Origin of the sequence: Streptomyces ardesiacus (assembly GCF_003112575.1) — a bacterium.
Taxonomy (GTDB): Bacteria; Actinomycetota; Actinomycetes; order Streptomycetales; family Streptomycetaceae; genus Streptomyces; species Streptomyces ardesiacus.
Genome location: NZ_BEWC01000001.1, coordinates 1,523,717 through 1,568,288, shown reverse-complemented (window position 1 = coordinate 1,568,288; position 44,572 = coordinate 1,523,717). Strand labels below are relative to the sequence as shown.

At 69.6% G+C, this 44,572-nt stretch carries 38 protein-coding genes and 13 pseudogenes (1 of these 51 only partly in view); 29 read left to right on the top strand and 22 right to left on the bottom strand.

From position 1 onward, the window contains the following. Positions 1-449 precede the first annotated feature (449 nt). From Sdi02f_RS36320 to Sdi02f_RS06890, 3 pseudogenes are all read right to left on the bottom strand, one after another. Positions 450-740 (bottom strand): annotated as a pseudogene (locus tag Sdi02f_RS36320) (HNH endonuclease); the annotation flags it as partial. A gap of 49 nt (positions 741-789) precedes the next feature. Beyond that, positions 790-1,137, bottom strand: a pseudogene (locus Sdi02f_RS06895) (transposase); the annotation flags it as partial. A gap of 21 nt (positions 1,138-1,158) precedes the next feature. After that, positions 1,159-2,018: pseudogene (locus Sdi02f_RS06890) on the bottom strand (IS5 family transposase). Positions 2,019-2,823: 805 nt separating this feature from the next. On the opposite strand from Sdi02f_RS06890, the gene Sdi02f_RS06885 reads away from it, so the two are divergent. From Sdi02f_RS06885 to Sdi02f_RS06860, 6 genes and pseudogenes are all read left to right on the top strand, one after another. Then, the gene (locus Sdi02f_RS06885) at positions 2,824-4,224 is read left to right on the top strand and encodes an ISL3 family transposase (RefSeq protein ID WP_159107636.1); all 1,401 of its coding nucleotides are present in this window, start codon (positions 2,824-2,826) and stop codon (positions 4,222-4,224) included. 55 nt (positions 4,225-4,279) lie between these two features. Further along, a complete protein-coding gene (locus Sdi02f_RS06880) occupies positions 4,280-4,762 on the top strand; it encodes a WapI family immunity protein (protein ID WP_108932896.1) in 483 nt (160 codons plus the stop codon). A gap of 153 nt (positions 4,763-4,915) precedes the next feature. Further along, positions 4,916-5,098: pseudogene (locus Sdi02f_RS36315) on the top strand (diadenosine tetraphosphate hydrolase); the annotation flags it as partial. A 73-nt stretch (positions 5,099-5,171) separates the two neighbouring features. Further along, positions 5,172-5,552 (top strand): annotated as a pseudogene (locus Sdi02f_RS06875) (transposase); the annotation flags it as partial. After that, a complete protein-coding gene (locus Sdi02f_RS06870; protein ID WP_108932895.1) occupies positions 5,549-5,968 on the top strand; it encodes a VOC family protein in 420 nt (139 codons plus the stop codon). The pseudogene Sdi02f_RS06875 and the gene Sdi02f_RS06870, both read left to right, overlap by 4 nt. Before the next feature lie 196 nt (positions 5,969-6,164). Then, positions 6,165-6,623 (top strand): hypothetical protein, encoded by a 459-nt coding sequence (locus Sdi02f_RS06860; RefSeq protein ID WP_108932946.1) that lies wholly within the window; start codon positions 6,165-6,167, stop codon positions 6,621-6,623. 6 nt (positions 6,624-6,629) lie between these two features. Here Sdi02f_RS06860 and Sdi02f_RS06855 read toward each other — a convergent pair. Together Sdi02f_RS06855 and Sdi02f_RS06850 are read right to left on the bottom strand one after the other, a co-directional pair. Continuing rightward, positions 6,630-6,833 (bottom strand): annotated as a pseudogene (locus tag Sdi02f_RS06855) (IS110 family transposase); the annotation flags it as partial. A 12-nt stretch (positions 6,834-6,845) separates the two neighbouring features. Next, positions 6,846-7,478, bottom strand: coding sequence for a TetR/AcrR family transcriptional regulator (locus Sdi02f_RS06850; protein ID WP_108932894.1), 633 nt, complete (start codon positions 7,476-7,478; stop codon positions 6,846-6,848). 148 nt (positions 7,479-7,626) lie between these two features. Here Sdi02f_RS06850 and Sdi02f_RS06845 point away from each other — a divergent pair, with 148 nt between their 5' ends. From Sdi02f_RS06845 to Sdi02f_RS06805, 10 genes and pseudogenes are all read left to right on the top strand, one after another. Beyond that, a complete protein-coding gene (locus Sdi02f_RS06845) occupies positions 7,627-8,352 on the top strand; it encodes an SDR family NAD(P)-dependent oxidoreductase (protein WP_108932893.1) in 726 nt (241 codons plus the stop codon). A 127-nt stretch (positions 8,353-8,479) separates the two neighbouring features. After that, a pseudogene (locus tag Sdi02f_RS06840) lies at positions 8,480-9,455 on the top strand (IS481 family transposase). Positions 9,456-9,580: 125 nt separating this feature from the next. Beyond that, positions 9,581-9,745: pseudogene (locus tag Sdi02f_RS36310) on the top strand (ATP-dependent DNA ligase); the annotation flags it as partial. 299 nt (positions 9,746-10,044) lie between these two features. After that, complete coding sequence (locus Sdi02f_RS36305) at positions 10,045-10,191, top strand: ATP-dependent DNA ligase (protein ID WP_245962161.1); 147 nt, start codon at positions 10,045-10,047, stop codon at positions 10,189-10,191. Between the two features lie 176 nt (positions 10,192-10,367). Beyond that, positions 10,368-10,643, top strand: a complete 276-nt coding sequence (locus tag Sdi02f_RS37030; protein WP_497594851.1) for a DUF8825 domain-containing protein — start codon at positions 10,368-10,370, stop codon at positions 10,641-10,643. Next, positions 10,640-10,936: a hypothetical protein gene (locus Sdi02f_RS06825; protein WP_108932892.1), complete on the top strand. Its 297-nt coding sequence runs from the start codon at positions 10,640-10,642 to the stop codon at positions 10,934-10,936. Before Sdi02f_RS37030 ends, Sdi02f_RS06825 begins: the two co-directional genes overlap by 4 nt. Before the next feature lie 297 nt (positions 10,937-11,233). Then, a complete protein-coding gene (locus Sdi02f_RS06820; RefSeq protein ID WP_108932945.1) occupies positions 11,234-11,935 on the top strand; it encodes a TetR/AcrR family transcriptional regulator in 702 nt (233 codons plus the stop codon). 192 nt (positions 11,936-12,127) lie between these two features. Beyond that, the gene (locus Sdi02f_RS06815; protein WP_108932891.1) at positions 12,128-13,273 is read left to right on the top strand and encodes an FAD-dependent oxidoreductase; all 1,146 of its coding nucleotides are present in this window, start codon (positions 12,128-12,130) and stop codon (positions 13,271-13,273) included. A gap of 35 nt (positions 13,274-13,308) precedes the next feature. After that, a complete protein-coding gene (locus Sdi02f_RS06810) occupies positions 13,309-14,034 on the top strand; it encodes an alpha/beta fold hydrolase (protein ID WP_108932890.1) in 726 nt (241 codons plus the stop codon). 77 nt (positions 14,035-14,111) lie between these two features. After that, positions 14,112-14,758, top strand: a pseudogene (locus Sdi02f_RS06805) (NADPH-dependent FMN reductase). A gap of 239 nt (positions 14,759-14,997) precedes the next feature. Here Sdi02f_RS06805 and Sdi02f_RS36300 read toward each other — a convergent pair. Next, positions 14,998-15,708 (bottom strand): helicase associated domain-containing protein, encoded by a 711-nt coding sequence (locus Sdi02f_RS36300; RefSeq protein WP_245962150.1) that lies wholly within the window; start codon positions 15,706-15,708, stop codon positions 14,998-15,000. Between the two features lies 1 nt (position 15,709). Between Sdi02f_RS36300 and Sdi02f_RS36985 the strand changes: the two genes are divergently transcribed. After that, a complete protein-coding gene (locus Sdi02f_RS36985; protein ID WP_435799146.1) occupies positions 15,710-16,498 on the top strand; it encodes a hypothetical protein in 789 nt (262 codons plus the stop codon). A 177-nt stretch (positions 16,499-16,675) separates the two neighbouring features. Here Sdi02f_RS36985 and Sdi02f_RS36290 read toward each other — a convergent pair whose 3' ends face one another. Further along, entirely contained in the window at positions 16,676-17,041 is a 366-nt protein-coding gene (locus Sdi02f_RS36290; RefSeq protein ID WP_245962149.1) for a DEAD/DEAH box helicase family protein, read from the bottom strand. 18 nt (positions 17,042-17,059) lie between these two features. Further along, positions 17,060-18,031, bottom strand: coding sequence for an ankyrin repeat domain-containing protein (locus tag Sdi02f_RS06795; protein WP_108932889.1), 972 nt, complete (start codon positions 18,029-18,031; stop codon positions 17,060-17,062). Between the two features lie 208 nt (positions 18,032-18,239). Here Sdi02f_RS06795 and tap point away from each other — a divergent pair, with 208 nt between their 5' ends. Both tap and tpg read left to right on the top strand, forming a co-directional pair. After that, positions 18,240-20,468, top strand: a complete 2,229-nt coding sequence (tap, locus tag Sdi02f_RS06790) for a telomere-associated protein Tap (RefSeq protein WP_108932888.1) — start codon at positions 18,240-18,242, stop codon at positions 20,466-20,468. A gap of 15 nt (positions 20,469-20,483) precedes the next feature. Further along, positions 20,484-21,041, top strand: a complete 558-nt coding sequence (gene tpg, locus Sdi02f_RS06785; RefSeq protein WP_108932887.1) for a telomere-protecting terminal protein Tpg — start codon at positions 20,484-20,486, stop codon at positions 21,039-21,041. Positions 21,042-21,189: 148 nt separating this feature from the next. Here the strand turns inward: tpg and Sdi02f_RS06780 are convergent. Continuing rightward, positions 21,190-22,134: pseudogene (locus Sdi02f_RS06780) on the bottom strand (hypothetical protein); the annotation flags it as partial. Positions 22,135-22,226: 92 nt separating this feature from the next. Beyond that, positions 22,227-22,790 (bottom strand): GNAT family N-acetyltransferase, encoded by a 564-nt coding sequence (locus tag Sdi02f_RS06775; RefSeq protein WP_108932886.1) that lies wholly within the window; start codon positions 22,788-22,790, stop codon positions 22,227-22,229. Positions 22,791-23,029: 239 nt separating this feature from the next. Here Sdi02f_RS06775 and Sdi02f_RS06770 point away from each other — a divergent pair, with 239 nt between their 5' ends. The 3 genes from Sdi02f_RS06770 to Sdi02f_RS06760 all read left to right on the top strand — a co-directional run bounded on the left by Sdi02f_RS06770 (position 23,030) and on the right by Sdi02f_RS06760 (position 26,191). Then, positions 23,030-23,809 (top strand): alpha/beta fold hydrolase, encoded by a 780-nt coding sequence (locus tag Sdi02f_RS06770; protein WP_108932885.1) that lies wholly within the window; start codon positions 23,030-23,032, stop codon positions 23,807-23,809. 51 nt (positions 23,810-23,860) lie between these two features. Then, positions 23,861-24,844 (top strand): transposase family protein, encoded by a 984-nt coding sequence (locus Sdi02f_RS06765; protein WP_108932884.1) that lies wholly within the window; start codon positions 23,861-23,863, stop codon positions 24,842-24,844. Between the two features lie 303 nt (positions 24,845-25,147). Then, complete coding sequence (locus Sdi02f_RS06760) at positions 25,148-26,191, top strand: hypothetical protein (RefSeq protein WP_159107634.1); 1,044 nt, start codon at positions 25,148-25,150, stop codon at positions 26,189-26,191. A gap of 342 nt (positions 26,192-26,533) precedes the next feature. On the opposite strand, the gene Sdi02f_RS06755 is transcribed toward Sdi02f_RS06760, so the two are convergent. Continuing rightward, positions 26,534-27,298 carry a GNAT family N-acetyltransferase gene (locus tag Sdi02f_RS06755; RefSeq protein WP_053639282.1) on the bottom strand — a complete coding sequence of 255 codons (765 nt, stop codon included), beginning with the start codon at positions 27,296-27,298 and terminating at the stop codon, positions 26,534-26,536. 679 nt (positions 27,299-27,977) lie between these two features. Then, positions 27,978-28,595, bottom strand: coding sequence for a TetR/AcrR family transcriptional regulator (locus Sdi02f_RS06750; RefSeq protein WP_108932882.1), 618 nt, complete (start codon positions 28,593-28,595; stop codon positions 27,978-27,980). A 117-nt stretch (positions 28,596-28,712) separates the two neighbouring features. Here Sdi02f_RS06750 and Sdi02f_RS06745 point away from each other — a divergent pair, with 117 nt between their 5' ends. After that, a complete protein-coding gene (locus tag Sdi02f_RS06745) occupies positions 28,713-29,579 on the top strand; it encodes an alpha/beta fold hydrolase (protein WP_108932881.1) in 867 nt (288 codons plus the stop codon). Positions 29,580-29,658: 79 nt separating this feature from the next. Here Sdi02f_RS06745 and Sdi02f_RS36685 read toward each other — a convergent pair whose 3' ends face one another. From Sdi02f_RS36685 to Sdi02f_RS06730, 3 genes and pseudogenes are all read right to left on the bottom strand, one after another. Beyond that, complete coding sequence (locus tag Sdi02f_RS36685) at positions 29,659-29,847, bottom strand: transposase (RefSeq protein WP_078869403.1); 189 nt, start codon at positions 29,845-29,847, stop codon at positions 29,659-29,661. Between the two features lie 95 nt (positions 29,848-29,942). Continuing rightward, positions 29,943-30,806, bottom strand: a complete 864-nt coding sequence (locus Sdi02f_RS06735; protein ID WP_245962147.1) for a hypothetical protein — start codon at positions 30,804-30,806, stop codon at positions 29,943-29,945. Positions 30,807-31,085: 279 nt separating this feature from the next. After that, positions 31,086-31,214, bottom strand: a pseudogene (locus tag Sdi02f_RS06730) (cytidine deaminase); the annotation flags it as partial. A 245-nt stretch (positions 31,215-31,459) separates the two neighbouring features. Between Sdi02f_RS06730 and Sdi02f_RS06725 the strand changes: the two are divergent. Further along, positions 31,460-32,668, top strand: a pseudogene (locus tag Sdi02f_RS06725) (transposase). Positions 32,669-32,768: 100 nt separating this feature from the next. Continuing rightward, on the top strand, positions 32,769-33,200 hold the full coding sequence (locus Sdi02f_RS06720; protein WP_108932944.1) for an ASCH domain-containing protein: 432 nt from the start codon (positions 32,769-32,771) through the stop codon (positions 33,198-33,200). A 541-nt stretch (positions 33,201-33,741) separates the two neighbouring features. Here Sdi02f_RS06720 and Sdi02f_RS06715 read toward each other — a convergent pair. The 3 genes from Sdi02f_RS06715 to Sdi02f_RS06705 are packed head-to-tail and all read right to left on the bottom strand — an operon-like array spanning position 33,742 to position 35,662. Continuing rightward, positions 33,742-34,122, bottom strand: a complete 381-nt coding sequence (locus Sdi02f_RS06715; RefSeq protein WP_245962146.1) for a VOC family protein — start codon at positions 34,120-34,122, stop codon at positions 33,742-33,744. Positions 34,123-34,130: 8 nt separating this feature from the next. Then, a complete protein-coding gene (locus Sdi02f_RS06710; RefSeq protein WP_368668278.1) occupies positions 34,131-34,763 on the bottom strand; it encodes a DUF6817 domain-containing protein in 633 nt (210 codons plus the stop codon). A 5-nt stretch (positions 34,764-34,768) separates the two neighbouring features. Further along, positions 34,769-35,662, bottom strand: a complete 894-nt coding sequence (locus Sdi02f_RS06705; RefSeq protein WP_108932879.1) for a ketopantoate reductase family protein — start codon at positions 35,660-35,662, stop codon at positions 34,769-34,771. A 258-nt stretch (positions 35,663-35,920) separates the two neighbouring features. Here Sdi02f_RS06705 and Sdi02f_RS06700 point away from each other — a divergent pair, with 258 nt between their 5' ends. Further along, positions 35,921-36,823 carry a LysR family transcriptional regulator gene (locus tag Sdi02f_RS06700; RefSeq protein ID WP_108932878.1) on the top strand — a complete coding sequence of 301 codons (903 nt, stop codon included), beginning with the start codon at positions 35,921-35,923 and terminating at the stop codon, positions 36,821-36,823. 476 nt (positions 36,824-37,299) lie between these two features. Here Sdi02f_RS06700 and Sdi02f_RS06695 read toward each other — a convergent pair whose 3' ends face one another. The 3 genes from Sdi02f_RS06695 to Sdi02f_RS06685 all read right to left on the bottom strand — a co-directional run bounded on the left by Sdi02f_RS06695 (position 37,300) and on the right by Sdi02f_RS06685 (position 39,623). Further along, positions 37,300-37,908, bottom strand: a complete 609-nt coding sequence (locus tag Sdi02f_RS06695; RefSeq protein ID WP_368668277.1) for a phosphopyruvate hydratase family protein — start codon at positions 37,906-37,908, stop codon at positions 37,300-37,302. 343 nt (positions 37,909-38,251) lie between these two features. Continuing rightward, positions 38,252-38,644 (bottom strand): 2,3-bisphosphoglycerate-dependent phosphoglycerate mutase, encoded by a 393-nt coding sequence (locus Sdi02f_RS36280; protein WP_245962158.1) that lies wholly within the window; start codon positions 38,642-38,644, stop codon positions 38,252-38,254. A 109-nt stretch (positions 38,645-38,753) separates the two neighbouring features. Further along, complete coding sequence (locus Sdi02f_RS06685; protein WP_030401085.1) at positions 38,754-39,623, bottom strand: LysR family transcriptional regulator; 870 nt, start codon at positions 39,621-39,623, stop codon at positions 38,754-38,756. 70 nt (positions 39,624-39,693) lie between these two features. Here Sdi02f_RS06685 and Sdi02f_RS06680 point away from each other — a divergent pair, with 70 nt between their 5' ends. The 3 genes from Sdi02f_RS06680 (at position 39,694) to Sdi02f_RS06670 (ending at position 43,693) form a co-directional block, all read left to right on the top strand. Further along, a complete protein-coding gene (locus tag Sdi02f_RS06680) occupies positions 39,694-40,638 on the top strand; it encodes an EamA family transporter (RefSeq protein ID WP_051849664.1) in 945 nt (314 codons plus the stop codon). A 302-nt stretch (positions 40,639-40,940) separates the two neighbouring features. Further along, on the top strand, positions 40,941-42,146 hold the full coding sequence (locus Sdi02f_RS06675; protein WP_108932941.1) for an IS110 family RNA-guided transposase: 1,206 nt from the start codon (positions 40,941-40,943) through the stop codon (positions 42,144-42,146). A 98-nt stretch (positions 42,147-42,244) separates the two neighbouring features. After that, positions 42,245-43,693, top strand: coding sequence for an aminopeptidase P family protein (locus Sdi02f_RS06670; protein ID WP_108932877.1), 1,449 nt, complete (start codon positions 42,245-42,247; stop codon positions 43,691-43,693). Positions 43,694-44,161: 468 nt separating this feature from the next. Here Sdi02f_RS06670 and Sdi02f_RS06665 read toward each other — a convergent pair. Then, positions 44,162-44,572, bottom strand: a pseudogene (locus Sdi02f_RS06665) (IS3 family transposase) (it continues 794 nt past the right edge of the window).

Genomic DNA, 44,572 nt, shown 5'->3' with positions numbered 1-44,572 from the left:
CCCGTCCCCTGCTGACCACGCACCAAGAGCGGGGCCGGACACAAGCATCCGATGCTGTTGCCTCAGCCCCGGCCCTGACAGCACTTCGCCCCGCCGTATAACGGCGGGGCGAAGTGCTGTCAGGAGGCTGGCCCGCATGCGCGAGGCTTGCCGCTGAGCGGTGCATCGATGCGGAGATCGCAGCGCAGGTCTGCTGGAGCTGGACACCGCAGCACCCGCAAAGCCGCTCTGCCACTTCCACGTCAGCGTCCTCCAGCCCCACCCACCGCGTGAGGCCCTCAACGCCCAGCGGCCGTAGGGAAGGCCTCACTCTCCACAAGGGCCTCGACGGCCGCTGATCGGCAACGGCCGACTCGCCATGGGCGCTTTGCCATGGTTCCAAGGCCACCTCGCGTCTCAGCATCTCGCCCTGCGCCATGGGTGAAGGTCCTTATGCCGCTATCCCGTGGTCATGCGGTTGGCTCGTACGTCACGGTCTGCTCCGGACAACCGTCCGCCACCTCACGCAGCACCGCCACCTCAGCCTGGTCGGCCCGCAAAGCCCAGCGCAGCTTCATGCCCGCCCACTCAGCGACGTACCGGCAGTGCACCCCAGCTGCCGGCCGCAGCCACTCGGCCGGATCCCGGTCGGACTTGGACCGGTTGGAGCGGGCCGTGACCGCGACCAGGCTCGCGGCCGCGCCGAGGTCGTTAGCGTATGCCTCCCGGCGCTGCGCCGACCATGTAGAGGCGCCGGGGTCTGTCAAACGAGCGGGTCTGTTCCGTAGTCGGTGGTGACGGAGGGTGTCGTCAGCCCAGGAGGATCCGGTGGCGGAGGAGAGGGAAGCTCGCGCGGCCGTACATCTGGCGCTTGATCAGCTTGGTTTTGTTGTTGACGCCTTCGGTACCGCCGTTGTGGTGCGGCAGGGGGAGGGCGGCGCCGACTGCGGCGCGGTCCTTCTCGAGGCCCCGGGTGAAGGCATGCAGGTGGGGCAGGTCCTCGGCCTGGGCCGAGGTGATCCAGGTGCTCAGCAGGGTGGCATTGCCGTCGGCGGGATCCAGCAGCACGGCGAAGTGGTGGATGAGGTCGGCCAGAGCGGTCATCTCGTGGCAGGCGGTGCGGGCGGCCTCGACACGTTCCCGCTGGTGGTCCTTTAGAGGTCGTTTTCGCCCGATATTTCATCCCGGAATCGGCCATTTGGTCTGTGCTGTCGGGTCGCGCCAGGAGATGGTGTTTTCGCCGGTGAAGCGGCGGGCCATGAGGTCGGTCATGGCAATGTGGATCACGGCTTCGGAGCGGGTGGGCAGGGTTTCGTAGTCGCGGGCCAGGCGGCGGTGCAGCATGAGCCAGCCGTAGGTGCGCTCGACCGCCCACCGCTTCGGGACCGGAGTGAAACCCCTGGTCCCAGACTTTCGAGCGGTGATCTCCATGTCGATGCCGAGGGTGGCGGCATGTTCGACGAGGTGCTGGCGGTAGCCGCCGTCGCCCCAGACCCTGCGGATGCCGGGATGGTCGGCGGCGACCTGGTCCAGGAGCCGGGCGCCGGCGGCGGAGTCCTGCACGCTTGCCGCGGTGACCAGCACGGCAAGTAAAAGTCCGAGGGTGTCGGTGACGATGTTCCGCTTCCTGCCCACGATCTTCTTCCCAGCGTCGATGCCCTGGCCGGCGGCGGGCACACTGGTGGAGGTCTTGACGCTCTGGGCGTCGATCACGCAGGCCGACGGCTCGGCGTCCCGCCCTTCCTTCTCCCGTAGGAGCTGCCGGAGCAGGCCGTTGAGCTGGGCGAACACACCCTCGTCCGCCCACTTGGCGAAGTAACCGTAGACGGTGTTCCAGTGCGGGAAGTCGTGCGGGAGGTAGCGCCACTGGACCCCGGTGCGGTCCACGTACAAGATCGCGTCCATGATGTCGCGCAGGTCGCGTTCCGGCGGCCGGCCGAAGTCCAGGGCCCTGCCGCGGCGCTCGAAGCGCCAGGCCACTCGATCAACTCCCAGCGGGCATCGGACAGATCACTCGGATACGGGCGTCGCGTCGGCATGCTTCCGGCGTACCGCCGCGGACCGAGTGCGCCCAGGCGCACAGCGACACCAACGGAAGCACGCGTCCGCGAAGGCCGGGCGTCCTGGGATGAGACAGGCACAAGTCACTTCCCGCCTCACCTGTCACCCCACCTGACCAGCAAAAATCACTCCACATCTCCAGCAGCACGAGCACCACACCCGGGGGCCTGAAAACCGCCGGATACACGGGTAATCCAGGTTAAAAAGACCTCTCACAGGCCGTTGCCGAACTCTGCCTGCTGCTCGACGACGCGGAGCGGAACGGCCTGCGCGAGCGTTTCGCACAGGCCTCGGTCGACCTGCTTCGCGGGCAGGACGCCGACCGGGACGCTCTCGCGGCCGCGACGGACTTCGCAGAAAACCCCAGCGCGTACAGACACTTGCTGGCCGGGATGACATGAGCCATGCCCCCTTTGAGGAGGCACGATCTCCGCACCATGCGCCGGTGACGGACCCTACGAGCGCCCCCTGCGTGTCGCCCCGTACTCAGCGGTCAGGAAGCGGGAGAACCAGGTGCCGCCGGCCTTCTGCTCAGGCACGGCCTGGTCATGTTTGTGATGCTCGGGCACGGCCTGCGCGGCTTGACGCTCGGCGGTGATGGCGCGCTGCTTGCAGTCGTCGCACAGGTGCGGGTGGGTGTCGCGTGGGGTGCCTTCCCCACCCGGCGGGCTCGATGGCCTTCCACCGTTCGTCGGTGAACCGGGTGCCGCAGCCGGCGCACACCGGACGGCTGGCCTCCCGCTCGGCCTTGTGCCGTGCGGCGATACGGCGCAGCTCCTTCTGGTGCTCTCGTTGGCGGGCGGCGTACTCGGCTTGCTGGCGGGCGTCGTGGGCTTCGCCTCCCGCCGGACGATGGCGGAACAGGTACCAGGCCTGACGGCGCGGTACCAGCGCCGGACCACGGCCCTGGCCCGGAGGCTGGCCGTCGGCGGCCGGGCCGGTGCCCCGCTCGCCGGCTACCTGCCGGTGCGGACGAGCCGGGACGTAATCCTCGGGGAACTCCAGCGACTTCCGGACCCAGCGTCTGCCCAGGTCAGGGTGCTGGGGATCGACGAGTTCGCGTTCCGCAAGGGCGCCACCTACGGCACCGTCCTCATCGACGTCGAAACACGCCGCCCCATCGGCCTCCTGCCCGACCGCACCGCGGACACCGTGGCCTCCTGGCTCGCCGACCACCCAGAGATCGAGGTCATCCGCCGGGACCGGTGCAGCACCTTCAGCCAGGCCGCCGCCCGCGCGGCACCCGACGCGATCCAGGTTGCAGACAGGTGGCACTTGCTCCACTCGCTGGCCCGCGCCGTCGAACGGACCGCTCACCAGCACCGCGTCTGCCTGCGCAAAGACACCGAGACGGACCAGCCGCAGGAGCCTTCAGACCCGGCGTCCCTGGCCGCGCTGATCGGACCACTCGATCCGAGCGACCCACCGGACGGCCAGCTCCTGGCTCGCGTCCGTCAGTGGCACACCGACATCCACCAGCTGCGCGAACGCGGCTGGACGATCAGCCGAATCGCCGACCGCCTGGGCCGGGACCGCAAGACCGTCCGCCACTATCTGACCACTGACCTCGACCAAATCCTCGCCTCGGCTCGCGAATGCCGCCCCAACGGCCACATCAACCGCTTCAAGCCCTACCTGCAGCAACGCTTCCGCGGCGGCGCCACCAACGCCGCCGCCCTCTTCCGTGAGATCCGGGAACGCGGCTACCGCGGCAGTCGCGTCGTGGTCACCAAGTACATTTCGACCCTCCGCGCTGGCACCGCCGCCCCCGAACCCGCACGGCCGATCCCCAGCCCACGACGGATCACCACCTGGATCATGCGCCACTCCGACACCCTGACCCACAGCCAGCGCCACCAGCTCGACAGCATCCTGGATGCCTGCCCCGACCTGGCCACCGCGCGCGACCTCGCCCACGAGTTCAGCGCCATCGCCCGAGAACGCCGAGGTCAGGACCTTACGAGCTGGATGACCAGAGCCCTCGACCAAGGACCACAGCCGGTCCAGGGCTTCGCCGCCTTCCTCCAGAACGACTGGGACGCCGTCGTCAACGGCCTCACCCTGCCCTGGAGCTCCGGCGCGGTCGAAGGCCAGGTCACTCGCATCAAGCTGATCAAGCGCCGGTCATACGGCCGGGCCTCCTTCGCGCTCCTGCGGATCCTCGTCCTTGCCCAGCCTCCATGACCCGGGGCAGCCTCCTGACCTGGGGTTACCGGGCTGGATGTGACATCCTGCGGTCGTGTTTTTGAGTGATCATGCGAGTAGCGTCGAGCTCTGGCCCCTGCGCTACCAGTTCTCCGCCGCTCCGGGAGACTCGTACGACGACAACTGGCTGGTCATCGGTGGAAAGGTGACGACTCCCGAGGGCACTTGGTCGTTCGCAGATCCATGTCTGCTGACCGACGAGGCCCGTGAGGTGACCGCATGGCTGCGCGCGGTGGCCGCTGGGACAGTACCCGCGACTGGTCGGGATGCCGAAGGCGAGTTGTCTCCGGACACCTGGTTCGTCGAGCCGATCCTGGGCTTCAGCCTCGCCGATCGGAGCGAGGGCGTGGCGGTGATTCGCGTTCACCTGTCCTTGGAGGCTGCACCTCCATGGCAGCAGGGTGCTGAGAGCACGGGCATTTACCAGTACGCCGTGGAGGTACGGGCGGATACGGATGCACTGCTTCACGCCGCTGAGCAGTGGGATCTTGCTCTGGCGTTCTTCCCGCCCCGCTAACCAGCATCGTGCGACAGCGGCCTTCACGAAATATCCGCCACAGCCTTGAAAACGGCCGGGGCCGCTCCTCGCCCCACTTGCTGGGTCTTTGAACCTGTGAGGAGGGTGGGGATCGGAGAGCGGTCTTTGATCACCGGAATGTAGGTTTTGGCCATGACTGGTGACTGGCGGATGGTCCGGATCGGGGCTGCGCTGAGGGGCGAGAACCCGACCGTGCTGCGGCCGTTGACGTCGGGGTTCGCGGTGATCGGGGATGTTCAGTTCCTGCCGGGCTACTCGGTTCTGCTCGTGGACGAACCGGATGTTCAGCGGCTGTCGGATCTGCCGAGGGCCGAAGCGAGCAATGCTCAGGACTTGTGGATCAGCCCCGGGAGGGACGCGGAGGGCGTACCTTCCCGAATGATCCTACGCCGAGGACCGCTCTCACGCGGAGAAGGCGATCGAGGCGTTCGCGAAGACCTACGGCGCGAAGTGGCCCAAGGCCGTCGCGAAGATCACCGGCGACGCCGAGGAGCTGCTGGCGTTCTACGACTTCCCGGCCGAGCACTGGATCCACCTGCGGACCACGAACCCCATCGAGTCCACGTTCTCCAGGGTCAAGCTCCGCACCAAGGTCACCCGCGGGGCCGGCAGCCCGGCCGCCGCCCTCGCGATGGTGTTCAAGCTCGTCGAGTCCGCCCAGGACCGCTGGCGCGCGATCACCGGCGCCCACCTCGTCGCTCTGGTCCGCTCCGGCGCCACGTTCGAGAACGGCGTCCTGGTCGAGCGCGAGGAGGCGGTGGCCGCGTGAACCGGCCGACGCACGGAGCACTGCACCACGTCGAGATCTGGGTTCCCGACCTCGATCGCGCCCTCGCCTCACTCGGCTGGCTGCTTCAGGCGCTGGGTTACGCCGTCTCGCAGAGCTGGGACACCGGCCGCAGCTGGCTGCTCGGGCCGACCTACCTCGTCCTCGAACAGTCCCCGGCTCTCACCGCCGACCGGTATGACCGCCGTCGTCCCGGGCTGAACCATCTGGCCTTCCACGTCGAAGACGGCCCCACCGTCGAGAAACTCGCCGTCGACGCGGCCCAGCATGGCTGGAGCCTGATGTTCCCAGAACGCCACCCGCACGCCGGCGGACCGCAGCACTACGCGGCCTACCTGGAGAACGCCGACGGCTTCGAGGTCGAGCTCGTCGCGATCAACCCACACCCCAACAGGTGAGCTGATCTGATCCACAACTCTTGACTATTGCTCGGGAGCTTGCAGCGGCGGTCACCCTCACGGGTGACGATGAGCATGGTTACCCACTCGACCAGGGCATGCGGGAGGTCGAGTGCGGCAGGATAGACACCTCAGGCATGTAGCGCGTCAAGACGAGCTGGTCGTTGTTCGATTGCATCTCGCTAACATCGTGCGCATGCCTGATGTGTGGATCGGCTTCAGCCCTGAGGACCGCCGGCGGTACTGGTGGCGGAACGGCATCGTGACGTTTGCTCTTGCTGGCGTGATGGTGGCGATGAGCCTGAGCGCGCAGGGGTCTGTCGGATGGTGGCTGGTCGGGGTCTTCGGGGTCTTCTGCGTGGCTGTGGTCTTCGGCGCGATCAGCTCCATCTATGGCCGGGTACTCATCACCCCGACGGGGCTGGAGTTCCACACCTTCCTCAAGAAGCGATCCATTCCGTGGAGCGAAGTCGCCGACATTGAGAGGCGGTCGCGAGTGTTGCGGAGCGGGATCTGGTGGGATCTGCGGGTCGTAAGAGTGAATAGGCGTCCGCTCACAGTTCCGGGGACCTTCACCAACCGGACGTGGGATGCAGAACTGGAGCGGAAGCAGGCAGTCATCCAAGAGCGTTGGTCGCGCGCTATTGGTGGCTGACAGGTATCACGCAGCGAGGGCCTCGCTTGGCATAGGGAAGACGACGGTCTCATCGAAGTGTTGTCCGTGCTGAAGACAGTGGTAGAGCTGGCCGAGCATGCGGTTGAAGAGGTTCCGTTGAGAGGCTGGGTGCCAGTCTCCGTGGTCGTCGCGGCGACGCCGATAGTGGGCTTTGGCGCCGGGCGAGGCGGTGATGGAGGCGAAGGCCCACCCTCGATCGTTCTATGCCTTGTCGCCGAGGCTTGCCATAGCGTCGTGGACTTGTTGTGGGGTCGGCTGGCTCGCGGACAGGGGGTGGCGGGAGGACTCGGTGCGCAGGCCGTCTAGGAGGAAGGCGGCCTGGCGGCGCCACCCGCTTGGTGCGGCCTCGCCGGTGGCTCGGGCCAGCAGGGCATTGGCGGCAAAGGCGAATACCAGATCCGCGTTGGTGAAATCGGGACGGAGTGCGCCGGCTTCGTGGGCCCGCTCAACGATCTGCCGTGCGGCGCCCATGCTCCGGGCGCAGGCGGTCATGAGGCGTTTCGCGTTCGGGTAACGCCCGCTGACCACGTCGGCGACGGCTGGATCGGTGGCCTGAAGTTCGCAGAGCTTCTCTACGTAGTACGTGAATCCCTCCCAGGCATCCTCCAAGGACAGGGCCTGCTGGCCGACCTGGTCCAGGAGGTGTGCCGCGCGGTCGGTCACCACCTCGTCGATGAGGGCCTCACGCGTGCCGAAGAGGTTGTAGAGGGTGCCGTGGCTCACGCCCGCCCGCCGGGCGATCTCCTTGAGCGGCACCTGCAGACCGCGTTCCTGGAAGAGCTCGGCGGCGGCTGCTCGCAGCTTCTCCGCGTTCCGTTGCGCGTCGGCCCGCATGTGGTGTTCCTCCTGGTCCCCTGGCCTGGCGTATCCCTCGCCGCGTGCTGCCGGTCGGCAGAACGTGATCCTCGGGTCAACTTGCATGCTACCGTCGAGCCGTAAGTTGACCAGCGGGTCAAGATGACTGGAGCGAGGAGTCCACCGCATGTCCAAAGTGATCGCCGTCTTCGGGGCTGGCACCGGTCTCGGCGCCTCCGTCGCCCGCCGCTTCGGCCGCGAAGGTTTCCGTGTCGCCCTGGTGGCACGCCGCGAGCGGCGCCTCGATGCCCTCGTCGAGCAGCTAGCGGTGGCCGGCATCGAGGCGGCCGGGTTCACCGCCGATCTGTCCAGGCCCGCTGAAGTGCCGGCCTTGGTGGCGAGGATCCGCGGCCGCTTTGGCCGCGTCGACGTGGTCGAGTACGGGCCGTTCAGCACCGAGCAGAGTCTGATTCCAGCCGCCGAGATGGATGCTGCCGCCCTGGAAGAGGCCATTCCGATGTTCTTGCTGACGCCGGTGGAAGTGGTACGTGCGGTTCTGCCGGAGTGGACAGAACGGGGCGATGGAGCCTTCCTCCTGACCACCGGCGTCACGGCCGTCTGCCCCATGCCCCGGCTCAGCGGACTGGCCCCCGTAGGCGCCGCCGCCCGTAACTACCTGCACTCCCTCCACGGTGAGCTCGCTGAGGCGGGAATCTATGCCGGCACCCTCTCCGTCGGTGCGACGATCGACCGCAGCGAGTTGAGCGCCCTCATCGCCAAAGCCGGAACCTCCACTGGATCGACTACAGAGTTCCCGCTCGTCGACCCCGACGACCTCGCCGAGCAGTACTGGGACATGTACACCAAACGAGACCGGATCGAGCAGCTCTACCCACAGCCCCAGAACGTGTAGCCCAGGACGCGCTCACGACCGGCCCCGGCGCCGTCGCGCGCGGCGAGGACCGTAATCCCCACTCAGGGGCGAGGAGATGCGGCCGTTCCTCACCTCCACGCATCTTCCCACCACCGCAAAGGTCGTCGTGTCTCACCCCAATGCCCGGCTGACCATCCACGGCCGCAGGCTGCTGGTCGACCGGGTTCGGTCCGGCAGACCCGTCGCCCACGTGGCCGATGAAATGGGTATCTCCCGCACCACCGCTCACAAGTGGGTTCGGCGCTGGCGCGCCGAAGGCGACGCGGGGCTGTATGACCGCTCCAGCCAGCCCCGGACCACACCGCACCGCACGCCCGCAGACGTCGAGAACCGCATCTGCGAGCTGCGGCGCGAGCGCAACCTTGAACCCGCACACATCGGACCGATCCTGGCCATTCCAGGCTCGACGGTCCACCGCGTCCTGACTCGGCACTGCCTGAACCGCCTGCGCTGGGTGGACCGACCTACCGGCCAGGTCATCCGCCGCTACGAACGCCAGCGCGCCGGCGAACTCGTCCACGTCGACATCAAGAAACTCGGCAGCATCCCCGACGGCGGCGGACATCGGATCATGCCCCGCCAGCAGGCCACCAACAATCGGCAGAACACCACCGCAATCCGTAAGGACGGCAGTCCTGTGATCGGCTACAGCTTCGTCCACACCGCGATCGACGATCACTCCCGGCTCGCCTAGCGAGGTTCTGACAGACGAGCGTAAGGAGACCGCCGCCGCCTTCTGGCACCGCGCGGACGCCTTCTTCGTCGACCACGGCATCACTGTCGAACGCGGCCTCACAAACAACGGCTCCTGTTACCGGTCCCTGCTGTTCGGCCAGATCCTTAGCGCTGCTGGCATCGTCCACAAACGCACGCGCCCCTATCGCCCCCAGACAAACGGCAAGGTGGAGCGCTTGAATCGCGCCCTGCTCGACGAGTGGGCGTACGTGCGCCCGTACTCCAGCAACGCCGAGCGCACCGAAGCCTTGGCAGACTTCCTCCGCACTTACAACTACCACCGGTGCCACACCGCACTCGATGGTCAGCCATCCATTAGCCGCGTGAACAACCCTGCGGGACGGTGATCTGGTCGTGTGGGAATCCGGCCGCCTGGCTTTCGAGCGGCTCCAGCAACGCCTCGCCCGCCGCCGCGGTGCCAGCTCCCAGGAGGCCGCGCGCCTGGCCCGCTCACCTGATTGTCTTCGACCTGATGCGCCAGGGCAGCACAGACCTCACCCCCTGGCCCTACAGCCGACGCAGGACCGCGCTCGAGGAACTGTTCTCCGAGAACGGGCTGACCGCACCGCTCACGCTGTGTCCGTCGACCACCGACCCGGACACCGCCCGCGAATGGCTGGCCTGGGCGTCGGCCGGACTGGAAGGCCTCGCCTCCAAACCGCTCAGGGCCCCCTACCGGGCGGGCGCCAGAGCCTGGGCAAATACAAGATCCGCACCACGCAGGACGCCATCGTGGGTGCCCTCACCGGCCCTGTCGTCGCACCGCGCACTCTGCTGCTCGGCCGCTACGACGCCGCCCGCCGACTCCGATACACCGGCCGCACCACTACCCTGCCCCGCACCACCGGGCCCGCACTCGCTGAGCTGCTCACCACCACTGACGCGGGACACTCATGGACAGGCCGGACGTTCTCAGCGGGATGGGGGACCCGTGCGGTGGTCTCCGTTCATCTCGTCCGGCCCGACCTCGTCGTGGAGGGGGAGGTGGAGGTCGACGCCGCCGCCCGATGGCGGCACCCTGCTCGCCTGCACCGCACTCGCCCCGACCTCACCCCCGCCGACATCACGCCCTTCGACCCGTGACCATCGCAGCCGGGCACTGTCCGGCGCTCGGATTAGGCTCACCGGCATGAGCACCCCCGTCCCCGACACGTTCGATCCGCATGCCTTCCCCGCCGACCTGATCGCCACCCAGCGCCAGGCCGCCGAGCTGTACGCCGCCCTGCGCCCGTCCAGCCGAGGGAGGCGGGCCGGCCGGGGTGTTCCCTGCCTCGCTCCGATTCCTCGGGCCAGCCGTCGTGGGGCTCGCGGGACCAGGGGAGGGTGGCCTGGTGGGTGCGGCCGAGGCCAACGAGTTCGACCGGCTCTTCGACGAGCCGCGCACGGCCACGGCACGGGTGCAGTGTCACCCGTGGTGGGAGCGCTGCGCGGCCGAGGGCATCAAGGGCGAGGCCATGGTCGCCGCGCGCCAGGCACTCAGGTACGCCGAAGGCGCTGTCCCTCTCGGCCGGTGTGACGTAGAAACAGCTGCGTGACCGCCAAGTACCAGCGGATCCGGGTCCGCATCATGCGTGTGGGTCCGGACACCGCACACGTCTCCGTCCCGTCATACGCCGCCGGACAGATACTCGTGGCCGTGCCCACCTTCGACCTCATGCCCGCCACCGGCATGACCCGGGCCCAGCTGACCGGAACCGACCTCACAGCCACAGCAAACGCCGACGCCACGACGGACACCGCCCTCCACCTGCACGACTGGGAGACAGAGGCACCGCTCCCCGCCACCGGCCCGGGCTGGATGGCCAGCAACAAACCGCCTTCTCGCTAGGGCGTTTCCCTCCGAGCCGAGCCCAGCAGCTTGTGCGCAGCCTCCGACATCCGCTACGCCCTCGAGTAAGCGGTAGAGACCACGCTCGCCCGCTATGCCTCCGATCGACCAGCCTGATCCAAAGCTGGAATTCGTACGCCGCCGCCCCAGCGCCGGAAGGGCCCGCGGAGACGCGACCGTGCGGGTCGCCGCTGTCGGTAAACGATCGTTTACCGACAGGCGGCGCGGGGACGGATGGAGCGCCTGCCTCTCCTGTCGGCCACACAGTGCGCGAACGCGTTCGTTACGATCGGCGCCATGAGTGGAAGACGAGAGCCGGTCAGTCGCCGTGAGCGCCCGGCCAAGCCCGCCCTGTCCCGCCGCTGGATCGTGGAGACCGCCGTGCGGATCATGCGCGCGGAAGGGCTGGAGAAGGTGACGATGCGACGCTTGGCGCAGGAGCTGGATACCGGGCCGGCATCGCTATACGTCTATGTCGCCAACACCGCCGAACTGCACGCGGCCGTGCTGGACGCGCTGCTCGGCGAGGTCGACCTTACCGGCAGCCGCAGTGCGGGCGGTGACTGGCGCGAGGAACTGTGCGCCGTGATGACCTCGTACACCCTGGTCCTGTTCCAGCACCCGCAGCTCGCCCGGTCCGCGCTGGTGACCCGGCCCAGCGGGGAGAACTACCTCCGCCTGGTCGAGCACGTCCTCGCCCTCCTGGCCCGCAGCGGCGCGGCCCGCGAGCAGGTGGCCTGGGGCGTGGACAAGCTACTCCAGGACGCGACCGCCACCGCCGCCGAGCAGTCGACGCGGGAGCATGACCCGACCTCGGCCGACGAGTGGAACGCCACACTGCGCGCGCTGCACTCCGTCAAGGACTCCACGCACCCGGCGATCACCGCGCACATGCCCGACCTGGTCGGCGGCACGGCCGAGGAGCGGATGCGCTGGAGCTTCGACGTCCTGGTCAACGGCATCGTCCATACCCCCCTGCCCACCCCGCGGAAGAGCTGAGTCCAGCCCGGCGCCGGGGACGGTGCGACCACCACAGTGTGGCGAACTTGTTCGTACCGAACATGTTCGCTACGTTGGATGGTGGCCGTCGATGCTCCCGTGCCGCAGCAGCGCGCGGGGTGCGCCGGCCGGCCGGCCACTGCGGGAGCTTCCCGGCGGCGGCCGTACCAGCACCGTCTGCGGAGGCACATCATGAGCACTGAGCACTTCCCCGTCGCGATCATCGGCGCCGGCCTGGGCGGGCTGGCTGCGGCCCGGGTCCTGCACGTCAACGGCATCGAGGCGGCGATCTTCGAGCTGGAGGCGTCGCGGGAGGTCCGCACCCAGGGCGGCATGCTCGACATCCATGAGGAGAACGGACAGAAGGGCCTGCGCGCGGCCGGCCTGTTCGACGGCTTCGAAAAGATCATCCACGAGGGCGGCCAGGAGATGCGCCTGGTGGGGCCCGACGGCGTGGTGCGCATCGCCGAGGAGGACGACAACACCGGCGGCCGTCCCGAGGTCGACCGCGGCGACCTGCGGGACCTGCTGCTGGACTCGCTGCCCGAGGGCACGATCCGCTGGGGCCGCAAGGTGACGGCCGTGCGTGCGCTGGGCGAGGGCCGCCACGAGGTCACCTTCGCGGACGGCACGGCGATCACCACCGACCTGCTCATCGGCGCCGACGGCGCCTGGTCGCGGGTGCGCACCCTGGTCTCCGACGCCAAGCCCGCCTACACCGGCATCTCGTTCGTCGAGACCGACCTGCACGAGCCGGACGTCCGCCACCCCGGCCCGGCAGCCATGATCGGTGGCGGGTTCTTCATCTGCCTCGGCGAGCAGCGCGGCTTCCTCGCGCACCGCGAGACCGACGGCAGCCTCCACGTCTACACGGCCCTGAAGAGCGACGAGGGCTACCTCGACACCATCGACTTCACCGACACCGACGCGGCCAAGGCCGCCGTGCTCGCCCACTTCGAGGGCTGGCACAAGGACCTGCGCGCACTGGTCGGCGACGCCGACGGCGCCCTGGTGCCCCGTAAGATTCACGCCCTGCCCGTCGGCCACCGCTGGGAGCGCACCCCAGGCGTGACCCTGCTGGGCGACGCCGCTCACGTCATGTCCCCCTTCGCGGGCGAGGGCGCCAACCTCGCCCTGTTGGACGGAGCCGAGCTGGGCCTGGCCATCGCCGCCCACCCCGGCGACACCGAGGCCGCCCTCGGCGCCTACGAAGCCGTCCTCTTCCCCCGCAGCGAAGCCTCCGCCGCCGAGTCCGCCACCAGCCTGACCACCCTCTTCAGTGACGACGGCCTGGAGCAGATGGTCGCCTTCTTCACCCACGGCCCCGACGGGCAGTGACCACCCGCCCCTACGCCCACCAGGGAGCAAGCAGCATGACCACGATGCACACCGTGGGGATACGGCCCGGCTTGGAGCTGCGGGTGCGGGACGCCGGACAGGGCCCGGCCGTCCTCCTCCTTCATGGCGCGCCCGGCCCCGCGAGTGTCACGCCGCTGGCGCACCACCTCATCTCCACCGGCCACCGCGTCCTGTCCCCGACTCATCCGGGCTGGGACTTCACCACCCGCCCCGAGGACCTCGACTCCGTGGCCGCCCTCGCCCGCGTCTACCACGAACTGCTCGCGCAGTTCGGGCTGCGGGATGTGACGGTCATAGGCACCTCCTTCGGCGGCTGGGCGGCCGTCGAGCTGGTCCTCGCCGACCAGGAGAAGCGCATCTCCAAGCTCGTCCTCATGAACGCCATCGGCCCCGAAATCCCCGGCCACAGCGTCACCCTGCCCAGCCCCCCACCGGGAACTCCCGGCCCCGCCGGTGCCGAGGGCAGGTCCGACCCGCCCGCGCACCTGTTCACCACCCTGCACGCCTACACCGGCCCCGCCATGAACGACCCCGGCCTGCTGACCCGCCTGCCCGGCGTCCAGTGCCCCGCCCTGGTGCTGTGGGGCAGCGAGGACACGGTCATCATCCCCGGCTTCGGCCGCGCCTACGCCGCCGCCCTGCCGCACGCCGAGTTCGTCCTCATCCCCGGCGGAGGCCACCTGCCCATCCGGGAACAGGCCCCGGCCGTCTTCGCGGCCCTCGACACCTTCCTGTCCTGACCCGCACCCGAACGCCCGCCCCTTCCTCCGGTGCCCCGGTGCGGGGACGGGCGCCCTACACATCCGAAGAGCACAAGATGACGAAGACAGCGATCATCCTGGGCAGCACCCGAACCGGCCGCGTCGGCGCCGCTGTGGCCGACTGGGTCCACCAGCAGGCCATCGAGCGGGGCGACGCCAAGTACGCCCTCCTCGACCTCGCCGAGGTCGGCCTCCCGCAGATCGACGAGCCCATCCCGCCCGCGTCCGGCCGCTACACCCAGCCCTACGCGCGCGCCTGGGCCGAACCCGTCGCCGCCTACGACGGATTCGCCTTCGTCACCCCGAGTACAACCGCTCCTCCCCCGGCGTCCTGAAGAACACCCTGGACCGGGTGTACGCGGAGTGGAACAACAAGGCAGCGGCGATCGTCTCCTACGGAGTCGACGGCGGCGTCCGCGCGGCCCAGGCCCTTCGTCCCGTCTTCGGCGCCCTCCAGCTCGCCGACGCCGGCGCGGACGTCACACTGAACCTGCGCACCGACTTCCGCGACTTCGGCCCCGCCTTCACCCCCGGCGAGCACCAGACGGCAGCCCTCGACGCACTCCTGGGACAACTCGTCACCTGGAGCACCGCCCTCGCCGCCACCCGCACCCCCAACGCCGACTGCCCGACCGCCGCCGGGCCCCTCGAGCCGGGGCCGTGGCGGCGCGCTGCCCGTCCCGCGCGGCAGGCAGCCACGTGAGGAGATCTCCCACAGCACCTCCGCTGCGGCCCGGACCAAAGACAGTCCAGGCCGCCGCTCCGCTCACCACGCAGCCGCCTGAGCGAACCTGTTCGCCACAAACGTGCTCGTTACCTTGTGGCGGGCCGGGGCGAGGGGGTTGGTGTCGGGGGTAAGACCGAGAGCGGTCATGAGGTGCTGCTGGCCGGGGCGGAGGGCGGACCAGGTGGTGAGTTGGCGGTGGAGCCAGGAGCCGATCTTCACCCCGGCCAGGAGTGTGTCGCGGGTGAGGGCGGCCAGGTCGGCGCCGGTGGCGAGGTGGGTGCGCAGCAGGTGGTACTTGCGGTGCCAGTCCGGGCCGTGCGGGAGGCGCCAGTCGGGGGCAAGGGCGGTGAGGGCGTCGACGCGGGCGGCATCGAGGGTGTTCTTGGTGGCGAGGTGGCGTTGTTCGGCGAGCCAGGCGCCGACGGGGTGGCGGGGGCGGCGAGGTGGCCGTGGGTGTGCAGGTAGTCGGCGGCGGTGGCGAGGCGGGCGCGCCAGGCGGCTTCGCGCTTGTCCCAGATCATGCCGAGGGCGTCGAGTTCGGCGGTCCAGTCGGCTTCGAGGCGGCCGGCGGTGCGGGCGTCGCGCATGGTGGTGATGAAGGTGCCGAGCCGGTAGCCGGTGGGGTCGGTGTAGTCGGCGGGGACGTCGAGGTGACCGTACTGGTTGCGGTAGGACTGGGCGGCGGCCAGGCCGAGGCGGCGGGAGCGGGAGACGGCCGGGTCGCGGGGGTCGAAGGAGGCCAGGTCCATCGCGCGGGCGATGCGTTCGGGGTGGACGGTGAAGTCGAAGTGCCAGCGACGCGCGATGACGTCGCTGGTCTCCTTCGGCAAGCGGCTGGCCTTGTCCGGGAGGCGCTCGAGGATGCGGTGGTCGTGGCCGGCCAGCGCGCAGACGATCGCCCACACCGGCTCGTAGGCGGTGCCCAAGATGTCCGGGGACGATCAGAGAGGCCGTCTTGCCGGACACGTCCTGGCGCAGGGCGCGGCCGAGGGCTGGACGCAGCGGAGGACGCTGCGGGTGGGGTCGGCGAAGACGATCGCGTCGACGGAGGGGATGTCGACGCCTTCGGCGATCAGGCGGGAGTTCGCGAGGATCGCGCAGTCGGCGGCGGCGAACGCGGTGAAGGTGTCGGCGCGCTGGGCGGGGGTGTGCTCGCCGTGGGCGAAGAACAGCTGCGGGGGTGATGTCCGGGACGAGGGCGGGATCGGTGCGGGCCAGCAGGCGCAGGGTGTGCGGGAGTTCGCGGGTGAAGCGGCGGGCGTCGGAGACGAGGTTGAAGTAGACCAGCACCTTGCTCAGGCCGTGTTCGGTCATGGCGCGCAGGACGCCGAGGTGCAGGGCAGTGGTGCGCAGCGCACCGTCGTTCTCCGCCTCCCCCTCCCCCGTGGGGGCGGTGCTGGGCGGGCCTGCGAGGGCGGGGAAGTTGAGGCGGCGGCGCAGGTCGGTGTCGGTGAGGGTGGGCACCACGACGCGGTAGTCGGCTGCGCGGCCGTCGGACACGGCCTGCGTGAGCGTGTATTCGAAGACCTTTTTGCCGTAGACGGCCTGGTTGTCTATGGGGTTGACGAACGCGCCCGCGTCCGGCCCGGCAGCGGCGATGCGGCGGCGCGGGCGGGTCAGGTCGGCGGACTCGGCCAGCTCGGGTGCGGCGAAGATCCGCGGGGTGGCGGTCATGTAGAGGCGGCGGTCCGCGGCGGATCCGCTGGGCGTCGTTGACGATGGCCCATTTCTTGTCGGCGCGGCCGGCGATCCGGTGGGCTTCGTCCATGACGGCGAGGTCGAACGGCGGCACCGCGTACCCGGTGCGCTGGGCCTGCTCGATCTTGTCCAGGGAGTCGTAGGTGCAGATCACCGTGAGCGCACGGATCTGGTCCCCCTCCCCCACGACCGACATCAGTCCGCCCAGCGCGTGCGGGTTCGTGGTCGACATGACGCGGGCGGCGACCAGGTCGTCGCGGCCGCTGGTGTCCAGGGAGAAACGATCACCATGTGCTCCAGGTGGTGATCGCGGCGCCAGGCCAGCGCCGTCTGCGCGGCCAGGTCCAGGGTAGGGACCACGAACAGCACCAGCCGCGCGTCGAGTTCGTCCGTCACCCGGATCGACACCAATGTTTTGCCGGTGCCAGTCGCCGACACGAACAGCGCCCGCGTCCCGGCACGCCGCAGGTGCCCGGCCAGCCGCTTGACCGCCTCGGCCTGGTCAGGAAAGAGCCGCGCGCGCTCAGGGCGGCCGGGGCGCAGCCGTTCCACCACCGTCATGACAGCTCCTCTCTGATTTCAGAGACTCCAGTAGTCGCGGCGGGGCAGTTCGACCCACACATCGGGCGGTCCGGTCACGGCGCGCCTGTCGATCAGGCGCAGTCCTGCGAAGGCGCAGGCATAGGCGACGGCGTTGAGGTGGTACAGGTAGGAGGCCAGCACCTGCTCGGAGGTGTCGTTCTCGCCCGGTCCTCCGCCGGGGTGCAGGTCCCAGCCCTCGATCGTTCCATGCCGGGCGATACTGCCCTGGTTGCCGCTCTTGGGATTGGCGTAAAGGCCGTAGCAGAGGGTGCCGGCGGACAACTGGGCCAGCACGCCCGGCATCTGCGGCGCGTATCCCCAGGGCTGGGTGACGACGCAGCCGCCCGGCACGGACGTCACGCCGACGATGTGCTGGCTCTCGTCCATGTCGTACGCGTGGGGCTCCTCCAGCATCTCTTTCAGCACGTCGAGGAGTTCGCCGTCCACCACCGGCGTCGCCTGCAGACGGCGCACCGCCTCGGCCGCGTCGATGCCCGCCACGCAGGCCAGGCCGGTGCCGTCGTAGTAGAACTCGCCCAATGCTGTGGTGAGGCGATGGGCCTCCTGCGCTGCAGCACGCTCGGTGTCGCTCAGGGACACCCCTTCCGGTACCGGGAACAGCTGGGGCGTCGGTCCGGCCAGGCTCAGCCGCCCCGGTGACCAGCCGCCGAGTGACGGCCGCCAGGGGTCGGCCCCGGCGGCGGCGAGTGCCCGTGCATTGGCCGGCTTCCTGGACAGGACGGCTTCCCACAGTGCCGTCACCCCGTTCTCCAGCGCGTCCACGTCAGCAACCCGGCGGGCCAGTTCCGTAACAGCCTCCGGGGAGCCGTACACCGCTGCCCGATGCAGGGGCCTCATCCTCCGGTTCCAGCTCTCCGGATCGGCGCCTTGGTCCAGGCGTCGGCGGATGTCGTCGGCATCCGTCCAGTCCCAGCCCATGCCCGCCCAGCCGTCACTTGCTGCCGCCACCGCTCCCCCTCGCACACGTCGCATGCGCTCGTGCCACTTCGACCCAGCCCTCTAGTACACGTGCGCTACGGGCCGCTGGCTCTCACCAGGTCCATTGACCGGACGTTATCACCCCGAACACCGTTCGTACGCTCAATGTACGCGATCCATACGTAGTTAGTACGTGATAGGTGCGTTTCAGGGGTAGGGTCAGGGACGGAGGTGTCCCATGTCCGAGTTGTTCGACGCGGTCGACGCGCTGGTCGCGTCCCGCTCCCCGCTGCCGCCGCCGGCTGAGCGCAGGCGGCTGCGCCAGGCGCACGCTCTCACCCTGGAGGAGGTGGCCGCCGCTCTGGGCGTGCGGCGGGCGACCATCGGCGGCTGGGAGTCGGGCAAGGCCGAGCCCCGGCCCCCGGAGCGGGAGGCGTACGCGCGCCTGCTGAAGCAGCTCGCCACGCTCTACCCCGCCCCTCAGAGCACCGGCGCCCCGCAGGAGGACACGGGCCCCGCAGCGCCCGCAGCGCAGGCGCGGCTCACGGGCGGGGCGGCTGAAGCTGCTGCCACGGCTGAGGCCGAGGAGCCGTCGGCTGCTCCCCCAGCGCCCGTTCCGCACGCGGCAGCGACACGGCGGCCGGTGCCGCGTGCCGAGCGGGCGCCGCAGAGCTCGCGGCGCCCCACTGCAAGGAAGGACGCTCCGGCGGACACCCCCGCGCCCGGCGGCGTGTACGCGCACGGTCCGCTGCTCGTCCTCGACGCCGACACCGAGCGGCAGGTGACCGGCTACGGCGTCGGCGGTCTGATCCTGGACGTGCCCGCCAAGTCCCTGCCCGCGCTGGTGGAATGGACACTGACCGAAGCCCGGCTGGGGTCGGAGAAGCTGCACGGCTCGGGCAAGGACGGCGACCCGCTGCTGGTGCTCACCGCGGCAGCGTGCGCGCGCTACGGTCTGCCCGCCGTCTTGTCCGAGGCCGAGCAGCTTGCCGGGCGGCTGCCGGAAGGACACAAGGTCATCAAGCAGCTTGAGCGCGCCGACTGGCAGCTCACCAAGCGCGGGCTGGGGCCGTGGGCGCGGATCTACCGGCCCGCCCACGGCAGCCGCCGCCAGTGCGTACAGCTGTGCATCCCCTCCTGGCGCGCCCTCGACGACCGCGCCTGGGGCCATGCCGCCCGGCTGGAGCCGGCGGAGCTGGCTCGCGTGCTGGGCGTGTACGCGGCCCGGGTGATGACGCCGGTCGGCTCCACCGCCGTGACGGGACTGCAGCTGATGACCGCGCTCAACCCCCCGACCCGCGCGAGCGAGCCGGACCAGAACGGCAAGCGGCACCGCGAGCACCGGCCCGGGTCCCTGGGCACGCAGCCGATGGACCCCGCGCCGTGCGAGGCGACCGACGGACACCCCGTCCTGGCCCACCTGCCCCGCTTCCACGTGCGCGGCCCCGACGAAAGGCTGTTCGAGGAGGCCTACGACTGGGCACGGGACCTCACCGACGCCGAGTGCATGCAGGGGCACTTGGTCGGCCTGGATGTGAACCTCGCCTTCGGGGCCGCCGCCAACGGGGCCGTCGTCGGCCTGGCATCGCCGCCCGTGCACGTCACCGAACCGGTCTTCGACCCAGCGGTGCCCGGTTCCTGGCTGGTCGACCTCTCCCACGTCGACCTGTCCCGGGTGAAGGTCGCCAAGCAGTGGCGCCGACTGGAGGGCCACCTGCTGCCCAGCCCGTTCACGCCGACCGGCAAGCGCCCCGAGGGCCCGGCCTGGTACGCCACGCCCACCGTGGCCTACGCCGTCGAGCTCGGCTACGACGTCGCACCCCTCGAGGCGTGGGTGCGCCGGGAGAGCGGCCGGTTCCTGGACGGCTGGTACAAGCGGCTGCGCGATGCCTACGTCGCCACCATGGCGGACCTCGGCGTCACGGAGAAGCTGCCCCCACACCAGTTCCTTCAGGCGATGGACGGCTACAAGGCCCGCGATCCGGAGCTGGGGATCGTGGTGGACGCGGTCAAGATGACCGTCAAGGGCGGGATCGGCAAACTGCAGGAGAAGGCCCGCGGGGGCGGCTGGAAGCCGGGGCAGGCCTGGCCCGCCCTGGCCCGCCCGACCTGGCGCCCGGACATCCGCGCCACCGTCATCTCCCGGGCCCGCATCAACATGCACCGCAAGATGCTGAACCTGGCGGCGGCCACCGGCCGTTACCCCGTCGCGGTCCTCTCCGACTGCGCCGTGTACGCGGCCGACGGCCCCAGCCCCCTGGACGTGCTGCCCTACGGCGCCGACGGCAAGACCGTGCCGGGCAGCTTCCGGCTCGGCATCTCGCCCGGGATGGTCAAGCACGAGGGCACCCAGAGCGTGCTGTGGGGCGCGGACGTGCTCGAGCAGCTCGGCGCCGACGGCCACGTCGCCAACCTCGCCCGCTACATCAAAACCGGCGAGGTCACCGCCAAGGACACCGGAGAATAGGGAGCGTTGCAGGCGATGGTCACGGTGGGAGAAGAACTCGACAAGGCCGTGCAGGGCGCGTTCACGCGTCCGGTCCCCAAGTCGGCGGGGGCACAGATGCGTTATCTGGTCCGGCAGCACCAGCACAGCACCCGGCGCGTGGCCGAGCTGCTCGGCATCAGCCAGCGCACGGTGGAGCGGTATGTGAACAACCAGTTCAAAAGGCCCCGGCCACAGCTCGCCCACCGACTGGAACGTGAGGTCCGTACGCGCTGGCAGCCGCAGATCAGGGCCAAGGCGAAACAAGCCGCGGCCACCACGAGCGGCATCATGATCGATGTACAGGCGAGATTCGGCTACACCGCCGCCGCCGGCAGCACCGACCAGGCCCGCGTACGTCACCTCACCCTCGCCCTGCCGCCCCACCACGCCGCCAGCCTCCTCCAGGCCCAGGAGGCCGGCGTCGACGAAGACGACCTCCGCGATCTCGCGGCCGAGGCCCTGGGAGAGGTCTACTTCCGCGACAACGGGCGCCGCGCCCACGGCCTCGAAGTCGAACTCAAGGACATCGTCGACCTGCAGTTCGAGCTGTAGGCAGTCAGAGCGCTGGAGCCGGAAGCAGGAAGGGCGTCGAGCCAAAGCACGATAGCTGTCACATAGCAGGCTGGTGTGCTGTCACCAGAGCCACCGGGCGGCGAGTGTTGAGCGGAGTTCTGGACCGGGGTGCAGTCTCAGCCAGCCACCCGGGTTCCCACTTGCGCCGGCGCAGTACGAAATCGCTGAAGAGATGTCGGCTGCGGTCGAGCAGTTCACCCACCTCCGCATCGCCGCGCCGGCCGTCCGGGGACGGTCGCCAGCGCTGCACTGATTGCGCGGCCCAGGTGCGCAGCTTCATATCGCGGTCTGCGAGCAGACCGACCGCCGCCCGCTGCGCCACGATGCCGCCGTGCGCGTCGAGCAGCCGGAACGCGCCGACGCAAACGTGCCGCGGCCGCTGGGAGCTGGTGCGCTCCAGTAGCCGGTCGGCGGGCAGTTCCTTGGCCGAGGGCAGCAGGACGGTGGCGGTCTCGCGGACGACCTCGGCGGCAGGGTCGTCGAGGAGCGGCCGCATCTGCTTCACATCCGCGCAGTCCAGCGCCCGCAAGCCTGCCACGGCTCGCGCCCGCACCCCGGCCGCCGGGTGCGCGAGCAGCGGCCGCAGCAGCCCGGCGTCCGCGCGGTTCCCGCACTCGGCCAACCCGATGACTGCGCCGGGCAGCAACTCGGATTCGTTGGGTGCCTTGCAACGCTCCCGGTACCAGGCCGCCGGGTCACCACCCTGCTGTCGTACGACGTTGCGGGCACACGCACGCACGAGCGCGGAACGGTCACTGAGAAACGGCTCCGCCTGCTTCGAGCGCCCTGCCCGTCTCAGCGCGGTGACGCCGGCCGACCGGACACGGGGGCTGCGTGCGGACAGCAGCGGAGGCAGCACACTCTCGTAGCCCTCCTCATCCCGCGGAGCCGTGAGCGCCGCTGTGGCACACAGGTCCTGGACCACAGGGTCCTGGTCCCGGGCGGCCGCGCCGGCCAGCTCGGCGGGACGGAGCAGTTGGCCGTCGACGGCCAACCGGTAGGCGAACCGACGGACGATGCGGTCGGGATCAGTGAAGAGAACAACAAGCTGCCCGGGGGATGCCTGGCGCAGCGAGGTGCTCCTCACCACGCATATCGTGATCATCTCGCATGAAAGACCGCGAAGCTCCAGCGGGGCACCGCCGGGCCCCGTGCGTGCTCAGGTCAGCCTTCCCGGCGGAAGTCCAGCATGTAGAAGACCTTGTCGTAGCGGCGTTCGCCGACGGCGACGAAGCCGGGCAGACGGCCGTATTCGGTGAAGCCCAGCGACCGGTAGAGGTGCAGGGCATTGGCGTTGTCGCCACGGGCGTCCAGAGTAAGGACCTCGATACCCACCTCCCGGGCGTCAGCGATCAAGGCAGCAGCCAGCGCTCGGCCGACACCACGACCATGGGCAGCAGCATCTACCGCGATCTTCTCCAGATCGGCGTGGGGACGATGGGTCGGTCGGGCGTAGCGGAGCCAGTACCCCAACCCGACAAGCCGACCCTCGAGGTAAGCGGCCCGCAAGGCCGCATCCCCGGCCTGCACCGCGGAGACGACGTGGCCGAGAAGTTCCGCCACCTCATCCCGCGAGGGCGGTTCGACCCAGCCCAGTGCAGCACCTTTACTGACCAGGCCCGCCAGGATCTGGTGGGCCGACTCGGCAAAACCGGCCTCCAGCTCCGGATCGGAAGCCAGCTCCATAGCGTCAAGGACGGCAGGCTCCGTGGTCACACCGCTGGTCATGGCCGCATTCATGACCCGCAGCCTAGGCCACCCCAAGACACAGCCGAGACGCGGCACTCCAGCCTCGGCGGAAGCCAAGCCGTTACGACGTTGTGAACGAAATCAGGTGGGGTGTCTTGATCGAGGCTCGAGGCCTCTGGTGACCGCGCAACGTCCAGTGCTGGGGGCGGTGGCGGTGCACCGAAGCCCGGGGCGTTACTCTCGTCTCTCCGTCGATCCGGAGTGAAGGGCAGCAGACTGTGCGCAACGCCGCCGTGACGGCCGAGGGCGGCCAGATCCGCTGGGTTGAGCTGCCGGGACAGGAGCCGTCCCGTGTCTACGTCCATGGTCTGGGCGCCACGTCGCCGGCCTACTTCGCGGAGGTTGCGGTTCATCCTCTGCTCGCCGGACGTCGATCGCTGCTGATCGACTTGCTCGGGCACGGCATCAGCGACCGGCCGACGGACTTCGACTACACCCTGGAATCCCACGCCGAAGCCCTTGCCGCGGCCCTGACCAGCGCGGGTGTCACGGGCGCCGAGTTGATCGCGCACAGCATGGGGGGCTCTGTGGCCATCGTCCTGGCCGCCCGGCACCCCCAACTGGTCTCCCGCCTGGTCCTGGTCGACGCCAACCTTGACCCGATCCCGCCCGCACCGGGTGCCACGGGCAGCAGCGGCATCGCCGCGTACTCCGAGGAGGAGTTCCTGGCGGGCGGCTGGGAAGAGATCCGAGACCGGGCTGGTTCCCACTGGTGGTCCACGATGCGCCTGGCAGGCCGGGAGGCCCTGCATCGCAGCGCGGTCCACCTCACCCGCGGCACCGTCCCCACCATGCGTGAGCAACTGCTGGACCTGAAAATCCCCCGCACCTACCTGCTGCCCGAGGCCGACAGCCCACTCCCGGGCACCGATGCGCTCACCGAAGCCGGGGTGGCCGTGGTCTCCATCCCGGACTGCGGGCACAACATCATGCTGGACAACCCGGAAGGCTTCGCCCGCGCCACCGCAGCAGCGCTCTCGGACCACAACCAGCGATAGCGCCCAAGCGGCCCGTAACGCGGAGAGAGCCGCGCGGGTTCCTCATGTGTGATGACGAAGGAATGGGCCCGTGCGGCCTTGTCCCATCCTGCCTTCACCGGCATCTCCCGTGCACATCTCGGCGGTTTGATCGACGAGCTGGCCGGGCCGTGGACCGCGCGCTGTGAGTCCGCACTGCACGAGCGGCGCGGCGGCAACCGCAGGCAGCTGCCTGGTGCCGGACCGAAGCACGATCTCGTCTTCACCGACCGGGTGCTGGTCACCCTGGTCCACCTGCGTCACCAACCCCCGCACGCCGCCCTCGCGGAAATCTACGGCCTGGAGCGGTCCACCATCACCAGGGCGATCGGCGAGATCCGTCCGCTGCTGGCCGCGCGGGGCTTCGCCTTCCCCGACCGGCCGGGGCTTCGGCTGTATACGCTGGCCGATGTCTTCGCCTACGCCGCAGCCGAAGGGATCACGCTCCGCATCGACGGTACCGAGACCCAGGTCCGCCGCCCCAGGGCCCACCGACCCGGCCGCTGTGTGGTCGTTTCCGGCAAGAAGAAACAGAACACCATGAAGACCACCACCATCAGCGACGCTCAGGGTCGCACCCTGTGGTCCGGGGCCGACCGGCCCGGAAGAATGCACGACCAGACCGCGATGCGCACCGAGGGTATCGCCGAACAGCTCCGCCTCCATCCGGACGTGAGAGTCGAGGTCGACGAGGGCTGCCGGGGCCTGGCCAACGAGTTCCCCGACCAGATCTCGGCACCGCCGAAGAAGCCGAAGGACTTGGAGGACGTGCCGCTGACCGAGCGGTACGGATGGCGTGAGATGCGCCGCCGCCAATCCTCGCGCCGGATCTGCGTCGAGCACGCCAACGCCGAGCACAAGCAGTGGCGCCCCTTGCAGCGGTTCCTCGGACGTCGCGAGCACTACTCGGCCACCCACCGCGCCATCGCCGGCCTGGTCTCCGACCGCTCCGCCCAACGTGCCACCCACCGCAAGCCGAGCACCGCACTCGTGCCCGTCACCCCGACGACCCGCTGAATCACTCACCAGCCGAACCGCCAGACCAGCACGCCCCCGACTCATTCGCTCACAACCTCGTTACTGACCCACGCTCCTGGTCACCGGACGATCTGTGCGGGGGCGCGGCCTGCGGCGATCTCGCTGAAGGGGCAGGGCTGTTCGATCATGGCGCTGGCCTTTCTCGGGCTGGTGACTCGGTCCTGGGCATCGGGTTCTTGGTCAACTGGTACGGAGGCGGCAGCGCTCGGCGAGGGAGACCAACGTCCGCCGGAGTCGTCGGGGTTGCTAGATTGCTCAGCCCACATCAAGAAGGGGGCAGGGATGGCGGGAGCGTGGCGGCGGGTAGCGGCCGATAAGGCGATCCGGGAAATGAACGAAGCTATCCTGATACTAGGCACTCCCGTTCTTCCGTCAGGAAGAACTCGCGTTCTTATCCGACGATACTACGCGTCCGCTCCTGGAATTTGGGGTGCAACAGTCTCCCTCTTCATCTTCCTGTACATCCCTCTTCTGGCGTTGCGGCTGAACATTGAGTTAGTGGACGCCGCACTTCGGCTTGCAGACGACCCTCCTTTCGGTCTCGACTCCGACGAGTTTACGCTCTCCGAGCTGTGGGATACCGTAAGCGACAGCAACCCAGTCATGTTCGCCGGGGGTATTGCGCTGGCCTTGATTGCCCTTGTTGGCGCAGGCATTTTCCTCACCGGGATCGGCCTGTTCTTGTCCGTCATCCTCCGCTGGCAGACGGATCGCCTGAAGGGCGAAAGTGGAAGCAGTCATTACCTTGCGGCAGGGGCCGCCAGCGCAGTCCACCAGGCTGCGGCGGCCTACAGGAGCGCACCCGGGAGCCCGAAGCAGCAAAGCCAACTGCGCCATCTCACGGAATTGCTAGATCGCATCTATGTCAGCATCTTGCGCATCAGTGACGTACACGAGGCCGTGCATCGCCGTTCGCGACGCAGAGGGAAGCTACGTGACCACCACCTCAAAGTGATCGCTGCCCTACAGGAGCACGAGGCTGCGATCGACATCGACGCACGCACTGCACTGCCGGATCTAGCGGAGGCGTTGACGAACATCGCCAACGCCTACAGCGAAGGTAAAATTGGGCAATTGTTGCCAGGTTCAGAGATTGACCATTTGTCTCCAGCCGAAGCCGCCAAGGGTCAGCGCTTCAAGGTGGTCGCGCTTGCAGTAGTGCTAGGCGGCTGCGGCATCTCAGTAGCGTTCCTTGACCTGCCGGACACGGCGACTACCTCACTGATCGGAGCCATCGGGATCACTTTCGTTTCTCTCGTCTACGGACGCAGAGCCCGCGAGGGGCTAGATCTCCTGGACTCACTGCGCGGCATTCAACGCTCCTGACAGGCCGGGCTGAGGCGCCGCAGCAGCGCACAGGGTGCAGCCGCATTCGACCGGCAGCCGGCGCGGGCGGTTCGGGAGAAGCTACTTCTTACGGATCGCGCCCGTCGCTATCCAGTGGACCAGGAGAGCGGCAGCATGTGCGGCGGTCTCGGCAGCTTCTTGTGTGACCCGTCGGCTCGCTAGGCCGTGTAACGAAAGTGAATCTTGGACTGTGAATGATCACGTTCCATGGGTCGGAAAGATCTCACGGACGAGCAGTGGGCAGTGCTGGAGCCGCTATTGCCAATGAATGGCTGTGACCAGCTCAATCAGGGGCGACGGACTCCGTGGAGTCGTGGAGGTTCAAGTGTTGATGGCGTGTTCGAGGAACTGGCCGCAGGCGCGGAACCCCAGGCGGCGGTACACAGGCTCGCCGTCGGCAGACGCCTGCAGGACCGCGATGTGGTGGTCTCGCTCGCGGGCAGCGTGAAGGGCCGCGAGCGTGATGGCTCCGCCGTAGCCGCGCCGGCGCTGGGCGGCCAGGGTGGAGATGTTGTAGATGCCGGCGACTCCCGCGTGGTGGAACACCTCGGCGGAGCAGACCGGACGGTCCTCCACATAGCCCACCAGATACCGGGCCGGGCAGGTCGCGGCCAGCGCCTGGGAAGCAGCCCGGGCGAAGAAGTCACGGACAGTTTCGGCAGGTGGATTCCAGTTCGCGGCGAGGACCGTGGCGTAGTCGGCGAGCTGCTCGGGCGTGGTCACCGTTCGGATGTCCAGACCCGGGACAGAGGGAACCGGCAGGGTGTCGTCCAGCTCGGCCGACATCGCCGTCTCACGCTCGGACACCGGCAGACCGGCCACGGTCAGGCGCGTGGTGAGGTCTGTCGGTGTCGAGGCAGGTCCCACCCACCAGGAGAAGCCGCGGCCGGTGTCGGCCAGCGACCCAGCAGTCTCGGAGATACGGGCCGCGGCGTCGCCGGCGGTGAAGCGGGCCGCGGCGACGATGTTGAACGTGTCGTCGTCCAGGCCGCTGTCTGCGACCAGGAGGTCATCGGTCTCCGTGACGGTCGCACCGGACATGCTCCGGTGCAGATGGCAGGCGTGTTCCGCCAGATTCCGCTCCATCCTGTCCGTCAAGTCGGCTTCATCGAGAAAGCAATCATTCATAGGGATTGATCCCAGCACGACCGGACGAAGAGCGCATGCCATTTTAGGCGGCGCCACGCCGGTGACCAGCACTTTCGATACACGCCAAGGAACTGCTCGAAGCGGGTTGGCTGGAGGTTACCGGGAGTGTGGGCAGCGTCAAGCACTACCGGCTCGCACCGGCCCTGTTCGAGGACCGGGGACAGGCCGGACGTCACCTGCGCGCCGTCGGCGGCTGACGGGGCGGTGCCGTGAAGCGATCCGACTCTGAAGTCGGATCGTTTCTCCTTGCGGCCAGCTGCAGTTCAGCAGCAGGTTCGTCACGGAGCCTGCTGCCGCGGGCAATCGTCACGGCGTGAGAATCCGGCGTCCCGGCGACGGCAGGACGGCCACCCATTCCGGCCACCAGCTGACGGTGGCCTTGGTGGTCGCATCTCCCAGCCCGCCCAGGCGTGGACTCGCGCAGCGCTTGATGCCCGTGTGCTGCACCCGACGGCGAGGCGGCACCTGAAGCGCGATCGCTGCACTCCGCAGGGGGGGAGCAGTATGCCGAGAGCAAGCTCGCCAGGATGCCTGACAAGACAAGCGAATTCGTGGGCACGTGGGGCGTGATCGTGTGCGAGCGGGGTTCGGCGCAGCAGGCATGAAGTGGCGGGGTTCAGGAGCCGGCCATGGCCTCATCCAGCAGTGCAGCTGCCAGCGTGCGGGCACGGGCCAGCCGGCTGCCATCGCCTTCCAGTCCGGCCCTCGCCATCGCGCCCTCCAGCAGGAAGGACAGGTGCTCCGCCAGAACACCGGCCTCTCCAGGACGGGAGGGCAGCAGCTGTCCGAGGTGGCAGCCGATCAGTTCCTCGACCGTTTCCTTGTGGCGGCGTACGACATCACGCCCTATGTCCCCCACGGGCAGCTCGGCCGCCGCGTTGAGCAGGCCGCAGCCGCGGAAGCCGGTGGCCTGGGCGGCCTCCGCGTGATCGGCGTAGGTGTCGAAGACGGCCAGGACCGCCTCGCGAGGGCCCACCGTCTCCTCCAGTCGTGTGCGGTACGTCGCGAGCCACTCCTCGTGCCGGGCGTCGAGATAGGCCCTGACCAGCTCAGCCTTTGAGTGAAAGTTGTTGTACAGGCTTGTTTTGGCCACGCCGGCTTCGGCGACGATCGTGTCGATCCCCGTGGCCGTCACGCCGTCGGCATAGAAGCGGCGTGCTGCAGTCACCAGCAGACGCTCCCGAGCCGGCCGCCGCCTGCCGGCCGTCGCAGATCCCGTTCCCATCTCACTCATCCCACACTCCCCGACACCAACGAACAGACAGGCTTCATCCTGGACGCCACGCCGCTAACTGTACAGACCTGTACAGTTTACTTGGAAGGCGGAACTACCCAGTCAGGAGCCGACCGCATGAACTTCCTGCCCAGTGACCTGATCGTTGACGGGGCCCGTCTCTCCTACCGCGACTGCGGCGAGGGCAAGCCGGTGGTGTTCGTTCACGGCACCCCTTCCTACTCGTACGAGTGGCGGAACGTCGTGCCGCACGTCGAGGCCGCCGGCCACCGAGCGATCACCTACGACCTGCTGGGTTACGGGCGCTCTGAGCGTCCAGTGGACCGCGACACCTCTGTCGCCGCCCAAACGGATCTGCTGGCCGGTCTGCTCGACGCTCTGGACATCGAGCAGACCGCCATCGTCGCCCACGACATCGGCGGCGCCATCGGTCAGCGCTTCGCCATCGCCCACCCCGAGCGAGTGCGGCGGCTGATGATCATCGACACGGTCAGTTACGACTCCTGGCCCTCTGAGACCTGGAGCAAGATCATCGAAGAGCAGTTGGAAGAGCACATCCAACTGCCGCAGGAAGCATTCGACACCCTGCTCACCCGACAGTTGGAGATGACGGTGTCCGACGGCGCAGCGACGATGACCGATGACGTCCTTGACGCATACCTGGCGCCCCACCGGTCGGCGCTGGGCCGCGTCTCCTTCTTCGAACACCAGGTGCGGCACTACAACTCCCGGTACACCGAGGAGATCACCGACCAGCTTGGTTCCCTGACCATGCCGGTCCACATCCTTTGGGGCGAGCGCGACCAGTGGCAGCCCTTGGCCTACGCCCACCAGCTGGCCGCGGACATCCCCGGCGCCCACCTCACGGTTGTCCCAGGAGCTGGACACTTCGTGATGGAGGACGCGCCCGAGCGTGTCACGGCAGAGATCCTCGGTTTCCTTGCTGACCAGGGTCCGTCTTCGAACAGACCTTGCCCAGAGTAGGAACGATGCGAGAGACCCCGCTGCTTCGCAGGAGGTGGCGGTTGTCGATGTCTCCGGCCGCATCCGCCTGGGCCCTGCATCACGCTGCAGGGCCTCGGGCGAGGATGCCGTCGAGGGCGTAGCCGCGGAAGCGCGTGCAGGCCGTCTTCCACGGCCCGTAGCGTTCGGGCAGGTCACGCCAGGAGATCCCGGTCCGGATCGTGTAGACCATGCCGTTGATCACCCGGCGGTCCCCCACTCGCGGTCGTTCTGTCTTGGCCCGCGACACCGGCGGAGCGAGTAACCACCGCTCCTAGTCAGTGAGTTCATGACGACGTACCACCCCACCGTGATCCACCATCTAACGGTCTTCGAAGATGGGCCCTAACGGCCGAGGGCCTGTCGCAGGGACAGGTTGTGGTACTTCCGCAGCCGGTACAGCTCCCAGCACGACAACACCGTCACCGACACCGGAGCGCCGAGCAGGAACACGATCCGGGCAAGGACGGGAACGTCGGCGTTCGCGTTATTGATCACGTCTAGGGCGGCCATCGCCCACGCCAGCACGGTGGCGAGAACCGGCGGCAGCACCTCGTGGATATCGGCGGTGCGGAACACGTGGTTGAGGCAGAGTGCGATCCCGTACAAGGCGAATCCCAGCGACCATGTGCAGAGGACGATGAGGACGACCATGCCGGGAATCCCGATGGCATCACGGAAGCCGGTGGTCGCCGGGTCGGGCGCGACGGCGAGCGGGAACGTTGCCATGGACCCCATCAGAGCCGCCACAGCCCCGAAGGGCTTCAAGGACCGTCGCAGATAGAGCCGACGCAGCGCGCCCTGCGCGGCGAACGCGAACAGGGCGATCACGAACGGGAAAGCACACACGAGGAAGAGGGTGCTGATCCAGCTCTGGTCGAACTTGTCGCTCGCCACGGCGTCGGCACCCTGGGCGGTGTCGACCGGCTTGTACGACATGACCAGCACGAGCCAGGCGGCGGCACCGAGCCCGGTCCGCCACATTTGGATCTTGCGTACCGTCAGGTCCTCGACGGCGTCCGGGCGCGAGGGGCGGAAGGCCCGCTGAGCGGCGTAGAACGGGTTGTAGACGCACTTGAGGATCCGCTGCCCGCGCGTCAGCGGCGGCCGGGGCGGTCGCGGGAACGGATGCTGCGGGCCACCGCCGTACGGTGGTGACGGGTACGGGCCCCAGCCCTGCGGATGTCCCGGAAACCCCTGCGGCGGCACGGGGGCGGGCTGCGGCGGGTAGGGCCCCACGCCGGGACCGCCGGGGTACGGATGGGGTCCGCCTCCGGGGTAAGGCTGAGGGCCGGGACCTGAGCCCGGCTGTCCACCGGGGCCGTATCCGGGTCCGCCCGTCGGACCCCACTGACCATTGCCGTGCGTACTCATCGCCTGCGCCCCCGATGTTTCGCCTGTGCCGTGCGCGGCGTGACTCGAACCGTCCGCTCGGCGTGCGGCGTGATCCTACCCATGCGGTGGTGGGTCTTACAGATGGTGGCACTCGACGATCCGGCCGTCCCGGGCGCGGGCTGCGGCTGCCCCGGGGTGGTTGTCGCCCCGGCAGCGTGTGCGAACGACGTGGGCTGCGGCCTGGATGAGTTCGTGGTGGACGGGGTGGGTCTGCGTAGTCATCTTCTTTGCCTTCGTCGGATGTCAGGCGACGTTGGCCCGCGCGACGATGGCGAGCGGGCGAAAATCGGCGCTGTGCCGGTGTGTAGGCGAACTCGACATTGTTCGCCGCGGACCAGCCGCCACGAGGTCGAATGGTGCGTCGAACTTGATCACTCGGTTCGGTAACCGCCGTACAGCGGAGCGGCCTTCGTCTGAACATGTGCTCCGACCAAGGAACACACACGTTCAGCACGAAGGCCGTGAGGATGAGTCTGTTGCATGGTGCCGTCCGGCGAGAGCCGTTGGCCGAACTGTCACGCTTCCGGGGCGAGTTCTCCTCCTGTCTCACCGCTCGTTCGGGCGCGTTGTTCGAGCTGGCCGACGCTGTCCTGTGTGGTGACGGGCCGGTCAGGTCACTGGCCGAGCTGTCGCTGGTGGGCGAACACCGCCGGGGCCACGGAGGGTTCTATGCGGCGGTGGCCTGCGGAGGCATCGACACCGGCCGGCTGCGGCGGGCTCTGGCCACGGTGCCGCTACCGCGGGCTGTCGACGGTCGGCTGGTCCTGGCCGTCGACGTCCCCTGCTGGCTGCGGCCGGCCGCCCACGCCTCGCCCCAGCGCATCCTGTGCCACACCTACGGACGCGGCAAGGACCAGCACATCTCCGTCCCCGGCTGCCCCTACTCGATCATCTGCACACTCGAGCCCGGCCGCAGCTCATGAACCGCACCGCTGGACTCCCTTCGTCTGGCACCCTGAGACGACAACGCCACCGTCACCGCCCGACAACTGCGCGAGCTGGTCGGTCGATTGATCACGGCAGGCCAGTGGCAGGCCGGCGACCCGGACACCCTCGTCATCGCGGACGCCGGCTACGACGCACCCCGTCTGGCCTTCATCCTGCGAAATCTGCCCGTGCAGGTGGTGCTGGCCCGGATGCGTTCGGACCGTGTCCTGCGCAGGGCCGCCCCGCCCCGCCTTCCGGGCACGATGGGACGCCCGCCCCGGCACGGAGACGAGTTCGTCTTCGGACAGCCCGTCACCTGGGGCACCCCGGGCACCGAGACTGTCACCGGCACCCGGCTCTACGGCACCGCCCTGGCCCGCTCCTGGGACCGGCTGCATCCCAAGCTGACCCACCGCTCCTCCTGGGCCGCAGCCGATGGAACCCTCCCCATCGCGAGACAGCCGACCGATGGACCTGGCTGGTCATCGCCGCCCACACTCAGCTGCGGCTTGCCCGGCCCCTGGCAGCCGACCGGCGCCGGCCCCGGGAGAAACCCAGCACACCGGACAGGCTCACCCCCCACCCGTGTCCGCCGCGACTTCCGGCACATCCGCCCAACAACCGCCTGCCCGGCCCAGGCGCCGAAAGCCTCCCGGCCCGGCCCCGGACGGCCACCGGGCCGCAAAGCACAGCCGGCGCAACGAGGAACAAAGAAGTCGACCGCCCCACGGCCCCGCCGCACAGGTTAAAGATCAAGCTAAGAGGGCGTTGTGAAAGTGCTTGCTATGGGTGGGAACGAGCGGAGCGGTGGCCCTTGATCACCGCTGCCGGGATTCGTACCCTCGCTCGATGAGACATGACGACCTTCCGGTCCTTGAACTCGCCCTCCCCGGTCCGGAACGTGACCGTGGTGTGGCGGCGATCCTGAGCGGTCGGAAGACCGCGCTCACTGGTCTCCTGGAGATTTACGAGCACGCCGGGGAGGCAGTGCCGATGACCGGTCAGCGATTCTCGGTGCTTGATTCCGAGGGTTGCCCGGCTGCCACGATCGAGGTCGTCGACGTGCGCGTCGTTCCCATGAAGGAGATCGACGACGACTTCGCGCGAGCAGAGGGACGCGGCTACTCTGACGTGGCCGAGTGGCGGGCAGCCCACGAAGAGTTCTTCCGGAGCGATGGCGTGAGCGAGTTCCTCGGACGCAGCCCAGTCATTGATGACCATACTCTTGTCGTCGCGGAACGCTTCCGAGTGGTCGAGCCCGACGGCTCGGGTAGTCCGTGAGCCGGGCCCGACTCGATGAGAGTCCGGGATCAACCGGACAGACCCCCTGGGCGCTGGGAACGGCTGCTGGTCAAGGCCACTCGTTGATGGCTGCGACCAGCACGGTTGCCTCGTAACGGACGGCGAGCGCCGGTTGATCCCACAATTCCGCTGTGTGGCAATCTTTGTGGCCGGCCTTGTCGAGCTTGGACGCTCGGCCGCCTCGTGAGCCGAGCTTCTTGCGGTTGCGGACCCGGTCGGGCTTCTCCGGGATGGTGCACGCGCTTGTTTGCGCAGGTAGGCGCGGTTCGCGCGTGTGCCGTAGGCCTTATCGGCACGGACCCGGTCGGGTTTGGTACGGGGCAGGCCCGGGCCGATGCTGGGCACCGATACCCTTCAACACAGGCTGGAACTACGGGCTGTCGCGCCTCTGGCCCCCGGTGTCGAGCCGAGACAGGGGCTTCCGCCCCTGCTCGACAGCGAGGTGCAGCGTGGTGGTCAGTCCCCGCACGAGCGTCCGAGGTCGTGGTCGTCGGGCTCAGTGTCAACGCCCCCAGGAAGCTCACGAGTTCGATTCGGCCGCCGGGTAGGGGGTGTAGGTGCTGATCTCGATGAGATTGCCGTCCGGGTCACGTAGGTAGGTACTGGTGGTGGGTCCTTGGGCGGCGGATCGCGGCACGGGGCCTTCCAGTACCGGCACTCCGCAGGCGGTCAGATGGGCCAGGACCTTTTTCTGCGGGGTGTCGGTGACCAGGCACAGGTCTGCGCTGCCATGGGTGGGATGCTTGGCGTGCGGGAGGAGTTCGCCGCCGACCTGATGAAAGTTGGTCTTGCTGGGGCAGAAGGTCACTGCGTGGCGTCCCTCCCCGAAGGTGACCGGGCGCAGGCCCAGCACGCGTACGTAGAAGTCGACGGTGCGTTCGATGTCGGCGACGGTCAGCACCAGGTGGTTCAGGCCGGTGATCCGGTTCCTCGGCCCCGGCCGAGGGAATCCCGGCCCAACTGCCGTTCGCAGGCGTCCCGTGCCGGGGTTGAGAGCAGGTCCTGTGAGCGAGTGAACAGCCGGTGCAGGGTGGGGCCGTGGCGCTCGGCGAGGTCGGGGTCGTGCGCCAGCACGTCGAGTTCGTTGGCCGCGGTGATCTCGACGAAGGCGCGCACGTCCGGCGGCGATGGGGTGTGCTCGCCGTCGGTGAGGCGGTCGCGGAAGACCACCGGTCGCCCGCTCGCCAACCGGGGATACACGACCGCGCGGTCGCAGCTGGCGTAGAGGAACACCAGCGCCTCGGCCCGTTCTCCGATCAGCTCGGCGAGAAGCGCGCGCTCGTCGGTGCCCATCAGGGCGTGGTCGAACCCGTCGGTTCCGTACATCGCGTGACACAGTCCGGCGGCCTGCAGGTCCGGACCGGCACCCCACTCCGCCAGCAGGCGTGCGACGCGGTCCAGGTGGTCGAGGAGCGTACCGCCAGGATGCTTTGTCTCGCCGGCGCCTCGGGCGCGCAGGAGGGCCTGGACAGCGGGCCAGGCCGCCGCAGGGTCACGGGCGCTACCTGGTGAGCCGCCGTCGTATGGCACGGATCGCCGCATCGGGTTCAGGCCTCCTGGGTCGTCATGCGTACCACCTCTGCCACCAGTCGGGCCGTGACCGGGGTCTCGACGTGGTGGGCGGCGCCGGCGCGCAGGACTGCTCCGCCGATGGCATCGACTTCGAGGGGGCGTCCGGCCTCGGCGTCGCGCTGCATGGAGGACTTCATACTGTCCGGGACGCGATCGAAAAAGGAGAGCACGGTCTCGGTCGTTACCGGTGCGCCGGCGGCCCGGGCCACTGCGGTGATCTCGTCGAGCACGGCGAGCAGTTCCGGGCGCAGGTCGCCGCGGATGGTTCCGACGTCCGCTCGGTGTCGGGTGGTCAGCAGGGCGAGCGGGGCGAGGAAGGCGAGCTTGTCCCAGAGCATCGCCGTCTCGTTGCTTCGCAGGTTTACGCCGAGACCGGCCTGCCGCAGTCGGTCCGCGAGCTCACTGAGGGGAGAAGCAAGTTCGAGGCTGGCGAAGGGACTGGTGTGGTGGATGCGCCCCGGCGCGGTGCGTGTGGCTTCGACCCTGATCGTGCCGGCGACGACCTCGGCCGCGGGGTAGCGATCGCGCAACAGGCCGACGTGGTCGAGGCCGTTGAGCAACGGGATCACAACCGCGTTGCCGAGGGCGGGAGCCGGGACGCGGTCGAGTGCCTCGTCCAGGGAGGTCTGCTTGACCGTCACGAAGACGACGTCCACAGCCTCTCGCAACCGTGTGTCCGCCTCGACCGCTGCGGTGAACTCCCCGTACTGGGCGCTTTCGACGCGCAGGCCGCCCTGGCTCAGTGCGGCGGCGGTCGGCTCGCTGGCCAGGCAGATGACGCGGTGCCCGTCACGGGCGAGGAGCGCACCGATCAGGCCTCCGACACCACCCGGTCCGAGAACGGCCACCGTCAGCGGGATTGTGTTCATCTGAGCTCCTGTCGTCCTTGGGAGACCCGTTCAGCCGGGCTGAGGCCGACGGGAGCCAACGGGAGGAGCGGCGCGTGGACCACGGCATCTCCCCTCGGCGCGAAACGGGTCGACACCCGCCAGCCGCTCACCGCACCGCGTCCGGAACGGGTGAGCGACGGGCAGGTTGCCGCCCTGGAAAGCAATGATCAAGCGCCCCGAGACCCAAGTCAATCAACGGATTTACTGGCACAACTCCAAGCGATACCTTGGGTCATCGTGACTCTCGACGATCTCCGCGTCTTCGCCGCGGTCTGCCGGGCTGGCTCTCTGAGCGCGGTGGCCCGTGACTTTTCCTGCACACAGTCCGCGGTCAGCCAGCACGTGAAGCGGCTTGAGCGGGAGTTGGGCCTGAGTCTGCTGGAACGGCACACGCGAGGCGTGGTGCCCACGCCGGCCGGGCACACGCTGAACGCGGCGGTCACCGAAGGCCTGGGCAGCATCGACCACGCACTTCGCCGACTCGACGAGGCCGCGCGCGCGGAAGGCGGATCGGTACGGGTCACAACGGGAGCCACGACCATCCGGCACTTCATGTCCGCGGCCGTCGTCGACTTCCGGCGGCAATTTCCCCGCGCCAGCCTCGAATTCCAGACCGAGACCTCCAGCCGCGGCTGCTTCGACGCGCTCGCCGCCGGCCGCGCCGACCTCGCCTGGATCACCCTGGGGCCCACAGATCGCGCCATCGAGCAACGCCCCGTCGTCGAAATCCTCTGGGCGCTCGCCGTCTCGGCGTCCGACCCGCTCGCGGCCAAGGCCCGCGTCGAACCGGCCGACCTGCAGGACGCGCGGCTCATCGGGCTTCCGCAGAACTCCACCTCCCGCCTGCAACTGGGCGCCTGGCTCGCGGAAGCAGGGATCCGGCCGGTCTTCGACACCAGCGTCACCGACTGGGACACTGCGATCCTGCTGGCCGAACTGGGACTGGGCCTCGCCGTCGTCCCAGCCCTGCCCGCCTGGAGCGGCCCCGGACACCCCGACCTGCGACTGATCCCCATCCCCGCGCTCCCCGCCCTCACCGCGGGCTGGGCGGTACGCCGCTGGGACGCCCTCTCCCCGCTGGCCCGCGCGTTCGCCGAGGCCGTCGCGCACCACTGTGGCAAACAAACCCTTCGGGAATAGCCGCCGGCCACGACGCGCCGTCAGTCCCCTTCGTCAGGGATGCGCGCCCCCACCCCGGTTCCGGCGGGAGCGGCCACGCCGGTGGTGGCGGCAGGTGCGGTTCCGACCGCAGGTCTTCCTCCGGGCCGCGGCCGGCGAGCCTCGAGGTCGGTCGCTTCGAAGCGAGCAACTGGGAAGTTGCGTGCGACCAGAGTGGCAATGGTTTCGTCGAGTGCCCAGGTGACGTAGCCGGTGGGCCAGTCGACGGTTGTGTAACCGAGCTCCAGGTCGATTACGTGGGATTCGAACCAGGGTGGGCCAGCGGTCGGCGGGCATCGCTGCGGCCTCGTCGAGCAGGCGGTCCAGGCTGCCGCGCAGGTCGGCGGTGAGCTCGGCGGCGCCGCGACCGGCCCCGTGCCTGACAATCGTGCACCGGCCCGCACCCAGCCACCCAAAGGTCCCCGAGTGGGAGCAATCGGCCGCCACCACCGGCATGGTCACCACCTTGTCGCCGCTCCTCCACGGCCACGGCTTCGCGTCGCTCTTTCGAACCGGCGGCGCTGTCCAGGCGCCCAGGTCCACAAGTACCTCGGCATTAACGGACAGCTCCTGGGCTGGCTGTACGTCGGCACACGGCCGACGGATGAGGTCATCAAGGTACGCGTACCGTGCGACCTGCGCGGCAAGATGATCTGAGCTTGGGAGGCGAGTATGAACTCCTGGAAGTCGAGAGGGTTGGCGGCATGCGCGCCGCCGTTGACGACGTTGAAGTGCGGAACGGGGAGCAGCGGCGGTACTTCGGCGGTCTCGGCCAGGTACTGCCACGGCTCCTGACCGGCCGAGGCGGCCTGGGCGCGGGCGGCGGCAAGTGAGACGCCGATGACGGCGTTCGCTGCCAGGCGGGACTTGGTGGCTGTGCCGTCGAGGCGGATCAGTTCGGCGTCCACCTCGCGAAGGTGGTGTAGAAGCGGCCGGTTCAGCGTGTCGGCGATCTCGCCGTTGACATGGGCGACGGCCCGGGTGACGTCCCGGTCGCCGTACCGGTCGGGGTCGGCGTCGCGCAGTTCGACGGCTCCCCGGGTGCCGGTGGAGGCTCCGGAGGACACTCCGGCGCGACACGCAGTCCGGCGGTGGTCTCCAGGATGACGGCGAGGGCGGGGCGGGCGCGGGAGTCGAGGATCTCGACGGCGTGCAGGCGGGAGATGCGCAGCATGGTCGGCGCGTCCTTTCCGTCGGTGTTGTCAGTGGTGGCCCTCGGCCGCGACCGCCCGTGCGGCAGCACGTGCCCGGCCGGGCGAGGTGTCTGCCGCCGGCGGGGGGTGGCCGCAGATCGGAGGTGACGGTGTGGATGAGGGGTTCGGCCGGGGGGATGTTCAGGTCGTGGATGCCGGGTTCGTCGAGGTGGCTGAGCAGGGCGACGAGGGCGCGCAGGAAAGTTGCCGTGTGCGGCTAGCAGCACGGTGGCACCGCGAGTGAGGGCGGTGCCAGCAGGTCGCTCCAGTACGGAAGGACGCGGGCGATCACGACGGCGAACGTCTCCACCGCCGGCACGCCCTCGCCCGGCAGGGAGGCGTAGCGAGGGTCCGCGCGCAGCAGGGCCAGCCGGTCCTCGGGCAGCGGCGACGGGCAGCCGTGCAGGGAGCGACGCCACTGTTCGTACAGCTCCGGGCCGGCCTCGATCCGCGTGCGGCGCTTGCTCCGGCCGGTCAGCGCCCCGTACTGGCGTTCGTTGAGTCGCCAGGTGCGCTGCACCGGTATCCAGAAGCGCCCCAGGCGGTCGAGCACGGTCTCAGCGGTGGGGATGGACCGGCGCAGGACGGAGGTGTGGACGAGGTCGGGCAGCAGTCCTGCCCGGGCGATCAGCCCAGCCGCGTCCGGCGCCTGTTCCTCACCGTCGGGGCTTCAGGGGGTAGTCGGCGGTGACGCGCCGGTCAAGCGCGCCTAGGGCCGCTCACCCTTCCCGCCGGGCCTCGCGGGTGATCTCCCCGGCGAGTGCGGCGAGGTCGGGGATGGAGGGGTGATCGGGAGGATCGTTCCAGGCGAGCAGGACGGGCACGTCAGCCGCGTCGGTGAGGGGGCGGTAGGTGATGCCGGGATAGGGGTGGATGCCGGCGGTGGCGGTGGTGGTCACTCCCACGGCGCGTCCGGCGGCGATCGTGGCGAGCCAGTCGTCGGTGTTGGCCACGGTCAGGCTCTCGACGGGGCGGACCGCGGCGGGCCACAGTGCCAGGGTGGTGGTGCCCGAGACGGTGTTGACGGCGATGACCTGGTCGCTGAGATCGGCCAGCGTCAGGTACGGGTGCCGTGCCAGAGGGCCGGCGGCGGGTACGGCGGCCACGCGGGGCTCGGTCAGCAGGACGACGCTCCGCAGTCGGGGGGCGGTGACCCTGCCGCGCAGCACGGCGGCGTCGACCTTGCCGTGGGTGAGGCCGGCGGCGCGGTCGTCGACGCGCAGCAGTTGCAGCGGGGTGTCGGGGTGGGCTCCGTTCCAGCGGCGCAGGAGGAGGGCGGTGTGGTCGCCGAGGGCGGACCACGCGTGCCCGAGGCGCAGCGGTCTGGCCCTCATACGGTGGGGGTCGAACGCGGTGTCGGCGGCTGCGACGGCGGCCTCGGCCCGGGGCCGGAAGGCCAGGCCGGCGTCGGTGAGGTGCAGGTGATGGGTGGAGCGGTCCACCAGCCGGACGCCCAGGTGCTGTTCGAGCCGGCGCAGCGTCCGGGAGACGGCCGGCTGGCTGGTGTGCAGGCGGTCGGCGGCACGCGTGATGCCGCCCTCCTCCGCGATGGCGAGGAAGGTCCGCAGATGCCGCAGCTCCATGGTCATGTTTGTGAAGCATAACCGCACGCGAATCGGCATTTCACAGGTGCGGGGACGGGCTCGTAGCGTCGTCGTCATGCCCGATGTGCGCCTCTCCGATCCCCCGGCTCCCGCCGTGCCGCGCCCCGCGGCCGCCTCCTCGCCCGGTCGCGGGCAGGTGGGCGCGGTCGCCCTGGTGGTGGGCGGGATCTTCAGCCAGCAGTTCGGTTCCGCGGTGGCGAACCTGCTGTTCGACCGGGTAGGCGCCCCGGGAGTGGTGACGCTCAGGCTCACCGTCTCGGCCATGGTGCTGCTGGCCCTGTGCCGGCCGGCGCTGCGCGGACACCGGCGGGGGGACTGGGCCGTCGTCGTCGCCTTCGGCGTGGCCCTGGGCGGCATGAACCTGCTGTTCTACCAGGCGCTCGCCCGGATCCCGCTGGGCACGGCGGTCACCCTGGAGGTGCTCGGCCCGCTGGTCCTCTCGGTCGTCGCCGCGCGTCGCGCGAGCAGTTGGCTGTGGGCCGCGCTGGCCCTGGCGGGCGTCGTCCTGCTGGGCCGGGGCGACGCCGGTGGCGGCGACCTCGCCGGCGCGGCCTTCGCTCTCGGCGCGGGGGCGATGTGGGCGGCATATATCCTGCTCGCCTCCCGGGCCGGAAGCCGGTTCCCGAAGGCCGACGGTCTGGCCCTCGCGATGGCGGTGGGAGCCCTGCTCAGCCTGCCCGCGGGCACGGTCGGAGCCGGCAGCGCCCTGCTGAACCCGGTCGCTCTGGCGCTGGGAGCCGCCGTCGCCCTGCTGTCGTCGGTCCTGCCCTACACCCTGGAGCTGATGTCGCTCAGGCGGCTGCCCGCCGGTACGTTCGCCGTGCTGATGAGCCTGGCCCCCGCGGTGGCCGCGCTGGCCGGCCGTCTCGTCCTGGGGCAGGATCTCGGCGCGAGGGAGACGCTGGCGATCCTCCTGGTCGTGGCCGCCAGCGCGGGAGCCGTGCGCGCCTCGGTGCGCTCACCGCTTCCGGGGCAGTCCGCCGGCCGAACCGAACCGTGAGCGGTTACGGCCACCACCACGAAGCCGCCCGGCGTGCTGTCTGGAACGACGGCACGGTCGGCCCCCCCATTACCGTCTCGTTGGCCCCGCAACGGGGTCGCCCGGCCTTCGGAGTTGGCATGACTTTCTCCCCCTGTCGAGTTGATGGCTCGGGGAGTGGTGTCACCGGCTCCGGAGGCATCGACAGACCGCAGATTAGGGGCATGACCACCGGCTTCTTCGTGGGTCGGGAGGCTCTTCGTAATGTGGATGTGGCGATCGGTGCCGTGGGACGGCCGGGCGAGGACGACCGGAGGACGAGCGTGATCGACGTCAGTGGCACCGGCGCCTTCCTCGGCCTCGACGTCGGCAAGGGCGAACACCACGCCACCGCCGTCACCCCGGCCGGGAAGAAGTCCTTCGACAAGCGGCTGCCCAACAGCGAGCCCAAGCTCCGCGAGGTCTTCGGGAAACTGCAGACCAAGCACGGAACGGTGCTGGTCGTGGTTGACCAGCCGGCCTCCATCGGAGCCCTGCCTCTGGCGATGGCCCGGGACATGGGATGCCCGGTCGCCCATCTGCCCGGTCTGACGATGCGGCGGATCGCTGATCTCTATCCGGGCGAGGCCAAGACCGATGCCCGCGACGCGTTCGTCATCGCCGATGCCGCCCGCGTCATGCCGCACACGCTCCGATCGGTCGATCTTGAGGACGAAACCATCGCCGAGCTGGAGATGATCGTCCGCTTCGACGAAGATCTGACCGGCGACGCCGCCCGCATCAGCAACCGCCTGCGCGGCCTGCTGACGCAGATCCATCCGTCGCTGGAACGCGTCTTTGGGCCGCGAGTGCAGCACCCGGCCGTGCTCAAGCTCCTCGACCAGTTCGGGTCCCCCGCCCAGATACGCAAGGCCGGGCGGCGTCGGCTCGTGACGCCGACCCGTCCGAAGGCACCGCGGATGGCCGAGCGTCTCGTCGATGACATCTTCACCGAGCTGGACGAGCAGACCGTAGTCGTTCCGGGCACGGACGCGGCAGCACTGATCGCCCCCAGCCTTGCCAGCTCACTCCAGGCAGTGCTTGACCAGCGGAAACTCCTCGCCGCACGGATCGAGGAACTGCTGGAGAAGAACCACCCTCTTTGCAAGGTCCTGACGTCCATGCCGGGGATCGGCGTCAGGACCGGAGCCAGGATCCTCATCGATGTCGGCGACGGCCGTTGGTTTCCGTCCGCGGCACACCTTGCCGCATACGCCGGCCTTGCCCCAGCAACCCGCAGCTCGGGCTCGTCAATCCGTGGCGAGCAACCATCCCGGAAAGGAAACAAGCAGCTCGAACGGGCTCTCTTCCTCTCCGCGTTCGCGGCCCTGGCCGACCCGGTCTCCAGGGCCTACTACGACAAGAAGATCAGCCAGGGCAAGCACCACACCCAAGCTCTCCTCTGCCTCGCAAGACGACGAGCCGACGTGCTCTTCGCGGTGCTCCGCGACGGCACCTTTTACGAGCCCCAACCCGCCCCTTCAGCTTGACCAAACCCATAAGGGCACCCCGCCGGCCGGGCACCGGCCCGGCCACCCGCCCCTGCACAGCGCGCGGCACGCGCGCGGACCGAGGAAAGGACGATCTCATGACCGACACCGAGCAGACCCTCCGGACGCCGACGCCGACGCCGGGCGACTCGGCGGAGAGGCCCGCCGCACCCGCCGGGCCCGCTTCCGGGCCGGTGGCCGAGGAGCCGGACCCGCGGATGCCGCGACTGGCGGCCATGCCCGCGTTCGTCGCGTACATGGGGCAGGGCTGGGGCACCCCGGACCGCACCGCGCAGGTGGTGCCGGGCGCCGCGAAGGCCGCGGCGGAGCACCGGGCCCGGCTCGCCGCCGAGCTGCCCGGGCGGACCATCGCGGTGGCCTCCGGACGGGCGAGCGTGCGCAGCAACGACACCTTCTACGACTTCCGTCCGGACAGCGACTTCTACTGGCTGACCGGATGCCCGGTGGAGAACGCCGTCCTCGTCATGGACACCCGCGCCGCCAAAGACCCGCGCAGCGTGCTCTACCTCCCCAGGCCCGCCCAGCCCGGCGACCCCGGCTTCTTCGCCGACGCGCAGTACGGCGAACTCTGGGTCGGCGCCGCCCCCGGTCCGCGGGACTGGGCGCGGGCCCTCGGCCACGGCCTGGAGGTCCGCCCGCTGGAGGACCTGGACCCCGCCCTTGCCGAGGGCAACCGGGACGCCCAGGTGGCCCGGACACTGGCCGAGCTGCGGATGATCAAGGACGACTGGGAGATCGCCCAGCTCAGGGCCGCGGTGGACTGCACGGTGGAGGGCTTCGCCGCCGTGGTTCGCGAGTTCCCGACCGCCGTCGCCGGGGGCGGCGAGCGGTGGCTCCAGGGAACCTTCGACCGCTACGCCCGTACGTACGGCAACGGCCCCGGATACGCGAGCATCGTCGGCAGCGGCCGGCATGCCGCGACCCTGCACTGGGTGCGCTGCGACGGCCCGGTGGGCGAGGAGGAGGCGGTGCTGCTCGACATGGGCGTCGAGACCCACAGTTACTACACCGCCGACGTCACCCGCACCTTCCCGGCCACCGGCCGGTTCAGCCCCGCCCAGCGCCAGGTGCACGACCTGGTGGAGAGGGCGCACCGGGCGGGTCTGGCGGCGGTGCGCCCGGGCCGGGACTTCGCCGACTTCCACACCGCGGCCATGGACGTGATCGCGCACGGCCTGCACGACTGGGGCCTGCTGCCGGTCTCCGTCGACGAGGCGCTCTCCCCCGAGGGCCAGCACCACCGGCGCTGGCTGGTCTGCGGGGTCGGCCACCACCTCGGCCTGGACGTCCACGACTGCGCCCGCTCCAGCTACGAGGCCTACCAGGGCGCCCCCCTGGCACCCGGCATGGTGCTCACCGTGGAGCCGGGCCTCTACTTCCACTCCCACGACCTCGCCGTTCCCCCGGAGCTGCGGGGCATCGGCGTCCGCATCGAGGACGACGTCCTGGTCACCCCCGAGGGCGCCGACGTCCTCTCCGACGCCTTGCCGCTGGACGCCACGGGCCTGGAGAACTGGATGCGCTGACGCCCCGCCGGGGGCGCCGTGCTCCCCTCGGGAGGCTCACCGAGCCCGGTCGGCGACCGAACCCGGGAGCCCCGGCCTGCCCCGCCCGGGCAGGGCAGGCCGGCGAGGGCGGCCACGTCCCGGTGGTGGCGCGACACCGGCGTGAGGAGTCCCACCCCGGGCGGCCCCCGGGCGGGACGTCAGAGGTCCTGGGCCGCCGGGGCGTCGGGACCGTCGTCGCTCGCGCGGAGCCGTACGCAGCACTCCCCGGGCTCGGGCACCCGCAGCCTTGGGGATCGGGCATGACGGGGTCGTCAGCCTCGCCCGGACGGCAGGGACATTGCAGCCGCACCGGCCGACGGCAGCGTCCCGACGCCGGACCGGACGCGACGGTGTCGGCCGACGTCGGGGCAGTTTCCAGAGCGCTTCTTGATGTACCGATGCGGGCTGAGGGCTCCGGGGGCCTTGACTCCGAATCCTGGACACGGGTTACGCGGCTTGTGCCAGCGTAGTTGGTGCGAGTTGGAAGGCGTCCTCGAAGGCGATCGGTGATCGTTGCCCGAGGCGGGAGTGTCGGCGGCGGGTGTTGTAGCGGTGGAGCCATCGGAAGGCGTCGAGTCGGGCCTCGCACTCGCCTGGCCAGCTCTTCCGTCCTTGCAGGGTCTCGCGTTTGAAGGTCGCGTTGAAGGACTCGGCGAGTGCGTTGTCGGCCGAGCTGCCGATCGCGCTCATGCTTCGCCGAACCTCTGCTGACCTGCAGGCTTGGGCGAATGCTCTGCTGGTGTACGGGGCTCCGTGGTCGGTGTGCATGATCGATCCGGCGAGGCTGCCACGGGTGCGGCTCGCCGCGGCCAGGGCGTCGGTGACGAGGTCCGCGCGCATGTGGTCGGCGATCGCTCA

What these genes read in the sequence shown, in the direction of transcription:
- Sdi02f_RS06710 (WP_368668278.1), bottom strand. Translation starts at nt 34,763, where the DNA reads ATGCGGCGATCCGTGCCATACGACGGCGGCTCACCAGGTAGCGCCCGT.
- Sdi02f_RS06850 (WP_108932894.1), bottom strand. Translation starts at nt 7,478, where the DNA reads ATGCGGGCCGACGCGCAACGGAACGCGGAGAAGCTGCGAGCAGCCGCC.
- Sdi02f_RS06745 (WP_108932881.1), top strand. Translation starts at nt 28,713, where the DNA reads ATGAACTTCCTGCCCAGTGACCTGATCGTTGACGGGGCCCGTCTCTCC.
- Sdi02f_RS06750 (WP_108932882.1), bottom strand. Translation starts at nt 28,595, where the DNA reads ATGAGTGAGATGGGAACGGGATCTGCGACGGCCGGCAGGCGGCGGCCG.
- Sdi02f_RS06810 (WP_108932890.1), top strand. Translation starts at nt 13,309, where the DNA reads ATGACCACGATGCACACCGTGGGGATACGGCCCGGCTTGGAGCTGCGG.
- Sdi02f_RS06815 (WP_108932891.1), top strand. Translation starts at nt 12,128, where the DNA reads ATGAGCACTGAGCACTTCCCCGTCGCGATCATCGGCGCCGGCCTGGGC.
- Sdi02f_RS36985 (WP_435799146.1), top strand. Translation starts at nt 15,710, where the DNA reads ATGTCCGGGGACGATCAGAGAGGCCGTCTTGCCGGACACGTCCTGGCG.
- tap (WP_108932888.1), top strand. Translation starts at nt 18,240, where the DNA reads ATGTCCGAGTTGTTCGACGCGGTCGACGCGCTGGTCGCGTCCCGCTCC.
- Sdi02f_RS36290 (WP_245962149.1), bottom strand. Translation starts at nt 17,041, where the DNA reads ATGACGGTGGTGGAACGGCTGCGCCCCGGCCGCCCTGAGCGCGCGCGG.
- Sdi02f_RS06775 (WP_108932886.1), bottom strand. Translation starts at nt 22,790, where the DNA reads ATGACCAGCGGTGTGACCACGGAGCCTGCCGTCCTTGACGCTATGGAG.
- Sdi02f_RS06760 (WP_159107634.1), top strand. Translation starts at nt 25,148, where the DNA reads ATGGCGGGAGCGTGGCGGCGGGTAGCGGCCGATAAGGCGATCCGGGAA.
- Sdi02f_RS06705 (WP_108932879.1), bottom strand. Translation starts at nt 35,662, where the DNA reads ATGAACACAATCCCGCTGACGGTGGCCGTTCTCGGACCGGGTGGTGTC.
- Sdi02f_RS06845 (WP_108932893.1), top strand. Translation starts at nt 7,627, where the DNA reads ATGTCCAAAGTGATCGCCGTCTTCGGGGCTGGCACCGGTCTCGGCGCC.
- Sdi02f_RS06720 (WP_108932944.1), top strand. Translation starts at nt 32,769, where the DNA reads ATGAGACATGACGACCTTCCGGTCCTTGAACTCGCCCTCCCCGGTCCG.
- Sdi02f_RS06860 (WP_108932946.1), top strand. Translation starts at nt 6,165, where the DNA reads ATGCCTGATGTGTGGATCGGCTTCAGCCCTGAGGACCGCCGGCGGTAC.
- Sdi02f_RS06765 (WP_108932884.1), top strand. Translation starts at nt 23,861, where the DNA reads ATGACGAAGGAATGGGCCCGTGCGGCCTTGTCCCATCCTGCCTTCACC.
- Sdi02f_RS06685 (WP_030401085.1), bottom strand. Translation starts at nt 39,623, where the DNA reads ATGACCATGGAGCTGCGGCATCTGCGGACCTTCCTCGCCATCGCGGAG.
- tpg (WP_108932887.1), top strand. Translation starts at nt 20,484, where the DNA reads ATGGTCACGGTGGGAGAAGAACTCGACAAGGCCGTGCAGGGCGCGTTC.
- Sdi02f_RS06680 (WP_051849664.1), top strand. Translation starts at nt 39,694, where the DNA reads ATGCCCGATGTGCGCCTCTCCGATCCCCCGGCTCCCGCCGTGCCGCGC.
- Sdi02f_RS06670 (WP_108932877.1), top strand. Translation starts at nt 42,245, where the DNA reads ATGACCGACACCGAGCAGACCCTCCGGACGCCGACGCCGACGCCGGGC.
- Sdi02f_RS06755 (WP_053639282.1), bottom strand. Translation starts at nt 27,298, where the DNA reads ATGGAGCGGAATCTGGCGGAACACGCCTGCCATCTGCACCGGAGCATG.
- Sdi02f_RS06820 (WP_108932945.1), top strand. Translation starts at nt 11,234, where the DNA reads ATGAGTGGAAGACGAGAGCCGGTCAGTCGCCGTGAGCGCCCGGCCAAG.